Annotated in this window: 46 protein-coding genes (1 of these 46 running past the window's edge); 31 read left to right on the top strand and 15 right to left on the bottom strand. The window is 69.5% G+C overall.

What is annotated here, in order from left to right:
- From ABZX02_RS31690 to ABZX02_RS31675, 4 genes are all read right to left on the bottom strand, one after another.
- Positions 1 to 1,891 carry the 5' portion of an alpha-galactosidase gene (locus ABZX02_RS31690; RefSeq protein ID WP_355303631.1) on the bottom strand. It extends 197 nt beyond the left edge of the window, so the window shows 1,891 of its 2,088 coding nt (coding positions 1–1,891); it begins with the start codon at positions 1,889 to 1,891; the stop codon falls past the left edge of the window.
- A 98-nt stretch (positions 1,892 to 1,989) separates the two neighbouring features.
- Positions 1,990 to 3,393 (bottom strand): gluconate:H+ symporter, encoded by a 1,404-nt coding sequence (locus tag ABZX02_RS31685; protein WP_355303629.1) that lies wholly within the window; start codon positions 3,391 to 3,393, stop codon positions 1,990 to 1,992.
- The gene (locus ABZX02_RS31680; RefSeq protein WP_355303627.1) at positions 3,390 to 4,973 is read right to left on the bottom strand and encodes a D-aminoacylase; all 1,584 of its coding nucleotides are present in this window, start codon (positions 4,971 to 4,973) and stop codon (positions 3,390 to 3,392) included. Before ABZX02_RS31680 ends, ABZX02_RS31685 begins: the two co-directional genes overlap by 4 nt.
- Before the next feature lie 13 nt (positions 4,974 to 4,986).
- Positions 4,987 to 6,279 (bottom strand): amino acid deaminase, encoded by a 1,293-nt coding sequence (locus ABZX02_RS31675; protein WP_355303625.1) that lies wholly within the window; start codon positions 6,277 to 6,279, stop codon positions 4,987 to 4,989.
- An 85-nt stretch (positions 6,280 to 6,364) separates the two neighbouring features.
- On the opposite strand from ABZX02_RS31675, the gene ABZX02_RS31670 reads away from it, so the two are divergent.
- From ABZX02_RS31670 to ABZX02_RS31660, 3 genes are read left to right on the top strand one after another with little or no spacing between them, the layout of a single operon-like run.
- Entirely contained in the window at positions 6,365 to 7,330 is a 966-nt protein-coding gene (locus tag ABZX02_RS31670; RefSeq protein WP_355303623.1) for a sugar kinase, read from the top strand.
- On the top strand, positions 7,331 to 8,077 hold the full coding sequence (locus ABZX02_RS31665; protein ID WP_355303621.1) for an IclR family transcriptional regulator: 747 nt from the start codon (positions 7,331 to 7,333) through the stop codon (positions 8,075 to 8,077).
- An 11-nt stretch (positions 8,078 to 8,088) separates the two neighbouring features.
- On the top strand, positions 8,089 to 8,469 hold the full coding sequence (locus ABZX02_RS31660; RefSeq protein WP_030481733.1) for a Rid family detoxifying hydrolase: 381 nt from the start codon (positions 8,089 to 8,091) through the stop codon (positions 8,467 to 8,469).
- Positions 8,470 to 8,527: 58 nt separating this feature from the next.
- Here ABZX02_RS31660 and ABZX02_RS31655 read toward each other — a convergent pair whose 3' ends face one another.
- Complete coding sequence (locus tag ABZX02_RS31655; RefSeq protein ID WP_355303619.1) at positions 8,528 to 10,453, bottom strand: tachylectin-related carbohydrate-binding protein; 1,926 nt, start codon at positions 10,451 to 10,453, stop codon at positions 8,528 to 8,530.
- Between the two features lie 84 nt (positions 10,454 to 10,537).
- Positions 10,538 to 12,559: a tachylectin-related carbohydrate-binding protein gene (locus tag ABZX02_RS31650; protein ID WP_355303617.1), complete on the bottom strand. Its 2,022-nt coding sequence runs from the start codon at positions 12,557 to 12,559 to the stop codon at positions 10,538 to 10,540.
- A gap of 400 nt (positions 12,560 to 12,959) precedes the next feature.
- Between ABZX02_RS31650 and ABZX02_RS31645 the strand changes: the two genes are divergently transcribed.
- The 4 genes from ABZX02_RS31645 to ABZX02_RS31630 all read left to right on the top strand — a co-directional run bounded on the left by ABZX02_RS31645 (position 12,960) and on the right by ABZX02_RS31630 (position 24,579).
- Positions 12,960 to 22,706: a LamG-like jellyroll fold domain-containing protein gene (locus ABZX02_RS31645; protein ID WP_355303615.1), complete on the top strand. Its 9,747-nt coding sequence runs from the start codon at positions 12,960 to 12,962 to the stop codon at positions 22,704 to 22,706.
- 14 nt (positions 22,707 to 22,720) lie between these two features.
- A complete protein-coding gene (locus ABZX02_RS31640; protein WP_355303613.1) occupies positions 22,721 to 23,095 on the top strand; it encodes a hypothetical protein in 375 nt (124 codons plus the stop codon).
- A gap of 243 nt (positions 23,096 to 23,338) precedes the next feature.
- On the top strand, positions 23,339 to 23,929 hold the full coding sequence (locus ABZX02_RS31635) for a hypothetical protein (RefSeq protein WP_355303611.1): 591 nt from the start codon (positions 23,339 to 23,341) through the stop codon (positions 23,927 to 23,929).
- Positions 23,926 to 24,579, top strand: coding sequence for a hypothetical protein (locus tag ABZX02_RS31630; protein ID WP_355303609.1), 654 nt, complete (start codon positions 23,926 to 23,928; stop codon positions 24,577 to 24,579). Before ABZX02_RS31635 ends, ABZX02_RS31630 begins: the two co-directional genes overlap by 4 nt.
- A 19-nt stretch (positions 24,580 to 24,598) precedes the next feature.
- Here the strand turns inward: ABZX02_RS31630 and ABZX02_RS31625 are convergent, their stop codons facing one another.
- On the bottom strand, positions 24,599 to 24,940 hold the full coding sequence (locus ABZX02_RS31625) for a DUF1844 domain-containing protein (RefSeq protein ID WP_090012317.1): 342 nt from the start codon (positions 24,938 to 24,940) through the stop codon (positions 24,599 to 24,601).
- 301 nt (positions 24,941 to 25,241) lie between these two features.
- On the opposite strand from ABZX02_RS31625, the gene infC reads away from it, so the two are divergent.
- From infC to ABZX02_RS31600, 5 genes are all read left to right on the top strand, one after another.
- A complete protein-coding gene (gene infC, locus ABZX02_RS31620; protein WP_355303607.1) occupies positions 25,242 to 25,847 on the top strand; it encodes a translation initiation factor IF-3 in 606 nt (201 codons plus the stop codon).
- Between the two features lie 50 nt (positions 25,848 to 25,897).
- Positions 25,898 to 26,092 (top strand): 50S ribosomal protein L35, encoded by a 195-nt coding sequence (gene rpmI / locus ABZX02_RS31615; RefSeq protein ID WP_086663968.1) that lies wholly within the window; start codon positions 25,898 to 25,900, stop codon positions 26,090 to 26,092.
- 79 nt (positions 26,093 to 26,171) lie between these two features.
- Positions 26,172 to 26,561, top strand: coding sequence for a 50S ribosomal protein L20 (rplT, locus tag ABZX02_RS31610; RefSeq protein WP_355303604.1), 390 nt, complete (start codon positions 26,172 to 26,174; stop codon positions 26,559 to 26,561).
- Positions 26,558 to 27,400, top strand: a complete 843-nt coding sequence (locus tag ABZX02_RS31605; RefSeq protein WP_355303968.1) for an RNA methyltransferase — start codon at positions 26,558 to 26,560, stop codon at positions 27,398 to 27,400. The genes rplT and ABZX02_RS31605 overlap by 4 nt, the downstream gene beginning before the upstream one ends.
- A gap of 36 nt (positions 27,401 to 27,436) precedes the next feature.
- Positions 27,437 to 28,324: a S41 family peptidase gene (locus ABZX02_RS31600; RefSeq protein ID WP_355303602.1), complete on the top strand. Its 888-nt coding sequence runs from the start codon at positions 27,437 to 27,439 to the stop codon at positions 28,322 to 28,324.
- On the opposite strand, the gene ABZX02_RS31595 is transcribed toward ABZX02_RS31600, so the two are convergent.
- Together ABZX02_RS31595 and ABZX02_RS31590 are read right to left on the bottom strand one after the other, a co-directional pair.
- The gene (locus ABZX02_RS31595; RefSeq protein WP_355303600.1) at positions 28,321 to 31,023 is read right to left on the bottom strand and encodes a hypothetical protein; all 2,703 of its coding nucleotides are present in this window, start codon (positions 31,021 to 31,023) and stop codon (positions 28,321 to 28,323) included. The genes ABZX02_RS31600 and ABZX02_RS31595 overlap by 4 nt on opposite strands.
- A 2-nt stretch (positions 31,024 to 31,025) precedes the next feature.
- Positions 31,026 to 32,777 carry an HSP90 family protein gene (locus ABZX02_RS31590; protein WP_355303599.1) on the bottom strand — a complete coding sequence of 584 codons (1,752 nt, stop codon included), beginning with the start codon at positions 32,775 to 32,777 and terminating at the stop codon, positions 31,026 to 31,028.
- Positions 32,778 to 32,911: 134 nt separating this feature from the next.
- On the opposite strand from ABZX02_RS31590, the gene pheS reads away from it, so the two are divergent.
- The 7 genes from pheS to ABZX02_RS31555 all read left to right on the top strand — a co-directional run bounded on the left by pheS (position 32,912) and on the right by ABZX02_RS31555 (position 39,116).
- Positions 32,912 to 33,979 carry a phenylalanine--tRNA ligase subunit alpha gene (gene pheS, locus ABZX02_RS31585; RefSeq protein ID WP_355303597.1) on the top strand — a complete coding sequence of 356 codons (1,068 nt, stop codon included), beginning with the start codon at positions 32,912 to 32,914 and terminating at the stop codon, positions 33,977 to 33,979.
- A 4-nt stretch (positions 33,980 to 33,983) separates the two neighbouring features.
- Positions 33,984 to 36,461, top strand: a complete 2,478-nt coding sequence (gene pheT / locus ABZX02_RS31580) for a phenylalanine--tRNA ligase subunit beta (RefSeq protein ID WP_355303595.1) — start codon at positions 33,984 to 33,986, stop codon at positions 36,459 to 36,461.
- 221 nt (positions 36,462 to 36,682) lie between these two features.
- Complete coding sequence (locus ABZX02_RS31575) at positions 36,683 to 37,126, top strand: hypothetical protein (RefSeq protein WP_355303593.1); 444 nt, start codon at positions 36,683 to 36,685, stop codon at positions 37,124 to 37,126.
- A gap of 3 nt (positions 37,127 to 37,129) precedes the next feature.
- Positions 37,130 to 37,519: a hypothetical protein gene (locus ABZX02_RS31570; protein ID WP_355303591.1), complete on the top strand. Its 390-nt coding sequence runs from the start codon at positions 37,130 to 37,132 to the stop codon at positions 37,517 to 37,519.
- On the top strand, positions 37,516 to 37,977 hold the full coding sequence (locus ABZX02_RS31565; RefSeq protein WP_355303589.1) for a hypothetical protein: 462 nt from the start codon (positions 37,516 to 37,518) through the stop codon (positions 37,975 to 37,977). Before ABZX02_RS31570 ends, ABZX02_RS31565 begins: the two co-directional genes overlap by 4 nt.
- A complete protein-coding gene (locus ABZX02_RS31560; protein ID WP_355303587.1) occupies positions 37,977 to 38,336 on the top strand; it encodes a hypothetical protein in 360 nt (119 codons plus the stop codon). Before ABZX02_RS31565 ends, ABZX02_RS31560 begins: the two co-directional genes overlap by 1 nt.
- Positions 38,337 to 38,618: 282 nt before the next feature.
- Complete coding sequence (locus ABZX02_RS31555; protein ID WP_355303585.1) at positions 38,619 to 39,116, top strand: hypothetical protein; 498 nt, start codon at positions 38,619 to 38,621, stop codon at positions 39,114 to 39,116.
- 95 nt (positions 39,117 to 39,211) lie between these two features.
- Here the strand turns inward: ABZX02_RS31555 and ABZX02_RS31550 are convergent, their stop codons facing one another.
- Complete coding sequence (locus tag ABZX02_RS31550; protein ID WP_355303583.1) at positions 39,212 to 39,880, bottom strand: DNA alkylation repair protein; 669 nt, start codon at positions 39,878 to 39,880, stop codon at positions 39,212 to 39,214.
- Positions 39,881 to 40,026: 146 nt separating this feature from the next.
- Here ABZX02_RS31550 and ABZX02_RS31545 point away from each other — a divergent pair, with 146 nt between their 5' ends.
- Entirely contained in the window at positions 40,027 to 41,019 is a 993-nt protein-coding gene (locus tag ABZX02_RS31545) for a hypothetical protein (RefSeq protein ID WP_355303581.1), read from the top strand.
- Positions 41,020 to 41,078: 59 nt separating this feature from the next.
- The gene (gene sthA, locus ABZX02_RS31540; RefSeq protein WP_355303579.1) at positions 41,079 to 42,494 is read left to right on the top strand and encodes a Si-specific NAD(P)(+) transhydrogenase; all 1,416 of its coding nucleotides are present in this window, start codon (positions 41,079 to 41,081) and stop codon (positions 42,492 to 42,494) included.
- On the opposite strand, the gene ABZX02_RS31535 is transcribed toward sthA, so the two are convergent.
- The 3 genes from ABZX02_RS31535 to ABZX02_RS31525 are packed head-to-tail and all read right to left on the bottom strand — an operon-like array spanning position 42,495 to position 46,112.
- Positions 42,495 to 43,136, bottom strand: a complete 642-nt coding sequence (locus tag ABZX02_RS31535; RefSeq protein WP_355303577.1) for a response regulator transcription factor — start codon at positions 43,134 to 43,136, stop codon at positions 42,495 to 42,497.
- Positions 43,137 to 43,146: 10 nt separating this feature from the next.
- The gene (locus ABZX02_RS31530) at positions 43,147 to 44,619 is read right to left on the bottom strand and encodes a histidine kinase (protein ID WP_355303575.1); all 1,473 of its coding nucleotides are present in this window, start codon (positions 44,617 to 44,619) and stop codon (positions 43,147 to 43,149) included.
- Positions 44,616 to 46,112 carry a histidine kinase gene (locus ABZX02_RS31525; protein ID WP_355303573.1) on the bottom strand — a complete coding sequence of 499 codons (1,497 nt, stop codon included), beginning with the start codon at positions 46,110 to 46,112 and terminating at the stop codon, positions 44,616 to 44,618. The genes ABZX02_RS31530 and ABZX02_RS31525 overlap by 4 nt, the downstream gene beginning before the upstream one ends.
- A 117-nt stretch (positions 46,113 to 46,229) precedes the next feature.
- On the opposite strand from ABZX02_RS31525, the gene argC reads away from it, so the two are divergent.
- Genes argC through ABZX02_RS31480 form a run of 9 tightly spaced genes read left to right on the top strand, consistent with a single transcriptional unit; the run spans position 46,230 to position 54,104 of the window.
- Entirely contained in the window at positions 46,230 to 47,243 is a 1,014-nt protein-coding gene (gene argC, locus ABZX02_RS31520; protein WP_355303571.1) for an N-acetyl-gamma-glutamyl-phosphate reductase, read from the top strand.
- Complete coding sequence (argJ, locus tag ABZX02_RS31515) at positions 47,240 to 48,412, top strand: bifunctional glutamate N-acetyltransferase/amino-acid acetyltransferase ArgJ (RefSeq protein ID WP_355303569.1); 1,173 nt, start codon at positions 47,240 to 47,242, stop codon at positions 48,410 to 48,412. Before argC ends, argJ begins: the two co-directional genes overlap by 4 nt.
- Complete coding sequence (argB, locus tag ABZX02_RS31510; protein ID WP_355303567.1) at positions 48,409 to 49,278, top strand: acetylglutamate kinase; 870 nt, start codon at positions 48,409 to 48,411, stop codon at positions 49,276 to 49,278. Before argJ ends, argB begins: the two co-directional genes overlap by 4 nt.
- Positions 49,279 to 49,298: 20 nt before the next feature.
- Entirely contained in the window at positions 49,299 to 50,432 is a 1,134-nt protein-coding gene (locus ABZX02_RS31505; protein WP_355303966.1) for an acetylornithine transaminase, read from the top strand.
- Positions 50,429 to 51,361 carry an ornithine carbamoyltransferase gene (argF, locus tag ABZX02_RS31500; RefSeq protein ID WP_355303565.1) on the top strand — a complete coding sequence of 311 codons (933 nt, stop codon included), beginning with the start codon at positions 50,429 to 50,431 and terminating at the stop codon, positions 51,359 to 51,361. The genes ABZX02_RS31505 and argF overlap by 4 nt, the downstream gene beginning before the upstream one ends.
- Entirely contained in the window at positions 51,358 to 51,843 is a 486-nt protein-coding gene (locus ABZX02_RS31495) for an arginine repressor (protein ID WP_355303563.1), read from the top strand. Before argF ends, ABZX02_RS31495 begins: the two co-directional genes overlap by 4 nt.
- A gap of 4 nt (positions 51,844 to 51,847) precedes the next feature.
- On the top strand, positions 51,848 to 52,102 hold the full coding sequence (locus ABZX02_RS31490; RefSeq protein WP_355303561.1) for an argininosuccinate synthase: 255 nt from the start codon (positions 51,848 to 51,850) through the stop codon (positions 52,100 to 52,102).
- Positions 52,103 to 52,114: 12 nt separating this feature from the next.
- Positions 52,115 to 53,506 carry an argininosuccinate lyase gene (argH, locus tag ABZX02_RS31485; protein ID WP_355303559.1) on the top strand — a complete coding sequence of 464 codons (1,392 nt, stop codon included), beginning with the start codon at positions 52,115 to 52,117 and terminating at the stop codon, positions 53,504 to 53,506.
- A complete protein-coding gene (locus ABZX02_RS31480; protein ID WP_355303557.1) occupies positions 53,496 to 54,104 on the top strand; it encodes a DNA-3-methyladenine glycosylase in 609 nt (202 codons plus the stop codon). The genes argH and ABZX02_RS31480 overlap by 11 nt, the downstream gene beginning before the upstream one ends.
- 57 nt (positions 54,105 to 54,161) lie before the next feature.
- On the opposite strand, the gene ABZX02_RS31475 is transcribed toward ABZX02_RS31480, so the two are convergent.
- Entirely contained in the window at positions 54,162 to 55,202 is a 1,041-nt protein-coding gene (locus ABZX02_RS31475) for a TIR domain-containing protein (RefSeq protein WP_355303555.1), read from the bottom strand.
- A gap of 42 nt (positions 55,203 to 55,244) precedes the next feature.
- Positions 55,245 to 55,640, bottom strand: coding sequence for a hypothetical protein (locus ABZX02_RS31470; RefSeq protein ID WP_355303553.1), 396 nt, complete (start codon positions 55,638 to 55,640; stop codon positions 55,245 to 55,247).
- 137 nt (positions 55,641 to 55,777) lie between these two features.
- Here ABZX02_RS31470 and tyrS point away from each other — a divergent pair, with 137 nt between their 5' ends.
- Positions 55,778 to 57,052: a tyrosine--tRNA ligase gene (gene tyrS / locus ABZX02_RS31465; RefSeq protein WP_355303551.1), complete on the top strand. Its 1,275-nt coding sequence runs from the start codon at positions 55,778 to 55,780 to the stop codon at positions 57,050 to 57,052.
- Positions 57,053 to 57,671: the final 619 nt, after the last annotated feature.

The raw sequence follows: 57,671 nt of genomic DNA, 5'->3' as shown, positions 1-57,671 counted from the left end.
GGCGGGGCTTGTTCTGCACCGTCGTCGCGAGCTGGACGTACCCGAACAGCGCCTCGGAGCGGTCCTGGGCGACGACCCCGTGCACCCACGCCGACGGGTCCGGGTGGTCGGAGTGCACGGAGACACCGCTGTGCACCAACGACCGCACGTCCTTGTAGTACTCGATCGCGCCCTGCAGCCCGGCGCGTTCCTCGTCGGTGGCCGAGTTGATGTCCCATTCGATGCCGAAGTGCCCGAACATCGCCGTGACGACGCGGAACGACAGGTCGTGCACGCGTCCCGTGGTGTGCGACTTCGTCGGCCCGACGTGCGCGCCCATCAGCTCAGGCGGCAGGAACACCCCTGTCCACCGCTGGATCAGCTGGCGCTCCAAGGCGTCGTTGCAGTCCGACGTCCACACGCGGTCCGTGCGCGCGAGCACGCCGAGATCGATCCGACCGCCACCGGACGAACAGCTCTCGATCTCCACGTGCGGGTGGCGCAGCCGAAGTTCGTCGAGCAGCCGGTAGAACGCGGCGGTCTGCTCGTGCACGCGCGAGCCGATCAGGTCGCGGTTGTGGTCCCACTTCACGAACGCGATGTCGTTGTCCGCCAACACGGACGAGACCCGTTCGAGGATGTACGCGTACGCCTCGGGGTGCGCGATGTTCAGCACCTGCTGGTTGCGCGACGGCGGCGGCAGCACGCCGGGACGCGGCCCGAGCACCCAGTCGGGGTGCGCGCGGTACAGGTCGGAGTCCGTGTTGATCATCTCGGGCTCGAACCACAGCCCGAACTCCATGCCCAGCGCGCGAACGTGCTCGATCAACGGCGTCAGCCCGTCCGGCCACACCGTCTCGTCGATGAACCAGTCACCGAGGCCCGCGGAGTCGTCGCGGCGGTGCCGGAACCAGCCGTCGTCCAGCACGAACCGCTCCACGCCGATGGCGGCGGCGGTGTCGGCGAGCGACGTGAGGCGCGCGAGGTCGTGGTCGAAGTACACGGCCTCCCACGTGTTCAGCACGACCGGGCGTGGCCGCAGCGACCGTTCCCGCAGCTGGCGGTGGAACGCGGCGCTGATGCCGTCGATGCCCGCGTCCGAGTACGCCGCGAAGAGCCACGGCGTCTCGTACTCCTGGCCCGCCGCCAGCGTGATCTCGCCCGGCAGCAGCAGTTCGCCGCCGCCCAGGACGGGCTGGCCGTCGACCAGGTTCTCCGCGTACGTCACGTGGTTGCCGCTCCACGCCACGTGCAGCGCCCACACCTCGCCGTCGCGGAACGAGAAGCCCGGCGTGCCCGCCAGCAACCCGATCGTCGCGTCGTGGCCGGTGCGGCCGCGCCGGTTCTCGCGCACCCAGGAGCCGAACTGGAACGCCTGCCGTTGCGGCGAGCGCTCGCGGCTCCAGCGGCCGGTGAAGTCGAGGAGCTCGGTGGCGTGCGAGGGGACGGGGAGCGCGGTTTCCAGGCCCTCCAGCGAGTACGGCGTCGAGCCGTCGTTGCGGACGACGTGCCGCAGCCGCAGCATGCCGGACGGCAGCAGCTCCAGCGTGCCCGTCACGGTCAGCCCGGCCGCCTCGTCCGACGCGACGTACCGGAAGATCGACCCCTCGTGGCCGAAGGAGGTCACCGTCAGCGCGGGGGCGAAGTGGTCGCCCTGGCGGTGCCCGCGCAGACCGGGGCGGCCGAGGTAACCGGCGCCGGCGTCGGGCAGCAGCGCGAGCGGGATCGGCGCGTCGGGCGCGTTGTTCGGGTTGGTCCACGCCACGGACTCGACCAGGCCGCGCAACGCGGCCTGGTCGACGTCTCCGAGCGTGCGCCCCCAGTGCGTCACGACCGGCAGGCTGGCGCCCGCGAGGGTGATGACGACGCTGGAGGTGTCGTCGTGCAGGTGCACGACCTCCGTGTTGCTCATGCGGGCCCCGTCCACATCAAACACAAATGAACATTGTGCCGATCCTCAGGTGCGAAACCCGCGTTGTCAACCGTTGGAGATTGTTGAGTTCTGTCCGATTAGACGACCAGGCTGAGCAGCGCGGCGACCACGAAACCGACCACCGAGAGGATGGTCTCGAGGACCGTCCACGACTGCAGCGTCTCCTTCACCGAGAGCCCGAAGTACCGCGACACGATCCAGAACCCGCCGTCGTTGACGTGCGAGGCGATGATCGACCCGGACGCGATGGCCATGACGACCAGCGCGAGCTGCGGCTGCGAGTAGTCGAGGTCCTTCAGCACCGGTGCCACGATGCCCGCCGTCGTCACGATCGCGACCGTCGCCGACCCCTGCGCGATGCGGATGACGCAGCTGATCACGTACGCCAGCGCGATCACCGGCAGGCCGATGCCCGACAGCTCGTTCGCCAGCGTCTTGCCGATGCCCGTCGCGGCCAGCACGGCGCCGAAGAAGCCACCGGCACCGACCACGAGCAGGATCATCGCGACCGGCTTCAGGGACGCGCTCGACAGTTCCGCGACCTTCTCGCGGGTCATGCCGCGGCGGAAACCCAGCAGCCAGAACGCCAGCAGCACCGAGATCGTCAGCGCGACGGCGGGGGTGCCGAAGAACGTGGCGATCGAGTACAGCTTCGAGCCCTTGGTCAGCAGGATCGAGCCGAACGTGCCGGCGAGGATCAGCACCAGCGGCAGGCCGATGATCGCGAGCACCAGGCCGAGCGACGGAGGATCGCGGTCGTCGCCGCCGTTCTCCGCGCGGGCCACCTCGGCCGCCGCCAGCATCTCCTCCGGGACGGGCACGTTGATGCGCTTGCCGATCCAGTACGAGTACAGGACACCGCCGACGAACCACGACGGGAGCGCCACCGCGAGACCCATGATGATGATCCAGCCGAGGGACACACCGAGAAGACCGGCCGCCGCCACCGGTCCGGGGTGAGGCGGCATGAACGCGTGCATGACCGAAAGGCCCGCCAGCAACGGCATGGCGAACAGCACGATCGACTTGCCGGACCGCTTGGCCGCCACGTAGACGAGCGGCGCGAGCACGAAGATGCCGATGTCGAAGAAGACCGGCACGCCGAAGATCAGGCCCGCGAGACCGATCGCGACCGGCGCGCGCTTCTCGCCGAACGCGCTCATCAGCTTGTCCATCAGGACCTGCGCGCCACCGGACGCCTCGAGGATCGCGCCGAGCAGCGTGCCGAGACCGATGATCGCGGCGATGTGCCCGAGGATCGAGCCGAAGCCCTTCTCCAGCAAGGAGTCCGAGGCCTTCTGGGCCGATCCGACGAGCGCCTCCACCGGCACGCCCGCCGCGAGCGCCACCAGCAGCGCGACGACGATCAGGGCGATGAACGGCTCGACCTTGAACTTGATGATCAGCAGTAGCAGCAGTGCGATGCTGACCACCGCGAGGGTGAGCAAGCCCCCTGTTGAGTGTTGCAACCAGTCGATCACGGGCGGCTCCTGAGTGAATGGCCTGGCAATGAGCCGGTGGCGGTTCCGTCGTCGATCACCGTCACCCCGTTGCAGAACACGTACGGGATGCCGGCGGCCTGCTGTCGCGGCTCGTCGAACGTCGCCGTGTCGGCGATCGTCGCGGGGTCGAACAGCACCAGGTCGGCCGCGTAGCCCTCGCGGACCAGACCCCGGTCGGTGAGCCGCAAACGCTGGGCGGCGCGGCCGGTGAGGTGCTCGACGCACTCCTCCAGGCTCAGCACGCCCAGTTCGCGGACGTAGCGCGCGAAGTAGCGGGGGAACGTCCCCCACGCGCGCGGGTGAGGCCGGTCGCCGACCAGCAGCCCGTCGGAGCCGCCGGTGTGCGCCGGGTGCTTCATGATCGCCTGCACGTTCTCCTCGTGGCCCACGTGCATGAGGCAGGACGTACCCATCCGCTCGTCGACCAACACGTCGAAGTACAGCTCGCCCGGCGCGCGTCCCAGCCGTGCCGCGGACTTCTGCACGCTGGAGCCGACGAGGTGGGCGTTTCGCTCGTGGCGGACGCCGTTGATCTCGATGGAGTCCCAGTCGACCGGCACGCCGTGGCAGCCGTCCGACCCGGTCTCCTCGATCTCGGCGCGGATGCGTTCGCGGGTGTCCACATCGGACAACCGTGCCAGCGCCTTCTCCGGTCCGCCCTCCGTGGCCCACGACGGGAGGAGTGCACTTAGATACGTCGCGCCCGGCAGGTACGGGTAGGTGTCGAGCGAGATGTCCGCGCCATCCGCCATGGCGTCGTCGAGCAGCTTGAGGAGTTCGGGCGCCTTGCCCTTGTTCACCGGGAAGTTCATGGTGGCGTGGGCGAGGTGCAGCGCGCAGCCGGAGCGCTTCGAGACGTCCACCATCTCGGCGTACGCCTCCAGCGCGCCGGCGCCGTAGCTGCGGTGGTGCGGGCTGTAGAAGCCGTTGTGCTGCCCGACGACCTCGCACAGCTGGACCAGTTCGGACGTGTCCGCGTACATGCCCGGGGTGTAGGTGAGCCCGGACGACATGCCCATCGCGCCCTCCGCAAGTGATTGCGCGAGAACGGACCTCATGGTGTCCATTTCGGACTCGGTCGGCGGGCGGTCGTCCCAGCCGACGACGAGCATCCGCAGCGTCCCCTGCGGCACCAGGTACGCCGCGTTCACCGCGATGCCCCGGTCGAGGCGGTCGAGGTACTCGCCGACCGAGCGCCAGTTCCAGTCGAAGCCCGGCGGGTCGTCGTTCCATCCGGCGAGCTGACCGCGCAACGTCGCGAGCACCTCGTCGTCCACCGGCGCGTAGGACAGGCCGTCCTGGCCGAGCACCTCGGTCGTGACGCCCTGCGAGACCTTCGCCAGGTGGTCCGGTTCGGCGAGGACCCGCAGGTCCGAGTGCGAGTGCATGTCGATGAACCCCGGCGCGAGCACCAACCCGTCCGCGTCGATCGAGCGGGTGGCGCTGATCCCGTCCCCGATCGACGAGATCCGGCCGTCCTTGATCCCCACGTCCGCCTGGTAGGCGGGCGCGCCCGTGCCGTCGGCGATCAGCGGTCCGCGCAGGACGACGTCGTCCATCGGTGCACTCCTTCTAGAAGTAGGTGCGGATCAGGTCGACCACGGTGGTGCCCCGCACGACCGGGATGAGCTGCCACTTGTCGAACACGGTGCAGGGGTGGGAGAGACCGAGCCCGATCCAGTCGCCGACGCGGACCGTGGCCTCGGCGCCGAGCTGGAGGAACGCGTGCTGGTCGTTCAGCGCGGTGATCGTCGCTCCCGCCAGCGGGGCGATCGCGCCGTCGCGGCGGCGCACGAGCTGCGGTTCGGGCAGGCCCTCGTCGAACGACGCGTCGCGCTTGCCGATCGTCAGCAGCGCCAGGTCGCGCTGCGGCCGTGACGTCACCTGCGCCCACGCCTTGAGCGCGGGCCGGAACGGTTCTACGCCGTCGATCCGGGAGAACGGCGAGATCCCGCGGTAGAAGCCGTCGTCGTGCGTGATGTACGCGCCGCTGCGCAGCACCGGCGTGACCGGCATCGGCCACGGCTGCGACAGCGTGGCCGCCACCTGGTCGAAGTACGCGCTGCCGCCCGCCGTGACGATCACCGAGTCCAGCTCGTCGAACAGCCCCGCGTCGGCGAGGCGCAGCACCAGCGTGCGCAGGTCGGTGAGGTAGCGGTCCACGACGGCCTGCGACGACTCGGACGCGTCGTGCGCCAGCGCGCCCTCGTAGCCGCCGGCGCCCACGAGTCGCAGCACCGGGCTCTGGTCCACCGCCCGTGCGACGGCCAGTGCCGTCTCCAGGTCGCGCGCGCCCGTCCGGCCACCGGGGGCGCCGAGCTCGACCAGCACGTCGACCGGCCGGGACGGCTGGAGCTCCTGCAGCGTCTCGCTCATCAGCGCGACCCCGGCCTCGGAGTCGGCCCAGCAGCTGAACTCGAAGCCCGGGTCGCCGTCGAGCTCGCGGACGAGCCAGCGCAGCGCGGCGGGGTCGAGCAGCTGGTTCGCCAGCAGGACCCGGCTCACGCCGAACGCCCGGTAGACGCGCAGCTGCGACGCGTTGGCCGCGGTGATGCCCCAGACGCCGTGCTCGACCTGCCGCTGGAAGAGCTGCGGCGCCATCGTGGTCTTGCCGTGCGGCGCGAGCTTCACGCCGTGGTTGTCGCACCACTTGGCCATCGTTGTCAGGTTGTGCGCGAGCGCGTCCTCGTCGAGCACGACGAGCGGCCCGACGAACTCGTCGGCGAACAGGTCGAGGCCCTGCTCGGCCACCTCGCCGATCGTCGAGCCGAACGTGCTCGCCGGCAGGCCCTTGAACCGCCAGCTGACCCGTTCCGCCCTGATGTCCGCGACGGCCGAGAGGTCCATCTCCATCAGATGTTGCATATTTTGCAACTCCCATTGCGCGATGTGATGCTGAGTTGTGTAGCATTCGGTCTCGCCGCCGTCAACGAACACCTCTGGAGCGCGCATGCGGTTCGATCACGTCGGCGGTGTCGTGTGTCTCGGCGAGACCATGGTGATGATGGTTCCGGCTGAACCCGGTCCCGTGCATCTGGTGCGCACGTGGCATCGCGCCGTCGGTGGTGCCGAGTCCAACGTCGCCGTGCACCTGACCCGCCTCGGCGTCCGCTCGTCGTGGGTCAGCGCGGTGGGCGACGACCCGTTCGGCCTCGCGGTGCTCGACACCGTGGGCGGTTTCGGCGTCGACGTGTCCGGCGTCCGGGTCGACCCGGCGCGCCCGACCGGCCTGTACGTCAAGGAGGCCTCGCCGCACGGCAGCCCGGTGCGCTACTACCGGCGCGGGTCGGCGGCCTCGGGCATGGGCCTCGAGATGATCGACCGCCTCGGGCTCGGCGAGGTCGCGTTGGTGCACCTCAGCGGCATCACGCCCGCCCTGTCCGACTCGTGCCTCGCGATGATGCGCGAACTGCTGCGCCGGCCGCGGCACGGGTTCCGGATCTCGTTCGACCTGAACTGGCGGCCCGCGCTGTGGACCGACCGCGACCCGCGCGTGCTGCGGGAGCTCGCCGACCTCGCCGACGTCGTGCTGGCCGGTGCCGACGAGGCGGAACTGGTCTGGGGCACGGGCGATCCCGCGCGGTTGCGGCAGCTGCTGCCCGGCCCGGCGTCGCTGGTGGTCAAGCAGGGCGCGGACGGCGCGACGCTGCTGGAGGACGGCGAATCGTACTTCGAGCCGGCGCTGGAGGTCGAGGTCGTGGAACCGGTCGGCGCCGGTGACGCGTTCGCGGCGGGCTTCCTCGCGGCCACCCTGGCGGGCGAGTCCCCGTCGGTCCGGCTGCGCGCCGGCCACCTGCAGGCGGCGTCCGCGTTGCTGACCGCCGAGGACGTCGGAGATCCTTTGCCCGAGGACGTGACGCTTCCGCTGCTGCACGCCGATCCGCAGACCTGGGCGTCCGCCCGCCTGGAGGTGTAGATGAGCCAGAGTCTCGACAGAGCGCTCACCCTGGTGAGCCAGCTCGCGACGGGCCCGAAGACGCTGGACGAGCTGTCCGCCGTGATCGAGGTCCACAAGTCGACGACGCTGAGGCTGCTGCGCACGCTCGAGTCGCACCGCTTCGTGCAACGCGACGGCGTGCACCACTACCGCCTGGGCACGGCGCTGTTCGACCTCGCCAACCGCGCCCTGGAGGAACGCGACGTCCGCCGCGCGGCCGAACCCGCGTTGCGCGACCTAAACTCCCGCCTCGGCCACACCGTCCACCTCGCGTCCTACGAGGACGGTGAGGTGATCTACATCGACAAGTACGAGTCCAGGCACCAGATGCGCATGTACTCGCGCATCGGCCGCCGCGCCCCGTTGCACTGCACGGCCGTGGCGAAGATCCTGCTGGCCGACCTGTCCCCGGCCGCGTTGCAGAAGGTGCTGGCCGGCATGGAGTTCCCTCGCCTCACGGAGAACACGATCCTCGGCCCCGCCGCGTACGTGGCGGAGCTGGAACGCGTGCGCGCCAACGGGTACGCCGTCGACAACTCCGAGCACGAGGACTTCATCCACTGCATCGCCGCACCCATCCGCGGCGCGCGCGGCGAGGTGCTCGCGGCCGTCTCGATGTCCGTGCCGAAGGTGCTGCTCGACTACGACGGCCTGCTCTCGCACCTGCCGGACCTGCTCGCCACCGCCGAAGCCGCGTCGGTCGAATGCGGTTATGTTCCAAGATAAAGGGAGTTCCGTTGTCCAAGGTTGAGATCAAGACCGCAGACGCGCCGCAGCCGGTGGCCCGTTTCTCGCAGGGTGTGCGCAAGGGCAACATCCTGCAGGTGGCCGGCCAGGTCGCGTTCGACCCGAAGTCCGGCGAGATCGTCGGCACCACCGTCGCCGAGCAGACGCGCCAGACGTTCGCGAATCTGCACGCCGTGCTGGCCGCCGGTGGCGCGTCCATCGACGACGTCGTGATGATCCGCGTGTACCTCACCGACACCGCGCACTTCGCGGAGCTGAACGAGGTGTACGGCGAGTTCGTCACGGACCCGGCGCCTGCCCGCACCACCGTGTACGTCGGTCTGCCGGCCGGGTTGCTGGTGGAGATCGACGCGCTGGCCGTCGTCGACTGACCTCCTCGCACGACAACGGCCCCGCGGAACGCTGTCCGCGGGGCCGTTGTCGTGGGTGTCAACGTCGCGTCTTGCCTCCCGCGTAGCTCACGGAGGTGACGGCGGTGCGTGCCGTGGGGGACGTGCCGAACGAGCCGAGGTAGGTGTAGACCTCACCGGCCGGGTCGCGCCACGTGAGCAGGACGTCACCGTTGTTCGTCTTGAACATCGTGGTGTCGGTGCCCGCCTCGTGGAAGTCGCGGATCTCCCAGGCGCTGAACGGAAGCGCGGGCGCCGACTGGCCGCTGGTGTTCACCAGACCGTTGGCGTCGCGGACGCTCACCTCCAGGCGTCCGGTGCCGGCGATCACCGCGGCGGGCGCACCGGCCGCGACCAGCGAGCCGATGGGCTGCCAGGTGCCGGGGAAGCCGGACGTGCCCTCGAGCTGGGTGTAGATCCTGTTGTCCGCGCGGCGGACCACGATCTGCACCTTGCCTCCGGGCTGCACGACGGCGGCGGGTTTGCCGAGGACGTCGGTGACGCCGGTACCACGCGTGCCGGTGAGCGTCGTGCCGTCGAACTTGCTCGCGCGCACCGAACCGTCGGTGTAGCGGCCGACGATCTCGATGGCGTCTCCGTTGCGCAGCGCGGAGAAGTCCGCGGTCAGGCCGGAGCCGCCGAGCGAACGCCACGCGCCGAACCTGCCCTGCTCCGGCGCGCCCCACAGCACGAGCTGCTTGCTGTACCAGAGGCCACCCGAGGCGTCGACCCCGAACGAGACGAGGAGGTTGTCCTTGTCCCGCACCAGGGCCGGGCTGCTCACGAACTTGCCCGCGCGTTCGGTGAAGGTGGGTGACCACTCGGCCCGGTTCTTCGAGATCTGGCTGCGGCTGCGGATGACCGCGTCGGCGCTGCTGTTCGCCTGCACCTCGATCTTCCCGTCCGGGTACAGACCGAAGCCGACCGCGCCGGTGAACTGCTCGTGGCCGGGCAGCACCGCGTGGTCGACCAGCAGGATGTCATTGCTGTGGCGTTGCCTGCCGTGCAGCAACTGCCCCTTCCCGTTGACCGCGAAGTAGTTCACCAGGTTGTCGTCGCCCTGGTACGCGCCGAGCGGCGCGGTGTAGTTCGGGGTCAGCGTCGGCGTGGCCGGAGGAGTGATGTCGCCGCCGAGCACCTGGCACGCGTCCGGAGCGCCCTCGATCTGCCAGGCGGACGACCAGCCGTCGGAGATGAACTTGCCCGAGTCGGGCGCCCATGATCCGTTGCCGGCGTAGCGGTACCACCTCAGCTGACCGGTGTCGGCCTTGAGCGCGTAGAAGACGCCTCCGCCGACCGAGGCCACGTCGGAGAACTGACCCCAGCCGGAGTCACCGACCTGGCGCGCGTACTCGAGCCAGCGCTGGCTGTCGGCATCGTACTGGTAGCGGAACAGCTTGCCGTCAGTCGACCTGGCGAAGAGACCGCCGGGTCCGTCGGCGAAGATCATGTCGTACTTCGTGCCCCAGCCGGTGTCGATGATCCGCTCTGACCAGGTGCCGGTGCTCTCGTCGAAACGCCACCAGTGCAGTGCGTTGTCGGACGGCATGCCGTAGAAGTCGCCGCGCGAGTCGATCGCGAGCCGGGTTTTGGAGGCGGCGTCACCCCAGCCGTGCCAGCCCGTGGCGATCGGGTCGGAGGCCCCGTTGCGGTCCCAGCCGTTGCCGTCCCAGCGGAACTTGTTGATCACGCCTTCCGGCGTGAACTCGTACACGCGGCCGCCGGGACCGGTGCGCATCTGCCCGTCCCACGAGAACCCGATGCCGCGGTTCGCGTTCCAGACCGGGTTGCCGTTCTCCGGCTCCTGGTGGGCGCGGAGCTCGAGTCCGGTGTCGGGATGCCGCACGAAGACCGGTGCCGCGGTCTGGCACGACAGCGTGCCGGCCGCGGTCGCCGTCGTGGCGAGCACGGGTGTGGCGAGACCGGCGGCCGTGAACACCGCCAGCGCGATTCCTCTTGCTCTCACAGAGATTCCCCAATGGTCGTTGCCAAGGCAGGACGAGGAACGTCCCCGGCGGCCGTGCCACCGAGGACGTTCCTCCGAACGGGATCAGGACCTGGTCTTGCCGCCGGCGTAGACCGGCTCGACGGCCTGGGAGGAGCGCTGGGCCGTGCCCTGCGCGAGGGACGGACCGAAGGTGCCGCGGTAGGCCCAGACCTCGCCCATCGGGTCACGCCACGCCAGCATCACGCTGTTGTCGCTCCAGCGGACCATGGTCGGATCGGTCGAGGCCTCGTGGAAGTCGCGGATCTCCCAGGGGCGGAACCCGGTGTTCTCCTGGCTCTGCCCGGTGGTGTGGACGAGGTCGTCCTCGCCACGCGCCGCGATCTCGACTCCGTTGCTCGCGGTGACCGCGGCGGTGGGAGCGCCCTTGGCGACGAGGCCGTCGACGACCGTCCACGCGCCGGGGAAGCCCGTCGAGCCCTGCTTCTGCGTGTAGATCTTGTTGTCGTTCCTGCGCACCAGCACGCGCACGGTGTTGTCCTGGTGCAGGATGGCCGCGGGCTTGCCCTTCACGTCGGTGCCGCCGAGGTGCGTCCACGTACCGAGTGCCGCGTTGGTGACGCGGGCGACGCGGACCGAGTTGTCGGAGTGGCGGGCGACCACGTCGAACGAGGAGCCGTTGGCCACCACGGTGAAGTCGGGCGTCAGACCCGCGCCGCCGAGCGAGCGCCACGCGGTGAACCGGCCGTCGGCCGCGATCTGCTTGCGGTACCACAGCTGTCCCTCGGCGCCGACGCCGAACGACGACTGGAGCCCGTCGCTTCCCTTGACCAGCACCGAGTCCCCGGCGAGGTGACCGCGGTGCAGCTGCACCACGTCGTCGTCCGGGAAGTAGCCGTTCACGTTCAACTGCTTCTTGCCGCGCGTCTCCGCGTCGGCGGAGCTCTGGGCGTGGACCTCGAACTTGTTCGCCTCGGTCGTCCCCACCGCGGTGGCCGAGTTCAGCGCCGCCGCGGGCTGGCCGGTGTAGGCGGTGTGGCCCTTCAGCGCCTGGTGGTCGACCAGCAGGATGTCACCGGAGTTGCGCTGACGGCCGTGGTACAGGGTGCCCTTGTCGTTGACGAAGAAGTAGTTCGCGAGCTTGTCCGCGGTCGTGCCCTCGACGAGGGTGAGCGGGGCGGTGAAGTTCGGCTGGATCGTGGGGCGCGTCGTGACCGGGTGGCCGATCAGGCGGCAGTCGCTCGGGTACGCCACGACGTCGAGCTCGTTGTACCAGCCGTAACCGACGACCTTGCCGAGGTTGGTGTTCGGGTCGCCGGGTGCCCAGGTGTTGCTGTCCTCGAGGTAGCGGTACCAGAGCAGCTGGCCCAGGCCGTCCTGGCCGGGCCACGTGCCGTAGAGGATGTCGCCGCCGGGTGAGAACACGCGGTTGAACATGTTCCAGCCGGCCCCGACGTACTGCCCGTACTGCAGGAACCGGTCGGCCGCCGCGTCGTAGCGGAAGCGGAACAGCTGCCCGTCGGGCTTGCGGGCGTACAGCACGCCGTCGCCGGCCGCGACGATCAGGTTGTACTGCTCCCAGCCGGTGTCGAGGACCTTGCCGCCACCGGTCTCGGCGGTCCAGCGGCCGTCGTCCCCGCCCTCCCAGACGAACATCTTCAGCTTGCCGTCCGGGTTGATCTCGAACAGCCGGCCCTTCTCGTCGACCGTCACCTTGTTGCGGTGTTCGGCCTGGCTGTACCGGGCCCAGCCGCTTCCCACGACCGAGTACTGCCCGCCGCCCGGCATCGTCGCCCAGCCGGGGCCGTTCGGCGTGTCGACGATTCGCAGTCGCCGCAGTTGCCCGCTCGCGTCGCCCTGGCCGTCACCGACGAGGTGGTAGACGATGCCTTCGGGGCCGGCGAGCGCGCGGCCGATCTGCCAGCCGCTGCTGGGGATGTCCTGTCGTGCGCTCCACACGAAGTTGCCGTTCTCCGGCTCCTGGTGCGGGTAGCGGAAGACGTTGCCGCTCTGTGTGACGCCGACGACGTTGACGGCGGAGTTGCAGTTGAGCTGGGAAGCGGCGGACGCGACGGGGGCGCCCGGTGCGACGGCCAGGGACAGGCCCACGACGCCGGCGAGGGTCACGCCCAGGCCGGATCTGCGCGCGCGAGAACGACGCGTTGACATTAACTCCCCCAGAAGTCGAGTCATTGTGGACAGTCGCGACCGGTTGTGCCGTCGCTGTTCCACGATCTGCGGAGCGGACCGTAACCCAGCACCCGTGGAGATCGCCAGGGCCGATCAGGTCACGTCGCCGGTCCCTGCTCGCCCGGACACGTGCGGAAAGCCTCGCGTGCTTGACATCTCCCCGGCGATCTGACGATGCTCAGCTGTCGGCACCTGTGGCTGACACCGATTTCACACGGGCTGGGATCGGTACGGGGTTTCTGGGGGTAGGTCCATGGCCAGTGGCCGTATTCGGCGTGCGCGCATGCTTTTTCCGAGATCGAGAAAAGGCAGGATCGCGGCAGTCACAGGCCTGATCATGGTGCTGCTGGTGGGCACCGTCGGCCCGTCGGCGTTGCAGCTGATCCCGCAGTGGGCGGCGGGGGGATCGCTCGATCCGAGCGAGCTCGCGCCCGACCAGCACTGGGGCTCCGCGGCGGATCAGCCACACGAGACGGAGAGCCCGGGCGGTGCGAACCGCGCGATGCCGAAGTCCGAACTCGCCAAGTACCCGCAGCCGAACTTCCCGGCCGCGCCCGCACCTCCGCCCAACGAGGCGAAGCAGGTCGACGCCCCGAACGGGTTCACCGGCTTCAACCCGGGCAGCAGCAAGGAGGACGCGACCAAACGAGACGCGAACTCCCGCACGTTCCGCAACACCGACGGCACCCTGACGACCGAGTACTCGCAGGCGCCACTGCACTTCCAGCGCTCCGACGGCACGTGGGTGCCGGTCGACACCACGATCGTCCCCGACGGCGACGGTTTCCGGAACGCGGCCGACTCCGTCGAGACGCGGTTCGGCGCCACGGCCTCGGAATCGCCGTTCGTCCGCATGCGACTTCCCGGTGACCACGAGATGTCCTTCGGGTTCGCCGGGAGCGGTGCGGCGAAGGCGCGCGTCGAGGGCAGCCGGATCACCTACCCCGGTGTCGCGGCGCACACCGACCTGCGGCTCGACGTCGCGTCCGGCGGGGTCAAGGAGACCCTCGTCCTGACGGCGCGCGACGCCGCGACGTCGTGGACGTTCCCGTTGCAGCTCAAGGGCTTGCAGGCAAAGGTCGTCGACCGCGCGGTCGTGCTGAGCGACAGCTCGGGCGCCGTCAAGGCCCGGATCCCCGCCGGTGACATGACCGACGCGGCAGGTGCGGTCTCGGCGGCGGTCTCGTACGAGATCGTGTCGCACAACGGCGGTCAGTCGCTGAAGATGACCGCGGACGAGTCCTGGATCCGGGACGGTGCGAGGCAGTTCCCGATTGCCGTGGACCCGACGGTGAGCGGTCTGAACGCCTCCCCGGCCATCTCCACCAACGGCACGAGCACCTCCCTGACAGGCTCCACCCTGAAGTCCGGTGACGGCTACACCACCTACCTGCAGTTCGGCGTCAGCGGTATCACCAACCACCGCGTCTTCGGCGCACAGCTCTACCTGTCCAACTACGACGCACCGTCGTGCCGGCCCCAGCCGATCAGCGTGCACCCGGTGAACCAGTCGTGGAGCGGCAGCACGACGGCGGTGCTCCCCGTCGGCGGCGCGCTCGCCGGAGCGTCGTTCGCCTACGGCCACGTCGGTCTCGGCCAGTCGCACTCGGCCTGCCCGCCCCGTCCGGAAGCCATCGACCTCGGCGAGGCCGGTCGGAACCTGGTCCAGGGCTGGGCGAAGGGGCAGACCAACAACGGTCTGGCCGTGAAGGCGGGGGCGGGCTGGAAGCTGTTCGCGGGTGCGGGCACGGCCAACCCGCCGCGGCTGTTCGTCACGAGCACCCCGTACAACGCCTCCTACAAGATCGAACGCGGCATACCGGAGCCCCCGGTGCACCGCACCAGCGACGGCGGCGCGGACCCCAAGCCGACCGTCAAGATCACGGTGACGAACACGAGCGGTCAGACGTGGACGCCGGGGGCCGGCTACAAGCTCTCCTACCGCGCGTTCAGCGCGACCGGCCAGCCGAAGGACGCCCGCGTCGCTGCGGAACTGCCGGGCCCCGTCGGGCCGGGTCAGAGCGTCACGCTGGACGCCAGGGTGTTCCAGCTGGAGCCGGGCGACTACCTGCTCGACTACAGCATGGTGCACGGCAACACCTTCTTCACCGACGAGCAGATCCCGCCGGCCCGCCTGTCGTTGACGGTGTTCGAGCTGCCGCCGATCGTGAAGGCGCAGTACCCGCCGGCCGGACACTCGTCGCCCGTGCTCACGCCGCAGCTGTGGGCCGACGCGGTGGACGTCGACGCCCCGCCGAACACGACGATCGACTACGAGTTCGAGATCTGCCAGAAGAACGAGCTCACCGGCGTGATCGACGTCGGCTGCCGGATCTCGCCGAGGTCGAAGTCCCGCACCTGGACCGTCCAGAAAGGATGGTTGCAGTGGAGCGAGACCTACTACTGGCGGGCCTTCGCGATCGACCCGCAGGGTGCGCGCAGCGAGAAGCTGGAGTTCAGCGCACTGCTGACCGCGGTGCCGCAGCCCGACATCACCTCGCACCTCGGCGGTGCCCCCTACAGCGCGGGTGATCTCGACTTCGACCCGCAGATCGGCAACTACACCACCGCCGCCGTCGACTCGGCCGTCGGCGTGACCGGCCCCGAGCTCACGGTCGCCCGCACCTACAACAGCCTCGACCCGCGCAAGGACCTCGCGTTCGGAGCCGGCTGGTCGACGCGCTACGACATGCGCGTCGTGCCGGACGACGACGGCAGCGGCAACGTCGTCGTCACGTACCCGGACGGCCAGGCGGTGAGGTTCGGCAAGAACGCGGAGGATGGCAGCTTCGACCCGCCGCCCGGCCGGTTCGCGACCTTCTACCGCGACGTCGCGTCCCTGAACTACGTGCTGGTGGACAAGTCCAACACCACGTACACGTTCCGCGGCACCGACGGCAAGCTGATGTCGATCTACGACAACGCGGCGCGGCTCGTCGAGCTCGACTACGGCACGACGGGGCTGATCAAGCGCGTCGTCAACCGCACCAGCAACCGGACGCTGTGGTTCACGTACTCGGGCAACCACGTCAAGGAGGTCAGGACCGACTCCCCGACGGCCGGCAGCCCGCCGATCAAGTGGACCTACGAGTACTTCGGCGACCAGCTGAAGAAGGTCTGCGACCCGACCGGTGCCTGCACGCAGTACGAGTACTCCAACGGCTCGCACTACCGGTCCGCGGTCATGGACTCGAAGCCCGACTCGTACTGGCGGCTCGGCGAACCCGCCGGCAACGCGGCGGTCAGCCAGGTCGCGACCAACCTGACCAAGGACTGGGGCGAGCACCGCGACACCACGCGCGACCACGCCGGTCCGCTCGCCGGCAGCCCCGACAGGGCGACCGGCTTCAACGGCACCAGCTCGCTGGTCAAGCTGCCCGACGGCGCGATCAAGAAGAGCCGCGACCTGTCCATCGAGCTGTGGTTCAAGACCACCACCGGTGGCCCGCTGATGGGCTTCCAGCACAAGCCGTTCGACCAGAACCCCGAAGGCGCCGTCCCCGTCCTGTACGTGGACAGGGACGGCAAGCTGCGCGGGCAGTTCTGGCACGGCAGGGTCTCGCCGATCACCAGCTCCGCTGCGGTGAACAACGACCAGTGGCACCACGTCGTGCTCACCGGTTCGCTCGCGGTCACCACGATGTACCTCGACGGCGTCAAGGTCGGCGAGATCACGGGTGCGGAGATCGACGACAGCAGGCTGAACTTCGGCCAGGTCGGTGCCGCGCACGCCGTCGGCCCCGCCGACTGGGCGCCGCACGGCTGGTGGCCCAACGAGGGCAAGAAGTTCTTCGCCGGCCAGATCGACGAGGTCGCGATCTACCAGCACCCGCTGGGCGAGGCCGCGGTCAAGGCGCACTACTCCGCTCGCGAGCACTCCGACCAGCTGACCAAGGTCACGATGCCGAGCGGCAGGGTCGCCGCGGAGCTCACCTACGACACGGTCAACGACCGCATCTCCGAGTACACCGACGCCAACGGCGGCACCTGGAAGCTGGGGCTGCCGCAGGTCTCCGGCACCGAGGAGAAGGACGCGGCGGGCCGCGCGGTCAAGAACCTGGTCCGCTCGATCGAGGTGACCGACCCCGGCAGGAGGCCGCACTTCTTCGACTACGACCCGGTCAAGGGCCGGATCATCCGCTTCGTCGCCCCGCTCGGCATCGGGGTGCGGCACGAGGACAGGGCGGACCCGTCCGTCGTGCCGACGACACCGACGGCGGCGCCGCCGTGCACCACCGCTCCGACACCGAACCCCGACGGCAGCCCGACGTACTGCGGTGGCAAGACGGGCAGCGACCCGACCTGGACCGGCGGTCCCGTCCAGGGGCTGGGGGTCCGCACCTACGACTACGACGAGAGCGGCTTCCAGCACGTCATCACCGACGAGAACGGCCACCAGGTCGAGCTCAAGCACGACGAGCGCGGGAACGTGGTGTCCCGCAAGACGTGTCGCACGTCGACGATGTGCGACACGGAGTACTTCACGTACCACAAGCCGGCCGCGGGCGGTGTGAACGACACCGATCCCCGCATCGACAAGCAGCTCACGGCTCGTGACGGACGTTCGGCCAGCGCGACCGACGACACGTACAAGACGACGTCCGAGTACAACTCGCGCGGCGATCTGGTCAAGCAGACCATGCCGGACGGTTCGACCGTCACGCACCGGTACGCCGAGCTGGGCGACAGGAAGGGAGCGAACGGTGTCGACGTTCCTCTCGGCCTGCTGCTGAGCACGACCGACGGGCGCGGCAAGAAGACCGACTACCTGTACCACGCGAACGGGGACCTGTTCTCCGTCACGGAACCGCCGCGGGCGGAGAACGCCTCGGGCATCACGACCGAGTACCGGTACGACCTGCTCGGCCGCAAGATCAGCGAGAAGCAGGTCTCGGACGAGTACCCGGCCGGTCTGGAGACCAAGTTCGTCTACGACGGGCGGAACAAGCCGGTCGAGGTGACCGACGCCGCCGTCACGAACGCGGTGACGGGTGTCAAGCACACCCGGCACACCAGGACGACCTTCACCGCCGACGGGCTGCCCGAGCGGGTGGACATCGCCGACCTGACCGGTGGTGACGAGACCAGGACGATCGCGTACGGCTACGACGATCGTGGCCGGCAGAGTTCGGTGACCGACGCCGAGGGCGCGACGACGTCCTACGGTTACGACGTCTTCGGCAATCGAACGTCCGTTGTGGACCCGTTGGGCACCAAGGTCGAATACGCCTACACAGCGCGCAACAAGCTCGCTGAGGTCCGCATGCGCGGCTTCCACGGCAAGCCCGTCAGCGGTGGTGTCGGCACCGGCGAGACCGCCGACAACGGGCAGATGCTTGTCATGGAGTCGTACACCTACGACATGGGTGGGCGGCTCGTGTGGCAGACGGATGCCATGGGCCGCAAGACGATGTACGACTACTTCCAAAACGGCCTGCTGTTCAGGTCCCGGGCCGAGGTGCGCAACGCCGACGGCACGAAGTCGACGAAGTTGTTGGAGGAGAACACCTACGACGCCGCGGGCAACGTCCTGACCCGCAAGGGTGCGGGCGATCGCCTCACGTCGTTCAAGTACAACCGCAACAACCAGGTCGAGGAGGTCGTCGCCGATCCGGGCGCGGGCAAGCTCGCCCGCACGACCCTTTACGCCTACGACCAGAACGGTCTCGTCAAGCAGATCGTCAAGTCCGGCCAGGCGTCCAACACCGGCACCCTGAGCGCGGCCACGAGCGAGGTCGTCGACTACACCTACGACAGCGTGGGCAACCAGCTCACCGAGTCGGTCAAGCTCGGCACGCAGGCGCTCACCACGGCGCGCGCCTACGACCGCCGCGGGCTCATGGTGTCGGAGACCGACGCGCGCGGCCACACCACCGAGTTCTCCTACGACGAGCAGGAGCGCCAGGTCCGGGTGAAGCAGCCCGCCGTGGCCGTGGAGACCGGTGGCGGGACCCCCGTCACCACCCGGCCGGAGAACGTGGTCGGCTTCAACACCTTCGGCGAAGAAGTCCAGTCGAAGAACGAGAACGGCCACATCAGCAAGCGGTTCTACGACAAGACCGGCCGCCCGGTGAGGGTGGAGCTGCCGGACTACGTCGCTCCGGGCACGACCACGCCGATCAAGGCCGTCACGTCCACGAAGTACGACGCCGCGGGCAACGCCGTCGAGACGACGAGCGCGCGAGGCGCGGTGACCAGGTTCCGCTACGACCAGCTCGGCCGCATGGTCGAGCGGCAGGACCCGAAGCCGGACGCGCCGACCGAGGTCGGCGGCGTGTGGAAGTACACCTACACGCACAAGGGCGAGCAGCTCTCGGCGACAGACCCGACCGGTGCGCGCACCGAGGCGACGTACGACGACCTGGGCCGCGTGGTGACCTCGTCGGTGCTGGAGCGCAAGCCCGTCGCCGCCGCGTACACCACGAAGCTCGAGTACAACGATGCCGGCGATCTGGTGAAGTCCACAGCGCCGAACAACGACGTCACGAGCTACACCTACGACGCCCTGGGACAGCGGCTCACGTCCACCGACCCGGCGAACGTGACGACGAAGTTCGGCTACGACGGCTCCGGCCGCCAGGTGTGGCAGCAGGACGCGATGGGGCGCACCACGTTCGTGCGCTACGACGCGGCCGGCCGGATGAACGCGCAGTTCAGCCTCGACGGCGCCGGGTCGATCCTGCGCCGCACGTCGTACACGCACGACGCGACGGGCAACGTCGAGACCGCGACCGACGCGATGACCAAGACCGCCCGCTACTCCTACGACGCGCTCGGCAGGCTGACCCAGCAGGTCGAGCCGGTCTCGGACACCGAGAGCATCACGACCTCGTTCGGGTACGACGCCACCGGCCAGCGGACCCGCTACACCGACGGCCGCGGCAACCGGTTCATCACCACCTACAACTCCTGGTCGTTGCCGGAGACCGTGGTGGAGCCGTCGACCGGGGCCCACCCGAACGCGGCCGACCGCACGTGGACGACGTCTTACGACGCCATGGGCAACCCCGCGAAGATGGTGGCGCCCGGCGGCGTCACGAGGGAGCGGCAGTACGACTTCCTCAACCGCCTGGAGCGGGAGACGGGAGCGGGCACGGGCGTGGCCTCCGCCGAGCGGGTCCAGGCCTACGACCCGGTCGGCAGGCTGCTCGAGTCGAGCGCTCCCGGCGGCAAGAACGTCTTCACCTACAACGACCGCAGCGGCATGCTCACCGCGAACGGCCCGTCGGGTGACTCGTCGTTCGAGTACGACGACCTCGGCCGGATGAAGACCAGGACCGACGTCTCCGGCACCGCCCGCTTCACCTACGACAAGGGCCGCCTGCACACCGCGACCGACGGCATCACCGGTACCGGCCAGGTGTTCGGCTACAACGCGGCCGGGCAGGTGTCGAAGGTCCAGTACGGCGCCAGCCGCACCCGGGACGTCGACTACGACCAGCTCGGCCGGATGAAGTCGGACGTGCTGAAGGACGGCACTTCCGGTGCGACCGTGTCCTCGCTGGCCTACGAGTACGACAACAACGACCGCCTGACGCGCAAGGTGACCGCGGGCCTCGCGGGTTCGGGTGACAACACCTACACCTACGACTTCGCGAACCGCCTGGACAAGTGGACCGTCGGCGGCGTCACGACCGACTACGACTGGGACGCCTCCGGCAACCGCACGAAGGCCGGTGCCAAGACCGCGGTCTTCGACGAACGCAACAGGCTCGAGTCCGACAGCGACTACACGTACAAGTACTCGCCGTCCGGTGCGATGCTGTCGCGCACGTCGTCCGGCTTCGAGGAGAAGTTCTCCTTCGACGCGTTCGACCGGATGATCGCCGTGGGGCAGACCTCCTACGCCTACGACGGTTTCGACCGGGTGGTCTCCCGCAACACCAAGCAGTTCAAGTACGCGGGCACCGACATCGACCCGGTCTCGGACTCCGACTCGCTGTTCGGCCGCGGCGCTTCCGGAGAGCTGCTCTCGTTGCAGCAGGGCACCGACAAGCGCATCGCCCTGACAGACAAGCACGGCGACCTGGTCGGAGGCTTCGACCCGGCGCAGGGCGGCATGCAGGACTCGACCGCCTACGACCCGTTCGGCAAGCAGATCGCCTCGGCGGGCACGAAGCGTTCGGTGGGCTACCAGGGCGACTGGACCGACCCGGACTCGGGCCAGGTCAACATGGGCGCCCGCTGGTACCAGCCGAACACCGGTGCCTTCGCCTCCCGTGACACGGTCTCGGCCTCGTCCGGCGCCGCGATCCTGTTCAACCGCTACACCTACGGCGCGGGCCGGGTGCTCGACATGATCGACCCCGACGGCCACTGGCCGAACTGGGGCGCGGTCTGGAACGGCGTCAAGTCCGTGGCCAAGGTGGGCCTCGAGGTCGTCAAGGAGGTCTCCGGCTACAACGACATCGCGAACTTCATCCGCGAGCCGAGCCTGGGCAACTTCCTGTGGGCCGCCTCGAACTTCGTCCCGTTCGGCAAGCTCGCCAAGGGCGTCAAGTACCTCGCGAAGTACGGCGACGACATCATCGGTGCCGGCCGCCGCTACGGCGACGACGTGGCGAGCGCGGGCCGCAAGTACGGCGACGACGTGGTGGGCGCGGGCAGGAAGTACGGTGACGACCTGGCAGGCGCCGCCCGCCGCAACGCGGGCGACATGGCCAAGACGGCGGCACGCGAGGCCGCGCAGACAGCAGCGCGCAAAGCCGCGGCGGCAGCGGCCGCCGCAGCGGCCAGACTGGCCGCGATGAGGGCGGTGACGGCTCGCGCCAAGGCCGCGATCGCCCACGCCGTCAAGAACAACGCGATGCCGGTGCTGCAGGCCGTGCTGAAGCCGAAGATCGCCATGAAGGACCTGGTGTCCTCCTCGGCGAACATGCCGGCCCGCCTGGTGTCGGCCGTGGCCGAGAACGTCCAGGACGTCAACAAGGTCTGGGACACGATCAAGGCCACGATCATCAAACCCGGTGTGTCCGTGGTGCAGTCCGTGGGCGAGCAGATGGTCTCGGACTTCGCCAACAGCCAGGTCCCCGGCCTCGGCGACCTGATCGGGATGTTCGGGCCGAACAAGAAGAGGGGCAACGACAAGGCCAAGGACGCGGGAGCGTCGTCCCGCAACGCGGCCGGCGCCGCCTGCCCGATCCCGACCGCGAAGAACAGCTTCACCGGCGACACCCCGGTGTTGATGGCGGACGGGACGCGCAAGCTGATCCGGGACCTGCGCGTCGGCGACGTCGTGCTGGCCACCGACCCGACCACGGGTGAGACCGCTCCCAAGAAGATCACCGACGTCCGCGAGTACCTGACGGACGCGTCGGTGCACCAGTTCGACATCGCCTCGGAGACCGGGACCGGCAAGATCTCGGTGAGCGACGAGCACCCGTTCTGGGTGGTCGGGCTGGGGTGGCGTGAGGCCCAGGACATCCGGCCTGGGTATCAGTTCCTCACCGCGGACAACCGGTCTGCCACTGTTACCGGGACTCGGACGTTCTCCGGTGGGCGGCTGGTCTACAACCTCACGGTTGACGGGCTGCACACGTACTACGTGGGTGCGGGCGGTCCTGGGAAGGTGGCCGCTGCCGATGTCCTGGTCCACAACCAGGATGCTGGCTGTACTCCCGGTGGTGACAACGATCCGAGGGCGGGATTTGCGACCGTTCACTACATCCACCGTCAGAACCCCGAGACCGGCGACATGGAGGACGGCCATGTGTTGCTCACGGTCGAGCACGGCGGCGAGAGAGTGACCAGCCACCAGTACGGGTCGATCAAGAATCCGACGGCCGGCGCCGAGATTCTCGCTCCCGGAAACAGGATGATGGCCGACGTGTTTGCCGCGGACGGCCCTTGGGTGATCCAGCAATCCAGAATCGCGTTGCCGCGGGCGGATCTCGCCATGGTGCAAATCGATGCCGAGGTGCTGAAGACGCAGAGGGGTGAGTACCCGAAGTACAACCTCGGCCGAGGCACGTGCGCGCATTATTGTGCGCGGGTGGTCAGCGCCGGTGGCAGGGATGTGCCAACGGATGTGTTGGGGAAGATCCACGAGTGGTTCCGTTACGGCCACAACGACGGCAGGGGATAGAGGAAGGCCGCGGGATGAAGGAACCGGATCCGTGGGGATGGCTCGACGAGCTGCCCGACGAGTGGAAGCCACCGCAGGAGTTGGAGGCGCCCACGAGTGATCCTGGTGTGAACCTGGCGATCAGGTTGTTGTCGGATGAAAGACTCGACCACGACGTTCAGGTGCTCATCGGGCAGTGGATCGCCGAACGTTCCTTGCTGACGCTGTGGTTTCTCGGAGAAAGGCACGGGGCCAGGGGGAACATGAAGGTGGAGGCGGAGTTGGCGTATCTCGACAACACTCATCAGCACGCCGTGTTCGACGCCTGGACCAGTCGGTTCGGTGTGGCAGACGCTCTGCGCGAGGCGATCAGGGCACTCGCCGCTGCCAGGGGTGCGGAACCCCGGTGATCGATGGTCGGCGGCAGGTGGTCCGCCGAGCGATCCGCGGCGGGAAATAGAGGAGCTGATCGCGCAGCCTGAGGCCAGGGTGCACTTCCAACGTGGAGGTGCACCCTGTCTCGTATCCGGAGGACGAATGAAGATCGATGCGTTCTTCCGCTGGACTCTCGGTTTGCGGCAACGAGTGCTGATGGGCGAGGTCTGGGTGAGCCGTTGCATCGCCGCGGCTCACCCCGTGACACCATCCGCACCATGAAGTGGTACGCGGACAGACCGGCAAGGTTCACGCGTCAGCTGATCGCCGACCTCCTCGCCGTCGGCTGGGTCGCGCTCTGGATCTGGGTGGCGACCACCGTCCACGACTGGGTGCTCGAACTGCGGGCACCGGGAGACGGACTGGTCAACGCGGGTGGCGACATCCGCGAGGTCTTCACCAACGCGGCGAACAAGGCCAGGGGAGTGCCGCTGGTCGGCGACGACCTGGCCGGGGCACTGGGCAACGGCACCAAGGCCGGCGAGACCCTGACCAGTGCGGGCAACGCGCAGATCGGTGTGGTGCAGGACAGCGCCTTCTGGCTTGCCACCGCGCTGGTCGTGGTTCCCGTGCTGTTCCTGCTGATCACCTGGTTGCCGCTCCGGCTGCGGTACGCGCGCAAGGCCGCCAACACGGCGCGGCTGCGGGACAAGCCCGACCTGCTGGCGTTGAGGGCGCTCACGAGCTTGAGTCCGCGCCAGCTGAGCAAGTTCGACGGGGATCCCGCTGTGGCGTGGCGGACCGGGGACACGGACGTGATCGACGAGCTGGCCCGCCGGCAGCTCGCCTCGGTGGGGGTGCGGGCATGATCGCGCTGGCGGTGATCGCGGCGGTCGTCGCGATGTGTGCGGTGGCCATCTCGTTGTGGCAGGCGCGGGAGGCGAAGAACGCGCAGGCTGCCGCCGAGGTGGCTCGTGAGGCCGTGGTCAAGGCCCAGGAGGAGGCGCAGGCCGCGCGGAAGGCTGTCGAGCAGGCCACGGCCAGCGCTTTCCAGGCCAAGAACGCCGCCGACGAGGCGAAGAAGGCCGCTGCGAAGGCGGAGGAGGCCGTGGGGAAGGCGGCGCAGGAGGCTGCGGCGTCGCGGATGCTCGCGGACGAGGCCCAGCTCAGCGCTCAGCAGGCCACGGCCCAGCTCAACGAGATCACCGGGTTGCTCGCGGTCGAACGCAGCCGGGTCGGGATGCCGACGTTCGCCATCACGCCGGGGGCGCCGGACGAGTTCCGGCTCAGCTACTTCGGCGGGCCCGCGGTCATCGAGCAGCTCACCGTGTCCGTGGTGCCGGGCAGCAGGGTGCTCGGGTTGTCGCAGTACGACGAGCCGCCGGTCGAGCACCTCGCCGTCGGGCCGCTGCACAACGGGTCGGCCGTGACGTTCCGGGCCGCGACCGGGCAACGGGCCAGCGCGGTCTTCCAGGTCACGGCCGAGCCGTGGGAACCGGTCGTGGTGCGGGCCGAGTGATCGGCCCGCACCACGCGCGTCAGTAGACGGGGCCGGTGAACTTCTCGCCGGGGCCCTGGCCGGGCTCGTCCGGCACGGCGGAGGCCTCGCGGAACGCGCGCTGCACCGACTGCAGGCCGTCCTTCAGCGGCGCGGCGTGCGGGCCGAGGTACTCCGAGGTGGCCGTGACCAGGCCGGCGAGGCCGGTGATCAGGCGGCGGGCCTCGTCGAGGTCGCGGCGCGGGGAGTTGTCGGGGTCCGGGTCGGCGAGGCCCAGGCGCTCCGCGGAGGCGGACAGCAGCATCACCGCGGCCCGGCTGATCACCTCGATGCTGGGGACGTCGCCCAGGTCGCGGATGCTGTCTTCAAGCGGATCGGTCACGCCCCCATTCAAGCAAGAGGCCTGGCAGGACCCACGTCACAGGCCCGTGATTCGGGGGTTGACAAGAGGGTCTGCTACTATTTCGGACGCGACCAGCTCTCGTTAGTGCGAGAGCGGCAAGTGGAGCCCCGCTCCCACCCGCGATCACCGTCTTCACAGGTGGCCGGGTCCGGTCATCCTGGCAGTCAGGGCGCACGGGCGTCCGAGCAGGCCGGGATTCGATCGGTCGGAAGCGGGCCCTGTCGTCGACACAGACGACGGGGCTCTTGTCTTTGGCGCAAACGAGTCTCAAAGGACGTGAATGACAAGTCCCTCGAACCGAGGTGCTCCCGCGAGCACCGAGCCGCGCATCAACGACCGAATCCGCGTGCCCGAGGTCCGACTGGTCGGACCGAACGGCGAGCAGGTCGGGATCGTTCGCATCGAGGACGCACTCCGACTCGCGCAGGAAGCGGATCTGGACCTCGTCGAGGTCGCCGCGCAGGCTCGACCGCCGGTCTGCAAGCTCATGGACTACGGCAAGTTCAAGTACGAGACGGCGCAGAAGGCCCGCGAGTCTCGTCGGAACCAGCAGCTGACTGTGATCAAGGAGCAGAAGCTCCGGCCGAAGATCGACCCGCACGACTACCAGACGAAGAAGGGCCACGTGGCCCGCTTCCTCTCGCACGGGAACAAGGTCAAGGTGACCATCATGTTCCGCGGTCGCGAGCAGTCGCGCCCCGAACTCGGCTACCGGTTGCTGCAGAAGTTGGCGGAGGACGTCGCGGAGCTCGGCTTCGTCGAGTCCAACCCGAAGCAGGACGGCCGCAACATGATCATGGTGTTGGCGCCGCACAAGAACATCAAGGCGCGTCCGGTCAAGCAGGACCAGGACGGCGAAGTCGAAGCCGGCGACGCCTCCGAATAAGGACGCATGGCCGCCCCCGACCCGGTGGGTAGCACGAGACGAGGACGGAAATGCCGAAGAACAAGACGCACAGCGGGACCTCGAAGCGCTTCAAGGTCACCGGCAGCGGCAAGATCCTCCGGGAGAAGGCCGGCAAGCGCCACATCCTGGAGAAGAAGTCCAGCAAGGTGACGCGTCGCATGAGCGGCACCGCGGTCGTGTCGGAGAACGACGCCCCGCGCATCAAGAAGCTGCTCGGTCTCTGACCCGCTTCGACACCCCCTAGCTAATTCGGGAAACCGGCCCCCGACGCCGGTTTCCCCATGAGATCGACAGGATGGACCCGTGGCACGCGTCAAGCGGGCTGTAAACGCCCAGAAGAAGCGTCGTACCACCCTTGAGCTGGCGAGCGGTTACCGCGGCCAGCGCTCGAGGCTGTACCGCAAGGCCAAGGAGCAGGTGCTCCACTCGCTCAACTACGCGTACCGCGACCGGCGTGCGCGCAAGGGCGACTTCCGCAAGCTGTGGATCCAGCGCATCAACGCCGCTGCCCGCGCGAACGGCATGACCTACAACCGCCTGATCCAGGGTCTGCGCCTGGGCGGCGTCGAGGTCGACCGCAAGATCCTCGCGGACCTGGCCGTCCACGACGGCACCGCGTTCGCCGCGCTCGTCGAGATCGCCCGCAAGGCGCTCCCGGCCGACGTGAACGCTCCGGCCGGGGACCAGGCCTGAGCCAGCACCTCAGCGGGACCAACCGACCCGAGGCAGCTCCGTTCACCGAACGGACGCCTCGGGTCGTTGCTGCTCGCCACCTGACGCGCCGCCAGGGCCGCGACAAGGCCGGCCGCTTCCTCGCCGAGGGAGCCCAGGCCGTGCGCGAGGCACTCGCCTGGAAGAACGGCGCGGTGCACGAACTGTTCGTCACGGCCACGGCGGCGGAACGCAACGCCGAGCTGCTCCAGACCGCTTCGCAGCGGGGCATCCGGATCAGCGAGGTCACCGACAAGGCCGCCGACTCGCTGTCGGAAACCGTGACGCCGCAAGGCATCCTCGCGGTGTGCGACGCCGTCCCGCAGCCGCTCGACCAGGCGCTGCAGGGCACTCCACGGCTCGTGGCCGTGCTCCACGGCGTCTCCGACCCGGGCAACGCGGGCACGGTCACGCGCGTGGCCGACGCGGCCGGTGCGGACGCGGTGATCTTCGCGGGCGACACGGTCGACCCGCACAACGGCAAGTGCGTGCGCGCCTCCACCGGCTCGCTCTTCCACCTGCCGATCGCCCGGTCCCGCGACGCCGACGAGGTCTTCGCGGCGTGCCGCGCCGCCGGCCTGCGGCTCGTGGCGGCCGACGGCTACGCGGAGCAGGACCTGGTCGAGGCCTCGCAGAACGGCGACCTGGCCCAGCCCACCGCGTGGGTGTTCGGCAGCGAGGCCCACGGCCTGCCCGACGACGTCGTGGCGAAGCTCGACACCTCGCTCAAGGTGCCGCTGTACGGCGCCGCCGAGAGCCTGAACCTCGCGACGGCCGCGGCGGTGTGCCTCTACGCCTCCGCCAGGGACCAGCGGAATTGAGCTGACGCGGAACGGGCGCGCGGCTACTGTGCGCCCGTGCGCGAACCCGAGATCGAACTCCTCTGCTCCCAGCTCGCCTCCTACTACGTCTTCCCGGACACGGCCAACGAGATCGCGAAGGTCCTCCGCTCCCGTCTCGACGAGGGCGCTTACTCCGATGTGGACGATGACGAGGAGTTCGCGGCCAAGGTGACCGCGGACCTGCAGTCCGTCAACGGCGACAAGCACCTCCGCCTGCTCTACAGCGAGGCAGAGGTCCCCGAGACCGGCCAGGAGTCCGCCTGGGACCCGGTGGCGTACAAGAGGGAAGCCGAGCTCGACGCGTTCGGCATCCGCAGGATCGAACGGCTCGAAGGCAACATCGGCCTGCTGGAGCTCAGCCTGCTGCACGACGCGGACGTGGCCACGCCCGCGTTCATCGCCGCGATGAACCTCCTTGCCCACACCGACGCGTTGATCATCGACCTGCGCAAGAACGGCGGCGGGGATCCGAACACGGTCGCGTTGATCTGCAGCTACCTGTTCGACGAGCAGGTGCACCTCAACGACATCTACAACCGCCCGGACGACACCACGCAGCAGTACTGGACGCTCCCGCACGTGCCAGGCCCGAAGTTCGGCGGCACGAAGCCGGTCTACGTCCTCACCAGCGCCCGCACGTTCTCCGGCGCGGAGGAGCTGAGCTACAACCTCCAGCAGAACGAGCGCGCGACGCTGATCGGCGAGACGACCAAGGGCGGCGCGCACCCCGGCGACCGCTACCGCGTCGGTCCGCACCTCAAGTCGTCGATCCCGAACGGCCGCGCGATCAACCCGATCTCGGGCACGAACTGGGAGGGCGTCGGCGTCGTCCCGCACATCCAGGTGCCGGCGGACGAGGCGTTTGCGGTCGCCTACGAGAAGGCGACCGCGAAGGCCGACTAGTCCAGTCGAGCGGTCAGCTCGCGCACCAGCGGATCGGTGCCGGACGGCTTGTTCTGGCGCCGCAACGCTTCCGAGAGCATGGAGAGCACGTTCCCGGCCTGGTTGTCGTCGGGCAGCAGCGATGCCGCCCGGCGCGCCTCGGCCTCCGCGCCCGCGGCGTCGTCCGCGATCAGCAGCACGTGCGCCGCCTTCAGCACGACGAACACCCGCCAGCCCTCGTCTCCCAGCGACACCACGAGCGCCTCGGCGTCGCGGTACTGCTTCATCGCCTGCGCGAACTCGCCGACCTGGCCGTGCACCCACGCGCGGATCGCGGCGATCTCCGCCTGCCGCCGGGACACCTCGGTCGGGTCGTCCAGCGACGGCAGCAACGCCTCCGCGTCGGTCACCGCCGCACGGGTCTCGGTGACCTCCTCGTCGGGCAGGTTCGACGCCAGCTCGACCAGCGAGCCGATCGCCTCGGAGAGGTTGCCCTCCTCCTGCCACAGCGCCGCGGCGGCCCGCCAGGACGCGGTCGCCTCGTCGTGCTTGCCGAGCCTGCCCTGCACGGAGGCGAGCGCGTCGAGCAGGAACGCGCGCCGGCCCGTCTCCTCAGGCGGAAGCAGCGCGGACGCCTCGCGCAGGTAGCGTTCGGCCGCCGGGAACTCGCCCAGCTTGCGGCACACCTGGCCGAGCCGGAACACCACCTGCAGGCGCAGGTCCTCCTGGCCGTCCTGCAGCAGTCGCAACGACTCCTCGAGCACCTCGGCGGCCTCGACGAACCGGTCCGTCTGCACGTAGCCGCCGCTCAGCGCGAAGCAGAAGTGCGCGGTGTGACCGGGGGAGAGGTGCACGCGCGAGATCGCGACGGCCTCGCGCAGGTCGCCCAGGCAGGCGCCCTCCTGGTCCAGTTCCTGGATCGTCGCGACCTGGTACCAGCGCGCCTCGGCGGACTCCGGCAGGGGGAACGCCGACACGAACGCCCGTGCCGTCGCGATCGCCTCGGGAACCTTGCCCAGCAACGTCTCCAGCCGCAGCCGCAACCGGTAGCCCTCGAACCGCGCGCTCGGCGGCAGCTCGCCCGCCATCACGGCGAGGACGTCCGCGTACGCGCCGTCGAGGTCCTGTTGCCGCGCACGGTGTTCCGCCGTCTCGACCGCGACCCGGCCGCGCAGCTCCGGAACGTCCAAAGAGGACGCCAGGGCGATCATCTCGTTCGACCGCTCGTGCTCGTGCGCGTCGTCGTAGATCTCGGCCAGCGTCAGCGCGGCCACCGTCCGCGTGTAGTCCGACGTCGCGTCGGCGAGGCACCGCTCGGCGAGGTCGCGCCCGGCCTCGAGGCCCATGGCGAGCCGCGCCTGGTAGCGCAGCGCGAGGTCGGTGGGCAGCGCCGTCAGCAGCGACTCGAACACGTCGCCGTCGAACGGCACCAGCCCGGTCGTCATCCGCCGGATGCCCGCGTGCGCGGCGAGGTCGGGCGGCAGCAGCGAGTCCATGTCCGCGGGCAGCGACACGAGCATCCGCCGCGCCTTCACGAATTCGCCCTGGTCGTACAGCGCCACCATCGACTCGGCGATCTCCACCGGGTCGCCGGACACGACGGACTCCTCGGCGGCAGCGGTCACCGGCGCGGCGGGCACCGCGAGCTCCACCGCCGGGTAGTCCTTCTGCTCCAACGACTTCGTGATCCGCTCGACCCACGCCGGCGTGCCGTTGCGCTCGTCGAACTGGCGCGCGAGCTGCAGTGCCCGCCGCGACAACCGCTCGAGCAGCTCGGCCGCCGTCCGCGTGCCGACCGCCGGGACCTCGAACTGCGTGTCCGCCGGAAGCCGTTGCAGCAGCACGGAAGCGCACTCCGCGAACGACATCTCGTCCGCGGGCAGCTGCACGCCCGTGACCTTGTGCAGCGACCGGCGGAGGATGTCTTCACCCCGCGAGAGGTTGCCCGTCAGCGCGCAGAACCGGATGTGCTCGTGCACGTACGAGGTGATCTCGTCGTCCTTGATCAGCCGGTACGCCGTGGTGTGCGCGTGCGCGGCCTTCTCCAGCTCGCCGATCTCCAGCAACGGCCACAGCAGCGCCGACAGGATGCCCTGCGGCTGCGTGGCGCAGCCGGTGTTGCCCGACAGGCCCTCCCAGCCGTGCGCGGCCGCCTCCTGGTGCCGCCCGAGGCGCGCGAGCATCCAGACCTGCTCCTCGACCACGCACGCCTCGCAGTCCGCCATCGGCCCGCGTTCCGTGGCGATGTACTTGCCGAGCTGCTCGGCGAGGCCCGCCATGTCCCCGACGTGGTAGGCGTACTCGGCGCGGGCGCCGTGCACCGGCTGCACCGAGAAGCCGAGCTTCGCGTAGCGGTCCGCGAGCTGTCCGATGACGGCTTGCAGCTGCTCCAAGGAGAACTTCGGGTCGCGGCGCAGCCCGGTCGCGATCCACTTGTGCGCCCAGTTGAGCGAGTGGACCTCGTACTCGTTGAACGCTTCCGGGTCCTTCTCCTCGGCCGAGCGCACCCACGCGAACGGCGCGAGCATCAGGTCGTAGCGCGACAGGTAGTACGCGGAGTCGATCAGCGCGGTCCGGCAGGAGACGCCGAGCGGCAGGTGCCCGAGCGCGTCGGACATGCGCGCGGCCCGTTCCAGCGCCTCGTGCTTCGGCATGCCCGTGGGCATGTTGTACGCCTCGAGGAACGCCCGCTCCGCGTCCTCGGCGGTGAAGTCGGCCATGATCACTTGCCCCCAACGGCGCGGTCGAGAAGTTCCAGGAACGAGCGGTTCAGCGCCGCCGTGTCCTTCGGTCGCATCGCCCGCCGAGCCTGCAGGACGGCGTGCACGTACAGAGATTCGAGCGTCAGCTCCACGAGCGACGGGTCGGTGAGCCGCGCCAGCCGCTGCACGAGCGGGTTGCGGCAGTTCAGCACCAGCTGCTCGGCGCGCGACGAGTCGGAGCCCGCGGTCAGCTGACCCAGCAGCTCCGCCCACAGCGGGTCCGTCACCTCCTCCGCGGTCTGCTCGGTGTCGAGCTTGCGCTGCTGCTCGGCGTTCGTGATCAGCAAGGCGGGCAACGAGACCGGGTCGAAGTCGCGGATCACCGCGTCGCAGTCGTGCCGGTCGAGCGCCGCCGCGCCCTCGGAGAGCCGCAGCCGCAGCGCCGTCTCGATGTCCGGCTCCGGATCGGCCAGCGCGGCCAGCAGTTCCGACGGCGCGACCCGGCGCGCGACGGACGGGCCGTCCAGCGCGCTCAGCCGGTTCAGCAGCTCGAGGTCGTAGGCGTAGCCGGCGTTCACGAGCCCGAGGCCCTGCGCGGCGGCGACCGGTGCCAGCTGGTGGAACTCGTCGACGTCCGGGATGTAGAGGACCGCACCGTGCTTGCGCTTGAACTGCCGCAACGGGATCGCGCCGTCCGTCGTCTCGAACGGCAGCCAGCGCTCCACCAGCCGCAGCATCTCGTCGTCCGACCGCGCCAGCGACTTGATGCCCAGGTGGTGCGCGGCGAGCAGCTCGCCCGCGCGGCGCGGCTCGATCGCGTCCAGCCGGATCAGCCAGTCGCGGATCTGCTCGCCCAGCTCCTCGCGCACCGCCAGCAACATCTCGTCCTGGTACAGCGACTCCCGCGACGCCGTGGGCCTGATCGCGGACGCGTCGACCACGCACCGCACGAAGTACGCCCAGTCCGGCAGCAGGCCCTCGACGTTGTCGCCGACCAGCATCCTCTTCAGGTACACCCGGTGCGTCTGGCGCGTACCGGGGTGCACGCCGGACGGCAGCACGAACGCGACACCGGTCAGCCCCGCCGCCTCGACCTCGATCGGGATCGCCTCGAACGGCGTGAACCCGAAGATCCGCTCGCAGTACTCCGAGAGGTCCGCGTCCTCGTCGTCCCACGGCCGCACGCCGCGGGTGACCTGCTCGCCGTCCAGCGTCACGACAGCCGGCAGCAGGTCGCCGTAGTCGCTCACCAGCGGCCGCACCACCTCGGCCTCCAGCCAGTGCTCGTTGCCGTGCGAGGCGCTCATGCTCACCGTCGTACCGACCGGTACGTCACCGTCCACAACGGACACGGTGTAGTTGCCCGACGAATCCGCCTCCCAGCGCACCGCCGGACCGCCGCGCGCGGACCGCGTGATCACCGTCACCGCGGAGGCGACGAGGAAGCACGACAGCATGCCGACGCCGAACTGGCCGAGGAACCCCTCGCGGGCGAACCCCAGGTCGTCCCGCTTCGACGTGCGGCCGAGCGTGGAGAGCAGCTCGTGGACCTCGTCCTCGGTGAGCCCCACGCCGGTGTCGGTGATCGTCAGCGTGGAGCCGCAGGTGATCGTGACGTCGGCGGGGCAGGACGGGTCGAGCTCGCGCCTCGCCGTGATCGCGTCGACGGCGTTCTGCAGCAGTTCCCGCACGTAGACGCGCGGGCTGCTGTACAGGTGGTGGCTGAGCAGGTCGATGATGCCGCGCAGGTCGACGCGGAAGGTGTGCGACATGATGCCGACCATCCTAAGGACGACCGAGGGGTTGGTGCCGCTCTTTAACGGAAGCGCTCCGAGCGGTCAACACGGCACCGACTAGGATCGGCCTGTTCATTACCGAAGTCCGTGACGGGAGCTGTCCTACAACCATGTCCGGAGCCAACGACCCGTACGACCCGAAGCAGGTCGCGGCGCTGTCGGCCGAGAACCTCGACGCGGCCGTGCAGAAGGCGCGCGAGGCGTTCGCCGGAGCCGCCGACCTCGAGGCGCTCGCCGCGGTCAAGCCCGGCCACCTCGGTGACCGGTCGCCCGTCCTGCTCGCGCGCCGCGAGATCGGTGCCCTGCCCCCCAAGGCCAAGGCCGAGGCCGGCAAGCGGGTGAACCAGGCGCAGTCCGCGATCAAGACCGCGTTCGACGAGCGCTTCGCCGTGCTCCAGGTCGAGCGCGACGAGCGGGTGCTGCGCGAGGAGTCCGTCGACGTCACGCTGCCCTGGGACCGCTTCCCGCGCGGCGCGCGCCACCCGATCACCACGCTCGCCGAGCGCATCGGTGACGTCTTCGTGGCCATGGGCTACGAGATCGCCGAAGGCCCCGAGCTCGAGACCGAGTGGTTCAACTTCGACGCGTTGAACTTCGGCAAGGACCACCCGGCCCGCTCGATGCAGGACACGTTCTACATCGCGCCGGGTGACTCGCAGCTCGTGCTGCGCACCCACACCTCGCCGGTGCAGGCCCGCACGCTGCTGGAGCGCGACCTGCCCGTGTACGTCGTGTGCCCCGGCCGCACGTTCCGCACGGACGAGCTCGACGCGACGCACACCCCGGTGTTCCACCAGGTCGAGGGCCTCGCGGTCGACAAGGGCCTGACGATGGGCCACCTCAAGGGCACCCTGGACGCCTTCGCGCGCGCCATGTTCGGCGAGGACTCGAAGACCCGCCTGCGTCCCTCGTTCTTCCCCTTCACCGAGCCGTCGGCCGAGGTCGACGTGTGGTTCCCGGAGAAGAAGGGCGGCGCGGGCTGGGTCGAGTGGGGCGGCTGCGGCATGGTCAACCCCAACGTCCTGCGCGCCACCGGCGTCGACCCGGACGTCTACTCGGGCTTCGCGTTCGGCATGGGCCTGGAGCGCACGCTCCAGTTCCGCAACGGCCTTCCCGACATGCGCGACATGGTCGAGGGCGACGTCCGCTTCACCCAGCCATTCGGAACGGAGGCCTGATCCGGTGCGCATCCCGGTCAGCTGGCTGGTCGAACACCTCGGTTTCGACGAAGTCCCCACGCCCGACGAGCTCGCCGAGGCGTTCACCCGCATCGGCATCGAGGTCGAGGAGGTGAGCCCGCTCGGTCCCGTGACCGGCCCGATCGTCGCCGGCCGCGTCGTCGAGATCGAGGAGCTCACCGAGTTCAAGAAGCCGATCCGCTACTGCAAGGTCGAGGTCGGTCCCGAGCAGACCAACCAGATCATCTGCGGCGCCACGAACTTCGTCGAGGGCGACTCGGTCGTCGTCGCGCTGCCCGGCGCCGTGCTGCCCGGCGGGTTCTCGATCGCCGAGCGCAAGACGTACGGCCGCGTCTCGCAGGGCATGCTCTGCGCCGCCGACGAGCTCGGCATCGGCGACGACCACTCCGGCATCCTCGTGCTGCCCACCGGCACCGCGCAGCCCGGCGACGACGCGCTGGAGCTGCTCGGCCTGAACGACAGCGTCATCGAGCTCGCGCCGACCCCGGACCGCGGTTACGCGTTCTCGGTCCGCGGCCTCGCCCGCGAGATCGCCTGCGCGCTCGAGGTGCCGTTCGGCGACCCCGGTCTCGCGGAGATCCCGGAGCCCGAGGGCGAGGCGTGGCCGGTCCACATCGAGGACCGCGGCGGCTGCTCGCGGTTCGTCGCGCGCCGCGTGACCGGTGTCGACCCGACGGCGCCCACGCCGTGGTGGATGCGCCGCCGCCTGATGCTCGCGGGCATGCGCTCGATCTCGCTGCCGGTCGACGTCACGAACTACGTGATGCTCGAGCTGGGCCAGCCGCTGCACGCGTTCGACGCGGCCACCCTGTCGGGTGCGCTGACCGTCCGCCGCGCGCACGCGGGGGAGAAGCTCACGACGCTGGACGACTCCGTGCGCGCGCTGGACGTCGACGACATCGTGATCTCCGACGACTCCGGCGTGATCTCGCTCGCCGGTGTCATGGGCGGCGCGTCCACGGAGGTCGGCGACAAGTCGTCGGACATCCTGCTCGAGGCCGCGAACTGGGACCCGGCGTCCATCGCCCGCACGGTCCGCCGCCACAAGCTGCCGTCCGAGGCCGCCAAGCGCTTCGAGCGCACGGTCGACCCGGCGCTGGCCCCGGTGGCGCTGGAGCGGGCCGCGAAGCTGCTCAACCACTACGCCGAGGGCCAGATCAAGCCCGGCCGCACCGACGTGGGCGCCCCCGCGCTGCCCGAGCCGGTCTCGATGCCGATCGACCTGCCCGACCGCGTCGCCGGCGTCCGCTACGCGCGGGGCGTCACGGCGCGTCGCCTCGGCCAGATCGGCTGCCAGGTCTCGGTCACCACCTCGGAGGAGGGCCAGACGATCGTCACGGCCGTGCCGCCGACGTGGCGCGCCGACCTCGTGCAGCCCGCCGACCTGGTGGAGGAGGTGCTGCGGCTGGAGGGCTACGACACGATCCCGTCCGTGCTGCCGCCCGCGCCCGCCGGTCGTGGCCTGACCGAGCAGCAGCGCCGCCGCCGCACGGTGTGGCGCACGCTGGCCGAGGACGGTTTCGTCGAGGTCAAGCCGTTCCCGTTCATCGACCCGTCGGTGTTCGACGCGTTCGGCCTGCCGGCGGACGACACCCGGCGCGACACGGTGGGCGTGCTGAACCCGCTGGAGGCGGACAAGAACGTCCTCGCGACGACGCTGCTCCCGGGCCTCTTGGAGACGCTCCAACGCAACCTCGCGCGTGGCGCCAAGGACGTCGCGCTCTACAACATCGCCCAGGTGACGTTGCCGCGCGCGGAGCAGGTGCCCGTGCCGTCGCTGGGCGTCGACCGCCGCCCCACGGAGGCGGAGGTCGCCTCGCTGCTGGCCGCGCTGCCGCAGCAGCCGCTGCACGTCGCCGGTGTCCTCACGGGCCACCGCGAACTGGCCGGCTGGTGGGGCAAGGGCCGCATCGCCGACTGGTCGGACGCCGTCGAGGCCGCCCGCCGCGTCGGTGCCGCCTACGGCGTGACGCTGCGGGTCGTGGCGTCGGACCTGCTGCCGTGGCACCCCGGCCGCTGCGCCGAGCTGCGCGTCGGCGACTGGCCCGTCGGCCACGCGGGTGAGCTGCACCCGAAGGTCGTCGAGGCGCTCGGCCTGCCGAAGCGCACCGTGGCGTTCGAGCTCGACCTGGACGCGCTCCCGCTCGACGACCACCGCCCGGCCCCGGTCGTGTCGGCGTACCCGCCGGTGTTGCTGGACGTGGCGCTCGTCGTGGACGCCACCACGCCGGTGCAGTCGGTGTCGGAGGTCCTGGGCGCGTCCGCGGGCAACCTGCTCGAGGACATCCGCCTGTTCGACGTCTACACGGGTGAGCAGGTGGGCGAGGGCAAGAAGTCACTCGCGTACTCCTTGCGCTTCCGCGCGCCGGACCGCACGCTGACGGTGGAGGAGGCCACCACGGCCCGCGACGCCGCCGTGGCAGCCGCCTCCGAGCGCTTGGGAGCGGCTCTCCGCGCCTGACCGATCACACTGCGTGAGGCCCGAGATTCTTCGAGAATCTCGGGCCTTTTCGCGTAAGGACAGTCCTGACCTCCAGTCCGCGTACGCGTGTAGCCGATCCATGCCGGATGACAACAGTGCCGGCAGGGTCCTCGTTCTCGTGTCTTGTGCACGCTGTGTAGTGGTTGAGCGTTCTCCAAACTTGGTGCCGTACCCACCGAGCACCACCCCAGGAGAACCACATGCGCAAGCGCACCGCCGTCATCGCCGCAGTCGCCATCGTCGCCGTGGGCGGCGGCATCGCCTACGCCGCGTGGTCGAGCACCGGCGCCGGTACCGGCTCCGTCACCTCGACCAAGGAGCTCAGCTCCAACATCACGCCGGTCAGCGGCGAGGGTCTCTACCCCGGCAAGACCGTCTCGTTCGTGGTCGAGATCGACAACCCCAACGCCTACCCGGTGCAGGTCACCTCGATCAGCGCCGGCTCCTCGCTGCTGACCGAGGGTGGCTGCGTCGCGGGCACCGTCACCAGCACCGCGTCCGCCGCGAACCCCGGCGGCGTGATCCAGCCCAGTCAGAAGGGCTCCTACACGCTGCAGGCGACCATGAGCGCCAACGCCGCCGACAACTGCAAGTCGCAGACCTTCACGGTGCCGCTGACCGCCACGCTCGTCTCGGCTGCCTGAGTCATGCGCCGAGCCCTGATCGTGCTCGTCGCCCTGCTGGCCCTCTCCCCGGTCAGCAGCGCGGCGGACAGCCCTGGCAAGGCGTTCACGATCGCGGACGTCGGCACAGCGACGGGGTTGGTCCCCGGTGGGACGGTGACCCGCAAGGTGCGGGTCACCAACCCCAACAACCAGGACATCAAGGTCACCCGGCTGGACACCTCAGTCGGCCGACCCTCCCCGAACTGCCCGGCGAACGCCGTGACCGTCGCCCCGCTGGCGGCACCGATCGTCATCGCCAAGAACAAGTCCGCCGACGTGCCGCTGACCGTCCGCATGGCCGCGTCCGCCCCGGACACCTGCAAGAGCCTGACCTTCCCCCTCACCTACTCGGGAACGGCGATCAAGCCATGATCAGCTTCAAGGAACTCGTCCGCAGGCGGTACGTCCGCCGAGGCGCCATCGTCTTCGCGGTCGCGACGGCCGCACTCGGTTCGGGCGTCGCCTACGCGGCGTGGACGAGCTCCGGCACCGGCAACGCCACGGCCACCGCGGCCACGGCCCAGGCTCCGGTGGTGACCGGCGGCGCGGTCACCACCGGCTTCCTCTACCCCGGCGCGGCGGGCAACGCCGCCGTCACGGTCAAGAACCCGAACGCCTACCCCGTGAAGGTCACCACGGTGGCGCTCACGCCGGGCAGCGCGCTGGAGTGCACGCTCGGGTTCATCACGAGCACCCCCATGACGCCGATCGCCGCCGGCGCCACCGTCACCGTCGAGATGACCGGTGCCGTGACGATGGGCAACGCCGACAACAGCTGCCAGGGGAAGACCTTCTCCATCCCCGTCACGGTCACGATCGCGAGCGCGTGATGCGGACCGTGATCGCCGGAGCGGCGGTGCTGTGCCTCCTCGCGGCGCAGCCCGCCTCCGCGGCCTGGACCACCAGTAGCCAGGGACCTGCTGGTGCCAAGGCCGCCACGGTCACCGCGCCGACCGGCATCGTGTGCACGAAGTCGTCCGGCGCGGTGACCTGGCCGGCCGTGGCGGGTGTGCCAACCTATGACGTCTGGTGGAGCGACAAGGAAAACGGCGGAGGCAACTTCTACGGGTTCTTCCGCGTCTCCTCACCGTCCTACACCGTCACCGGTGGTACTCCGCTGCGGGTGAAGGTGCGGTCAGTGGCAGGAAACTGGACGAGCGTCCAGAGTCCTGAACAGATTTGTTCCTGATAATTCGCTCGATCGGCTGAATCCCGCCCGACGGGATTTGGACTCAAATCAGCAGGTGGTAGCCCTGCGTAGCTGTCAAGGTGCCAAAGGTCCCTCATTACAAGGGGAAATCGGCGCCCGTCGGACGCTTGCGCAGTACGTGAAGCTTCTCCAAGATTGGCGACGCGGCCCGCTAGGGCCGAGGGGCGAAGCGATGAACCACCGGGCGAGTCTGGTCGCCGGTCCGGTGGGGAGCTAGAGGCGAACCCACCGCCTGGAGCAACAACTCTGGAGAGTTGCGCCATGCGTAGTCTGGGTCCGCGCCTCGAGATCGCCGTGTCGTTGACGATCCTCATGGTCGGCGCGGCTGTCGTGGCGGCCATGCACCTGACGTGGCCCGCGCCGCAGTCGCCTGCCATGGCGTACTCGGTGAGCAGTGGCGAGTCGGGGATGCAGCAGCTCAAGCCGTTCGAGATCAACGACATCTCCGGCGCCCCCGTCGAGCTCAAGCCCGGCGCCGTGGGTGAGCGCAAGGTGCGGCTGTCCAACCCCAACCCCGTCGGCATCATCGTCGAGAGCCTGTCGGCGATCCCCGGCCAGCCGCTCGACGCCACCCAGCAGACCGTCGAGGGCTGCCCGTCCGGTGTGCTCTCCGTCGTGCCGCTCACCGACATCGTGGACATCCCCGCCGGGGGCGCGGTCGAGGTGACCATGAAGGTCGAGGTCGCGCAGGACGTGCCGGCGGCGTGTGCCGAGCTGGTCTTCCCGCTCACCTACTCCGGTCGCGCGAAGCACGGCTAGCAGGCTCGACCCGCGCGAACGATTTCCCGTGACGAAATGGCCGGCGAAATCCACGCGCGACCGAGCGTGAATTTCCCTCTCGTGTGTACTGGCCGCTAAAGGTGTTTCAACGCTTCGCGCCGTGACAGCGGTGACAGTCCCGGCCGCGCCTCGACGAACGACCTCACCCAACCGGGTTCCGTCTTCGCGAACTCCCGCAGCGCCCAGCCGATCCCCTTGCGCAGGAAGAAGTCCGGATCGTCCGCGTTGGCGTCGACGCACGCGGTCAGCAGGTCCACGTCGGTCGCGGCCTTGAAACGCAGCTGGCAGATCACCGACGTCCGGCGCCGCCACCGGTCCGCGTCCACCGACCACGTCAGCATCAACGGCCGCACGACATCGGGGGAGACGCGCAGCAACGGGCCGACGCGCTTCGACGCGATCTCGTCCACGTAGTCCCACCACGCGCCGGTCACGATCATCTCGTCGAACCACGGCAGCAGGTCGGTGGACTGGAACCGGCGGTCGCCGCTCAGCGCCAGCGCGACGTAGCGCTCCTCGCGGTAGGTCGCCTCGCGCCACAGCGCCTGGACGGCCCGCAGCCACGTGTCCCGGTCGTGCAACTGCGGCAGTGACTTCAACAGTGCCACGCGTCCCGGTTTCTGCACGCCGAGGAACGGCATCTCGGACTTCATGTACGCCTGCATCTCCAGTGCCTTCACCGGATCCGCGCGCTCTTCGAGGCCTGCTCGAACCGCCTCGATCAAGGAAACCTCAAGAGTCACACCCAAACGGTATAGGCATTAGGAGTAGCCCTGTTGAGATTTATGGCCCCTTCGGTACCGAAAGTGCTAACGAACCAGCAAAACATCACTTGACCGGGGGCTTCTGTGAACAGAAAGGGTGCTACGCCCCTATACAGTTCGCGTTCATGCGCGTGCTCATGGTCGTGGCGGCGCTCGTGCTCGGCAGCATGGGTGCTACCAAAGCGGACACGGTGGATTACCTGGATCTGCCGCTGGTGAACGGAAACGGCGAACAGCGGGGTGGCGTGCACCCCGACCTGCCGTCCGACCGCGCCACGATCGAGGCCGCGCTCGCCGGGTACCGGGCCAGGGGCATCGCGCCCACGCGGTTCAAGGCCCTGTTGTGGCACTACTGGATCGTCCGCGCCGCCGAGGACGCGGGCGTGAACCTGTCCGAGTGGGACCCGCAGCGCTCCGCCGAGTCCAACCGGGCCGTGATCTTCGCCGTCTACGACTTCTACGCCAAGCTCTACCTGACGCACCCGGACACGTTGCGGTGGATGGGTTTCGCGAACATCGGCGCGCCCGCGTTCGCCGCCGGCATGCTCGACCTCGGCACGGTCCCGGAGCTGCGCTGGTTCTCGTCGATGCTGATGTCGATGCAGAAGCACATCTTCATGGACCTAGGCGCGATGCACGCCGCCTACCTGCACGGAGGCATCGCGGCCGTGCAGGAGTTGCGCGACGCGGGCGTCATCGACCCGGAGACCACGGCGGCGTGGGCGGATCCGGCGCAGGCGGTCATGGAGTTCTCCTCGCGCGAGCAGAACCTGGTGATCGCCGGCCAGTTCGACCGGATGCGCGCCCGGCTGCTGCCGCCCGGCGAGATGGTCACGTACGCGATCACGGTCGCCGGGCCGATGCCCGTGCCCGGCGGGAAGACGCCCGCGCAGTACCGGCCGTTGTTCGGCGGTCCGCTGCCCGCGTTCAACTACGCCGACCGCGTGGCGCGCTGGGACTTCCTGAGCAACGACACGGTGCCCGCGTACGAGCGGCTGGGGAAGGAGACCGTGCACCGGATCGTGCAGCGGCCGTTCGCCGAGCGGGTCGCGGAGTACCGGGCCGCGGCCCGGCTGCTCGACTTCCTGCCGTTCCGCAGCAGCACCGGCGTGCGCTGAAGCCCGTTGTTCACTTCGTTCGGGCGTGGAATCGCCTGTACCGACGTAGGCTGTCGACCATGACGTCGTACGACTACGACCTGATCGTCATCGGCTCTGGTCCTGGCGGCCAGAAGGCGGCGATCGCGGGTGCGAAGCTGGGCAAGCGCGTGGCGATCATCGACAAGCAGGACATGATCGGCGGCGTCTGCACGAACACGGGGACCATCCCGTCGAAGACGCTGCGCGAGGCCGTCATGTTCCTGACGGGCATGAGCCAGCGCGAGCTGTACGGCGCCAGCTACCGGGTCAAGCAGGACATCACGATCACCGACCTGATGGCGCGCACGCAGCACGTCATCGGCCGCGAGGTCCAGGTCGTGCGCGCGCAGCTGCACCGCAACGGCGTCGACCTGCTCAACGGGTTCGGCCGGTTCCTCGACGAGCACACCATCGCCGTGGACGGCACCCACCGCGGCGACCACACCACGATCACCGGCGAGTACATCGTGATCGCGACCGGCACGACGCCCGCGCGTCCGTCCGGGGTGGACTTCGACGAGGAGCGGATCCTCGACTCCGACGAGGTCTTCGCGCTCACCGAGATCCCGGCGTCGCTGGTCGTCGTCGGCGCGGGCGTGATCGGCATCGAGTACGCGTCGATGTTCGCGGCGCTCGGCACCCGCGTCACGGTCGTGGAGCAGCGCGAGCGGATGCTCGACTTCTGCGACCCGGAGATCGTCGAGTCGCTGAAGTTCCACCTGCGCGACCAGGCCGTCACCTTCCGGTTCGGCGAGAAGGTCGTGAACGTCCAGGTCTCCGACGGTGGCACGGTCACGACCCTGGCCTCGGGCAAGCGGATCCCGGCCGCCGCCGTCATGTACTCGGCGGGCCGCCAGGGCACCACCGAGAAGCTCGACCTCGCCGCCGCGGGCCTCGAGTCCGACAACCGCGGCCGGCTGTCCGTCGACGAGCACTACCGCACCCCGGTCGAGCACATCTACGCCGTCGGCGACGTGATCGGCTTCCCGGCGCTCGCCGCCACGTCGATGGACCAGGGCCGCCTCGCCGCCTACCACGCGTTCGGCGAGCCGGTGCACGACCTGACGGCGTTGCAGCCCATCGGCATCTACACGATCCCGGAGATCTCGTACTGCGGCGCGACGGAGACCGAGCTGACCTCGTCCGCGATTCCGTACGAGGTGGGCATCTCCCGCTACCGCGAACTCGCGCGCGGCCAGATCGTCGGCGACGCCTACGGCATGCTCAAGCTGCTTGTGTCCACTGTGGACCGCAAGATCCTCGGCGTGCACGTCTTCGGCACCGGCGCCACGGACCTGGTGCACATCGGCCAGGCCGTGATGGGCTGCGGCGGCACGGTCGACTACCTGGTCGACACGGTCTTCAACTACCCGACGCTGTCCGAGGCGTACAAGATCGCGGCGCTGGACGCCACCAACAAGATCCGAGCCCTGGAGCGCTTCACGACCCGGTGATCAGGACCGGGTGAGGCCGGCGTCGTGCGCCACGATGGCGGCCTGCACGCGGTTGGTGACCTCCAGCTTGGGCAGGATCCGGCTGATGTGCGCCTTCACCGTGCCGGTCGCCATGAAGAGCTGCTCGCCGATCTCGGTGTTGGACAGCCCTTCGCCCACGAGCTTGAGCACGCCCCGTTCGGTCTCGGTGAGCGCGTCGATCTTGCGGCGCGCCCCGGACCCGTCGTGCGGCGCGGTCAGGTGCTTCTCGATCAGGCGCTTGGTGATCTGCGGCGCCAGGATCGGCTCTCCCGCGGCGGCCTTGCGCACGGCGGTGATCAGCTCCTGCGGTGGCGTGTCCTTGAGCAGGAACCCGGTCGCGCCGACCTTCAGCGCCTGCGCGACGTAGGAGTCCTCGCCGAACGTCGTGAGCATGACGACGTTGGCCCGTGCCGCGATCTGCTCGGCGGCCTTCAACCCGTCGCCACCGGGCATGCGGATGTCGAGCAACGCCACGTCGACCGCGTGCTTGAGCGTCAGCTCGACCGCCTGCCTGCCGTCCGCCGCCTCGGCGACCACGGTGATCTCGGGGTCGTTCTCCAGGATCAGCCGGATGCCGGCACGCATCAACGTCTCGTCGTCGGCGATCAGTACTCGGATCACGCCCCGCAGCCTACGGGCGCTGCTGCTCCTTCGAGGACAACTTGCCGTCGCGGAAGCACAGCTTGTAGACGAGGTCGGGGTTGTGCGAGGCCCGGAACCGCGAACACCCGTCGACACCGAGCTCGCCGATGCCGAACTGCTCGTAGATCTCGCCTTCGTCCGTCACGCCCACCTTCAGCGAGTCGAAGTACGGCGCGTTCATCTGCGTCGGGTTGAACAACGCGAACAGCAGCAGCACGATCAGCGCGCCCGCGATCGGCACCAGCGCGAGCAACCCGAGACAGCCGCCGCCCAGCACGCGCGGCACGGTCAGCACCTCGGCGGCCAGCGGCGGCGGCACCTCGGCGACCTCGGTGGCGGTCTGCTCCGCCTGTGCCGGCGGGGTCAGTGGCACGTCCGCGGCGACCCGGAACCCGCCCTCGGCCGGGGGACCGGCGCTGAACGACCCGCCCAGCAACCCGACCCGTTCCTCCAGACCGATCAGTCCGCGCCGGGTGCCCTTGCCCGGACCCGTCGCCGACGGCCCGTTCACGACCTGGATGCGCGCGCGACCGGCCTGGACCGCGACCTGCACCCGCGTGCGGGCGGCCGGGGCGTGCTTGGCGACGTTGGTCAGGGCCTCGCGGACCACCCGGTGCACCGCGCGGCGGGTGCGGGGGTCGGCGCCGTGCAGGTCGTCGCCGGACCAGTCGAGCGACGCGGCCAGGCCGGACCCCTCGACCAGCGCGGCGATGTCGGACCGGGTGCCGGTGTCCTCGTCGAGCGACTCGGGCTCGGGGTTCGTCCGCAGCACGCCCAGGATCTCGCGCAGCTCGGCCATCGCGAGCGACGACGTGGTGCGGATCAGCTCGGCCTGCTCGTGCAGCTGCGGCGCCTTGCGCGCGGTCGCGAGCTCCAGGGCGCCCGCGTGGATGGAGATCAGGCTGAGCCGGTGGCCGAGCATGTCGTGCATCTCGCCGGCGATGTGCGCGCGTTCGTCGGCACGGGCGGACGCGGCGGTCAGGGCACGGGCGCGTTCCAGGTACTCGTTGCGCTCCTGCAGCAACCGCACCATCGGCCTGCGGCGGCCGAGCAGCATGCCCGAGACCGCGGGGAACAGCACGAAGAACACCGAGCCGGCGATCGCGCCGAACACCGACTCCCAGAGCGGCATGCTCCGGTAGCTCTCCTGGAACTGGCTGAACACGGCCTGCAGCAGCGTCATGATCCCGAGCAGCGCCCACAGCCGGCCGAGGCGCGGGAGGCGGCGGCACGCGGCGAAGACCACGAACGTCGTGACGGCCTGCGCCCACAGGTTGTTCACGGCGAACAGCGGCGCGGTGAGCAGCAGCGCCCACTCGGGCCTGTGCGGCACGATCCACACGAGCGCCGCGATCCACAGCGCGGTGGCGATGGTCAGCGCGGGGTGCGGGATCGGGGCGAGCGGCGCGATCAGCGGCACCAGGCCGACCAGGAACGCGAGCGACGTCCACACGTACCTCATCGGGCGAGCTCCCTCTTGGCGTTCATCAGCCCGCTGTCGCGGTCGAAGCAGACCTCGAAGTCGCGGTCGTCCGACCCCTCCACGTGGTAGCGGTAGCACCCGGCGTGGTCCGAGGGCACGCCGAAGCCGAACGTCTCGGTGACCTCCTGCTCGTGCGTGACCGACTCCTGGAACTTCCCGAACTCGTCGGCGCTCATCTCGCTGCGGGAGAACACGGCGATCACGAGCATCACGAACGCCGTGCCGAGAGCGGGGACCAGCGAGAGCGTGGCGAGGCAGCCGCTGCCGACCGCGCGCGGCACGGTGAGGACCTCGGCGGTGATCGGCGGAGGTGCCTCGGCCACGGCACCCGCCGCGCCGGTCTCCTCCGGCACGACCGGGTGCAGCGGCAGGCTCGCGGTGACCCGGAACCCCTGGCCGGTGGGCACCTCGGCGAGGAACGACCCGCCGATCAGTTCGACGCGTTCCTCCAGCCCGATGAGCCCGCGCCGGGTGCCGGCACCTCGCGGCGCCGTGCTGGGACCGTTGACCACCTCGACCCTCACGCGATCGGCGACCGCCACGGACACCAGCGCACGAGCCGATGGCGCGTGCTTGTGCACGTTCGTCAGTGCCTCACGCACGATCCGGTGCACCGCCCTGCGCAGCCGTGCGTCGGCATCGGCCAGATCACTGCCCTGCCAGTCGAGGCGCACGGAGAGTCCTGCCGCGGACGACGCCGCCACGAGCCGTTCGACGTCTGCGCGTGTGCCCGCGTCCTCGTCGTGTTCGGCGGACGTGCCCAGCACGCCGAGGATCTCGCGCAGCTCCTCCATCGCCACGGCCGAGGTCTTGCGGATCAGCTCGACCTGTTCGCGCAGCTCAGGGGCCTGTTCGGCGGCGGTCTGCTCCAGCGCGCCCGCGTGCGCGGTCAGCTGCCGGAGCCGGTGGCTGAGCATGTCGTGCATCTCGCTGGCGATGTGTGCGCGCGTAGCCGACCTTGCGGTGGTCGCGGTCAACACGCGCGCGTGTTCCAAGTAGTCGTTGCGCTCCATCAGCACCTGCGTCAACGGCTTGCGCCGTCCGATGAGCGCCCCGGCCACGGCGGGGAAGATCAGCAGGAAGACGACCGAGAAGGCCGTGCCGAGCAGGAACTCGAACAGGCTGTCCCCGGCCCGCCACGCGTGCAGGCCGCCGAACGCCGCCTGCAGCGCCGTCGTCGCCCCGATCAACGCCCACAGCTCGCCCTGCGACCGGATCGACCGGGCCGAGCGGAACACCACGAGCGAGGTCGGGGCGATCGCGAGCAGGTTGTTGACCCCGTTGAGGGGAGCGGTGAGCACGATCGCCCACCGCGGCCAGCGCGCGCTGACCGGCACCAGCGCCGCCGCCCACACCGCCGAGAGCACGAGCAGCCACGGTGGGGCGGGCCTGCCGAGCGGCGCGAACAGCGTCACCAGCGCGAGCAGGAAGGCACCTGCCGCCCAGAGCGCGTCGCGCACCTTCAGGTTCACGCTGATCATCATGGTCGACCCGCGTCCGGAGGCCACAGCGCCAGGTGGCCCCGATCGGATGGCCAGGTGGCCACACTGCTGTTGAGTGAGTTTGCATGTCAGTGCATAATCATGCGTATGACAGTGAGGATCGCGGTCGCGGGCGCCAGCGGGTACGCGGGTGGCGAGCTGCTCCGCCTGCTACTGGGCCATCCGGACATCGAGATCGGCGCGCTGACGGCCAACAGCAGCGCCGGCGACAAGCTGCTCAAGCACCAGCCGCACCTCCTGCCGCTCGCCGACCGAGAACTACAAGACACCACAGTCGAGACCCTCAATGGCCACGACGTGGTGTTCCTCGCACTTCCCCACGGTCACTCAGCCGCGCTGGCCGAGCAACTCGGCGACGACACCGTCGTGATCGACTGCGGTGCCGACCACCGGCTGACCAGCGCGGACGACTGGACGCGGTGGTACGGCGGGGAGCACGCGGGCACCTGGCCGTACGGCCTTCCCGAGCTTCCCAACGGGCGGGACGCGCTCGTCGGCGCACGGCGCGTGGCCGTTCCTGGCTGCTACCCGACCGTCTCTTCTTTGGCGCTCGCACCGGCCGTGGACCTCATCGAGGACGAGGTCGTCATCGTCGCCGTGTCGGGCACTAGTGGCGCGGGCAAGTCCTTGAAGACGAACCTGCTCGGGTCCGAGGTCATGGGGTCCGCCAGCGCGTACGGCGTCGGTGGCGCGCACCGGCACACGCCCGAGATCTCGCAGAACCTCACCGCCGCCGCGGGCCGTCCGATCAAGGTCAGCTTCACGCCGGTGCTCGCGCCGATGTCCCGGGGCATCCTCGCGACCTGTTCCGCACAGCTCAAAGACGGCGCAAACGTTCGCGCGGCGTACGAGAAGGCGTACGCGGACGAGCCGTTCGTGCACCTGCTGCCCGAAGGTCTCTGGCCGACGACGAACGCGGTTCTCGGTTCGAACGCCGTCCAGCTACAAGTCACCGTCGACGCCGACCTGAACCGCCTCGTGGTCGTGGCCGCCGTCGACAACCTGGCCAAGGGCACCGCCGGTGCCGCTGTCCAGTGCATGAACCTCGCTCTCGGACTGCCGGAAACGACCGGCCTCTCGACCGTTGGAGTCGCTCCGTGAACCGCAGCAAGGGCGTCACCGGACCCCAGGGCTTCCGGGCCGCCGGGATCGCCGCCGGGATCAAGGAATCCGGCGCGCTGGATCTCACGCTCGTCGTCAACGACGGGCCGTCCGACGCCGCCGCGGGCGTCTTCACCACGAACAAGGTGAAGGCCGCGCCGGTGTTGTGGTCGCAGCAGGTGATCCAGTCGCGACGCCTCACGGCGGTCGTGCTCAACTCCGGCGGCGCCAACGCGTGCACCGGTCCCGAGGGCTTCCAGGACACGCACGCGACGGCGGAGAAGGTCGCCGAGGTGCTCGGCACCGGCGCGGTCGACGTCGCGGTCTGCTCCACCGGCCTGATCGGCGAGCGCCTGCCGATGGACAAGGTCCTGGCCGGCGTCGAGAACGTGGTGAAGGAGCTGGACTCGTCGGTCGAGGCCGGGCTCGCCGCCGCCACCGGCGTGATGACCACGGACAGCCGCCCGAAGCAGTCGTGGAAGGCCTCCGAGCAGGGCTGGTCGGTCGGCGGGTTCGTGAAGGGCGCGGGCATGCTCGCCCCGAACATGGCCACGATGCTGTCGGTGATCACGACCGACGCCAAGATCTCCGGTGACGCGCTGGACAGCGCGCTGCGCCAGGCGACCTCGCGCACGTTCGACAGGCTCGACGTCGACGGCGGCACGTCCACCAACGACACCGTGCTGGTGCTGGCCTCCGGCGCGTCCGGCGTCGAGCCGTCGTTCGACGACTTCGTCGCGTTGCTGACCGAGGTCGCGGGTGACCTGGTCAAGCAGTTGCAGGGTGACGCCGAGGGCGTGACCAAGGAAATCTCCATCACCGTCAAGCAGGCGGCCACCGAGGCCGAGGCCGTCCTCATCGGACGGACGGTCGCCGAGGACAACCTGGTGAAGACCGCGCTGTTCGGCAGCGACCCGAACTGGGGCCGCATCGCGATGGCGCTGGGCCGCGCGGACGCGGAGATCGACCCGGACGTGCTGCAGATCCTGATCAACGGAGTGTCGCTCTACCGCAACGGAACCCGCGACCGCGACCGTTCCGAGGCCGACCTCTCCGGCCGCGACATCGAGATCGTCATCGACCTCAACGTCGGCGAGGCCGAAGCCACCGTGCTCACCACGGACCTGTCCCACGACTACGTCGAAGAGAACAGCGCGTACTCCTCATGAACGCACAAGAGAAGGCGGCGGTCCTCGTCGAGGCGCTGCCGTGGCTGGAGCGTTTCCGCGGCGCGCTCGTGGTCGTCAAGTACGGCGGCAACGCCATGGTCGACGACGAGCTGAAGAAGGCGTTCGCCGAGGACATGGTGTTCCTGCGGCTGTGCGGCCTGCGCCCGGTCGTCGTGCACGGCGGCGGCCCGCAGATCAAGTCCATGCTGGACCGGCTCGGCATCCACAGCGAGTTCCGCGGCGGCCTGCGCGTCACCACGCCGGAGGCCATGGACGTCGTGCGGATGGTCCTGGTCGGACAGGTCGGGCGCGAGCTCGTCGGCCTGATCAACCAGCACGGCCCGTACGCCGTCGGCATCTCCGGCGAGGACGCGCACCTGTTCACCGCCACCCGACGTGGGGCTTTGGTCGACGGCGAAGAAGTCGACATCGGTCTCGTCGGCGACATCACCGAGGTCAACCCGGACGCGGTGCTCGACATCGTCCGTGCGGGCCGCATCCCGGTCGTGTCGTCGGTCGCGCCGGACATCCACGGCGTGCCGCACAACGTCAACGCGGACACGGCGGCCGGCGCTCTCGCGGTCGCCCTCGGTGCCGAGAAGCTCGTCGTGCTCACGGACGTCGAGGGCCTCTACTCGAACTGGCCCGACAAGTCGTCGCTGGTGGACCAGATCCGCGCCGCCGAGCTGGAGAAGATCCTGCCGGACCTGGAGAGCGGCATGGTGCCGAAGATGGAGGCCTGCCTGCGCGCGGTGCGTGGCGGCGTCCCGCAGGCGCACGTGATCGACGGCAGGCTGGCGCACAGCGTCCTGCTCGAAGTGTTCACCTCGGAAGGTGTCGGAACGATGGTCTTGGGGGACAAGTGACCACGCGGTGGCAACAGTCCATGATGGACAACTACGGCACGCCGACGCTCCAGCTCGAACGCGGTGAGGGCGCGCACGTCTGGGACGCCGACGGCAACCGGTACGTCGACCTGCTGACCGGTCTCGCGGTCAACGCCCTCGGCCACGCGCACCCGGCGATCGTCGAGGCCGTGTCCACGCAGATCGCGAAGCTCGGCCACACGGGCAACCTGTACGTCAACGAGCCCGCGCTGAAGCTCGCCGAACGCCTGCTCGACCTCGCGGGCGAGCCCGGCAAGGTGTTCTTCTGCAACTCCGGCGCCGAGGCCAACGAGGCGGCGCTGAAGATGGCCCGCCTCACCGGCCGCACCAAGGTCGTCTCCACGCTCGGCGGGTTCCACGGCCGCACGATGGGCGCGCTGACGCTCACCGGCCAGGAGCCGAAGCGCGCGCCGTTCGCACCGCTCGTGCCCGGCGTCGAGCACATCCCGTTCGGTGACGTCGCGGCACTGGAAGCCGCGATCGACGACGACACCGCGGCGTTCATCGTCGAGCCGATCCAAGGCGAGCAGGGCGTCATGGTGCCGCCCGCCGGCTACCTGCAGGAGGCCCGCCGGATCACCGCCGAGCACGGCGCGCTGTTCATCCTCGACGAGGTGCAGACCGGCATCGGCCGCACCGGCACGTGGTTCGCGTTCCAGCAGGCCGGGATCGTGCCGGACGTCATGACGCTCGCCAAGGGCATCGGCGGCGGACTGCCGCTCGGCGCCACCATCGGCTTCGGCGCCGCGGCGGAGCTGTTCAAGCCCGGCCACCACGGCACGACCTACGGCGGCAACCCCGTGTGCTGCGCCGCCGGTCTCGCGGTGCTGGACACGATCGCCTCGGAAGGCCTGCTGGAGCACGCCTCGTCCGTGGGCAAGGAGATCGCCGCGGGGGTGGAGGCGCTGCACCACCCCCTGATCTCCGGAGTGCGGGGAGCCGGTCTGCTGCTCGGCATCACGCTGCGCGAGGCGGTCTCGGCGAAGGCCGCGGCGGCCGCGCAGAAGGCCGGTTACCTGATCAACCCGATCCAGCCCGACGTGCTGCGGCTCGCCCCGCCGCTCGTGCTGGAGGAGTCCGACGCGCAGGCCTTCGTCGCCGCGCTCCCCACCTTCTTCGAGGAGACGCAGTGACCCTGAGGCACTTCCTGCGCGACGACGACCTGACGACCGATGAGCAGGCGGCCGTCCTCGACCTCGCAGACGCGTACAAGGCGGACCGGTTCACCGCGAAGCCGTTGGCGGGCCCCAAGTCCGTGGCGGTGATCTTCGAGAAGAACTCGACGCGCACCCGCCTGTCGTTCGAGGTCGGCATCGCCCAGCTCGGCGGCAACCCGGTGATCATCGACGGCCGGTCGATGCAGCTCGGCCGCGAGGAGACGATCGAGGACACCTCCCGGATCCTGTCCGGGTACGTGGACGCGGTGGTGTGGCGGACGTTCGCGCAGGCGCGCATGGAGGCCATGGCGTCCGTGTCGCGCATTCCGGTCGTGAACGCGCTGACGGACGAGTTCCACCCGTGTCAGGTTCTCGCGGACCTGCAGACGATCCGCCGCCGTTACGGCAAGTTGGCCGGTCTGACTCTCACGTACCTAGGGGATGGCGCCAACAACATGGCGCACTCTCTGATGCTTGGCGGTGCCACGGCGGGCATGCACGTCCGCATCGGCGCACCGGCCGGCTTCGTGCCGAACCCGCAGTTCCTGGAGGACGCCAAGAAGCGCGCCGCCGAGACCGGCGGTTCGGTCGCGTTGATCAGCGACCCGCAGGAGTCGGTCGACGGCTCGGACGTGCTGGTCACCGACACGTGGACGTCGATGGGGCAGGAGAACGACGGCAAGGACCGCGTCGGCCCGTTCCGCCCGTACCAGGTGAACGCGTCGCTGCTGGCCGCCACCGGCAAGCCGGACTCGACGGTGCTGCACTGCCTGCCCGCCCACCGCGGCTGGGAGATCACCGACGACGTGCTCGACGGCCCGCAGTCGCTCGTGTGGCAGGAAGCGGAAAACCGGCTGCACGCGCAGAAGGCACTCCTCGTGTGGTTGCTGGAGCAGTCGTCATGACCCGCACCGCCCGTCAGGGCCGCATCGTCGAGATGGTGTCGCAACGAGCCGTGCGCAGTCAGTCCGAGCTCGCGAAACTGCTTGCCGCGGAAGGCATCGACGTCACGCAGGCCACGTTGTCGCGCGACCTCGACGAGCTCGGCGCGGTCAAGCTGCGCGGCCCCGACGGCGGTGCGCCGGTCTACGTGATCCCCGAGGACGGCAGCCCCGTGCGCGGCATCCAGGGCGGCACCACGCGCCTGGTCCGCGTGCTCGGCGAACTGCTGGTGTCGACGGACTTCTCCGGCAACCTCGCGGTGCTGCGGACCCCGCCCGGCGCGGCGCAGTTCCTCGCGTCGGCGCTGGACCGCGCGGCGTTGCACGAGGTCGTCGGCACGATCGCGGGGGACGACACGATCCTCGTCGTGGCGCGGGAACCGATGACGGGCTCCGAGCTCGCCGACCGGATCACCGCGCTGGCGTCGGGCGAAGTCGATGAATGAGCCCGTGCACGCCGTTCTGACGTTCGACGCGGGCGTGGTCGTGGCGGTGGACGGCGAGACCGTCTCCGTCGCCGAGGCCGTCCGCGAGCTCAACTTCCGCGGTGGCGTGATCCGGTCCAGCCTGGGCTCGGTCGCGATCAGGGTCGCGCGGATGGCCTTGCCGTCGGGCTCCGGCGAGGTCGACGTCGCGCTGTACGAGGGGCGCGTCGTCGGTCTCGTGGCCCGTTCGGAAGAATCGCTGTACGACTTCGCTAGCTGAAAGTTGCGTGGGATGAGTTCTTTGTGGGGTGGCCGGTTCGAGTCGGGACCGGCCGAGGCGATGGCGCGGCTGTCGCTGTCGACGCACTTCGACTGGCGGCTCGCGCCATACGACATCGCGGGTTCGCGCGCGCACGCCCGTGTGCTGCACGCCGCCGGTCTGCTGACCGACGAAGAGCTCGCGGGCATGCAGAAGGCGCTGGACGAGCTGCTCGCCGACGTCGAGTCCGGTGCGTTCACCCCGGTGCTGGAGGACGAGGACGTCCACACGGCGCTGGAGCGCGGCCTGATCGACCGCGCCGGCACCGAGCTCGGCGGCAAGCTGCGCGCCGGTCGTTCCCGCAACGACCAGGTCGCCACCCTGTTCCGCATGTGGCTGCGCGACGCCGCCCGCCGCGTCGCCGCCGGTGTGCTCGACGTGGTCGACGCGCTGGCCCAGCAGTCCGAGACGCACTTCGGCGCCGTCATGCCGGGCCGCACGCACCTGCAGTCCGCGCAGCCCGTGCTGCTCTCGCACCACCTGCTCGCGCACGCGCACGCGTTGCTGCGCGACGTCGACCGCCTGCACGACTGGGACAAGCGCGCCGGCTTCTCGCCGTACGGCTCGGGCGCCCTCGCGGGTTCCTCGCTGGGCCTCGACCCCGCGAAGGTCGCCGCGGACCTGGGCTTCTACGCGCCGGTCGAGAACTCGATCGACGGCACCGCCTCCCGCGACTTCGCCGCCGAGATCGCGTTCGTGCTGGCCATGATCAGCGTGAACCTCTCCCGCGTGGCCGAGGAGATCATCATCTGGACCACCGCCGAGTTCCGCTTCGCGGTCCTCGACGACGCCTGGTCCACCGGCAGCTCGATCATGCCGCAGAAGAAGAACCCGGACGTGGCCGAACTGGCGCGCGGCAAGTCGGGCCGCCTGATCGGCAACCTGGCGGGCCTGCTGGCCACGCTGAAGGCCCAGCCGCTCGCGTACAACCGCGACCTGCAGGAGGACAAGGAACCGCTGTTCGACGGCGTCGAGCAGCTCGAGCTCCTGCTCCCGGCCTTCGCGGGCATGGTCGCGACCCTGAAGTTCGACGTCGACCGCATGGCGTCGCTCGCCCCGGCCGGTTTCACCCTCGCCACGGACATCGCGGAGTGGCTGGTCCGCCAGGGCGTCCCGTTCCGCGTGGCGCACGAGGCAGCGGGCGCGTGCGTCCGCGCCGCCGAGTCCCGCGGCGTGGGCCTGGAGGAGCTGACCGACGACGAGTTCGCCGCGATCTCGCCTTCCCTGACCCCCGAAGTGCGCTCCGTGCTGACCGTCGAGGGCTCCATCGCGTCGCGTGACGCGCACGGCGGTACGGCGCCTTCTCGTGTCCGCGAACAGCTCGACGCACTAGTGGCGAAGGCCACCGCCGCACGTGAGTTCTAGGCTGCTGACCAGGGAGGAGCTGGCAGTCGACCCGGTCGACGCGTCCCAGCTCCTCCTCGGTTCGTTCCTGGAAGCCGACGGCGTCCGCGTGCGCATCGTCGAGGTGGAGGCGTACCGGGGCGGCGACGACCCCGCGTCCCACTGCTACCGCGGCAAGACCCCGCGCAACGAGGTCATGTTCGGCCCGGCCGGCTTCCTGTACGTCTACTTCGTCTACGGCATGCACTTCTGCGCGAACGTCGTCTCGTTGACCGACGGCGTACCGGGCGCGGTGCTGCTACGCGCCGGGGAAGTGGTCGCGGGCGAGGACGTCGCCTTCTCTCGTCGCCCGGCCGCACGTTCCGCCGCCGAACTCGCCAAGGGACCCGCACGGCTGTGCAAGGTCCTCGGGCTGGACCGGTCGCAGAACGGCGTCGACCTGACGTCCGCCTCTTCGCCCGTGCGGCTGTATGCGGGCACACGGGCCGAGAAGGTGTTCTCGGGGCCTCGTGTCGGGGTCGCGGTGGCGATGGACGTGCCGTGGCGGTTCTGGATCGACTCGCCGGCGGTGTCGACGTACAAGCGCGGCGGGAAGCGCCGCCCTACCAAGAGCGCTTGACACGCTCTACCGCGGTGTCGGCAAGGTGGTCCCTGAACTCCGCTTCAAGCGCATCGACTAGCGGGACAGCCTGTCCAGCGCCGCCTTGAACTCGAGCTCCAGCTCCGGCTCCACCTCGAACACCAGCGGCACCGTGATCTCGATCCGGTCCCCGGCCGTCAACCGCTCCACCAGCGTGTCGGCCACCTCGCTCAGGTTCTGCGCCACCTCGTGCATCGCCTCGAGCTGCCGATCGGCGAACCGCGCCTGCACCCGAGCCGCCGCACGTGCCGTGTCACTCGCGTAGCTGGTCCCGTGGATGCGCCGGGCCCACTCCAGGATCTCGTCGAACGTCCGCACGAACAGCTCGCCCAGGTGCACGATCCGGTCCGCGTCGCCCACCTCGCCGTACTTGCCGAACGCGGCCTCCTGGGTCTCGGTCGTGAAGACCGAGTCGACCGCGACCTTGATGATCTCGCCCAGCAGCACGTTGCGGTCGCGGATCAGCCCGATGCCGTTGCCGTGCTCGACCACGCCGTTGCGCGGCGAGTAGCGCAGGAAGTGTTCGCGGTACTTCTGCTGGAGCTCGGCGAGCCCTTGCGCCACAACGGTTGCGTAGAGCAGGTACTCCCAGCCCTTCGGCTTCTCGCGGACCAGCGCGGCCACCGTCTTGGGCGTGATCGGGGTCGACGGCGTGAACTCGGCGCGGTGCTGCGCGAGCTTCTGCACCACGGCCTCGGCGATCGTGCCGGGCGGGTGCACCTCCATGTCGAGGTAGCCGACGTGCGGGGAGAGTCCGGGGAACTGCGTGTCGTCGATCCGCACCGGCAGCACGTACTCGGTGTTCTCCTCCACCGCGCGGCCGAGAGCGGCCCGGCGCTGGAACGTCGACCACATGTCCACGTAGTGCTGCGAGGTGAACAGCAGCACGTACCGAGCACGGTTCGTGAACGCGTCCGAGAAGTACTCCACCAGGTTCAGGCCCCACATCTCGGCCTTGCGTTCCGTGCTGTGGAAGACCTTCACACCGCGGCTTCTCAACTCCTCCACGACCGGGAGGACCTCATCGAGGTCCTCCTCGGCGTGGGACAGGGCCACGTCGAACTCGTACTCGGTCACCCGACCAAGGTACGGCCCGAAACGTCCCGGTGTGGAGACGCGTCAGCGGATCGGCGTGGTCCTGCGGTACCAGGCGCGCCGGTGACCGGCGGGCAGTGCGATACGCGTGATCAGGTTGGTGAGCAACGCACCGATGACCAACCACAAGAGAGCCGCCAGGCCCTCGTTGAGAAGCGTGGCCACGGAGGCGTTCTCCGGTGTGAAGAGGCCGTCGAGGCCGAGCGTGATGCCGTCCGCCCACCCCGCGACGAACTGGAAGAACCCGTTGCCGGCGTTCGCCCCCGCGATCACGAGGAAGATGTGCACCAACAGCACTATGGCGAACACCCAGCAGATGATGTCGATGATCGCGCAGACGGTCCGCACCGTCCGCAGCCTGCGGTAGTCGTCGTCGCGCTCGACGACCTCTTCGACCACCGGCTCGTTCACACGAGGCATGTGTGGTTCGTTCACGCGCGGCAGGCGTTCAGTGGGCCGCCGTAACTCCGCATCACGTGGATCCGTCATGCCCACGTGCGTACCCGTACGCGTACCGGGTCGAAACCTGTTGGACCAGGTAGGCGACAATGAGGGGCGTGAGCGAGCACATCCTTGACGAACTTGCCTGGCGCGGCCTGATCGCGACGTCCACCGACCTCGACGCACTCCGGAAGGACCTGGACGCCGGCCCGCTCACCCTCTATTGCGGTTTCGACCCGACGGCGCAGTCGCTGCACGCCGGCAACATGGTGCCGCTGCTCATGCTCCGGCGCTTCCAGCGGGCTGGCCACCGGCCGATCGTCATGGCCGGCGGTGCCACGGGCATGATCGGCGACCCGCGCGACACCGGTGAGCGCACGCTCAACTCGCTCGACACCGTCGCCGAGTGGGCCGACCGCATCCGCGGCCAGCTGGAGCGGTTCGTCGACTTCGACGACTCGCCCACCGGCGCGATCGTCGAGAACAACCTCAACTGGACGGGCCAGGTCAGCGCGCTCGAGTTCCTGCGCGACGTCGGCAAGCACTTCTCGATCAACGTCATGCTGTCGCGCGAGACGGTGAAGCGCCGCCTCGAAGGCGACGGCATGTCGTACACCGAGTTCAGCTACCTGCTGCTGCAGTCGAACGACTACCTGCAGCTCAACCGCAAGTACGGCACCGCACTGCAGGTCGGCGGCTCGGACCAGTGGGGCAACATCGTCGGCGGCGTCGACCTGATCCGGCGGGTCGAGGGCAAGCACGTGCACGCCCTGACCGCGCCGCTGGTCACCGACGCCGAGGGCCGCAAGTTCGGCAAGTCGACCGGTGGCGGCAGCGTGTGGCTCGACCCGGAGATGACCTCGCCGTACGCCTGGTACCAGTACTTCGTGAACGTCGACGACGTCACGGTGCTCAACTACCTGCGGCTGTTCACGTTCCTCACCCGCGAGGAGCTGGACGAGCTCGAGAAGCAGACCGCGGAGGCCCCGCACCAGCGGGCCGCGCAGAAGCGCCTCGCACAGGAGTTCACCGACCTGGTGCACGGCGAACGCGCGACGCAGCAGGTCATCCTCGCCTCCTCGGCGCTGTTCGGCCGGGGCGAACTGCGCGACCTCGACGCGTCGGTGCTGGAGGCCGCGCTGGCCGAGGCGCCCAAGGGGCAGGTCAGGCTGGCGGACGAGCCCACCATCGTCGACCTGCTGATCGCGTCGGGCCTCGCCGAGAGCAGGGGCGCCGCGCGCCGGACGGTGAACGAGGGTGGCGCGTACGTGAACAACGCGAAGGTGACCGACGAGGAGTGGAAGCCGGCGTCGTCGGACCTGCTCCACGGCAAGTGGCTGGTCCTGCGCCGCGGCAAGCGCAACAACGCGAGCGTGCACGTGGAGCTCTGACCTGCACGTTCTGATTTCTGAAGGCCGCCGATCCCGTCTGGGGTCGGCGGCCTTCGATCTTTCTCCATGTGATCGCGGTCACAGTGTGCGCGGGTTTGGGCTGCGATAGCGTGATCGGAGGGTCCTGTACGGGGCTGCTGACCTGCGGTTTCTTGATCGCAGGCGGCCGGGTTGCCCCCGATTTGACCCTCAGTTGGCGTGCGTGTAACTTTCTCCATGTCAGCGAGGAACGGGCCGGGAACACCGGAACGGAGCGCGACACAGGTCACGAACCAAGCTTCCACTGAGTGTGGTAGAGTGGGTGACCGCGAAACGATGAAGACCCAGCCGGTAGCTCGTCTGAGCTCAGAGGCCAAGGGCGTCGGAAGTTTCAAACACAAGCTTATGTACGACACAGCCTCGGATCGAGTCGCCGTGCGGCGGATTGTGATGATGAGCGCGTGTTCTTTGAGAACTCAACAGCGTGCCGAAACACAGCCAGTAATATGAATACCCCTCGTCGGGGTATTCCTTTGAGAAGCAAGACCAGATTGCCAGACATATTCCGTCTGGAGCGATCAAACACAATCCTTATTGGAGAGTTTGATCCTGGCTCAGGACGAACGCTGGCGGCGTGCTT

This window comes from Lentzea sp. NPDC003310 (genome assembly GCF_040610935.1).
GTDB lineage: Bacteria > Actinomycetota > Actinomycetes > Mycobacteriales > Pseudonocardiaceae > Lentzea.
The sequence above is the reverse complement of the archived record's forward strand: the minus strand, read 5'-3'. Positions and strand labels throughout refer to the sequence as shown.

Coding starts and splice junctions, on each gene's coding strand:
- ABZX02_RS31680 (WP_355303627.1), bottom strand. CDS start 4,973: ATGGACGACGTCGTCCTGCGCGGACCGCTGATCGCCGACGGCACGGGC.
- ABZX02_RS31675 (WP_355303625.1), bottom strand. CDS start 6,279: ATGCAACATCTGATGGAGATGGACCTCTCGGCCGTCGCGGACATCAGG.
- ABZX02_RS31670 (WP_355303623.1), top strand. CDS start 6,365: ATGCGGTTCGATCACGTCGGCGGTGTCGTGTGTCTCGGCGAGACCATG.
- ABZX02_RS31665 (WP_355303621.1), top strand. CDS start 7,331: ATGAGCCAGAGTCTCGACAGAGCGCTCACCCTGGTGAGCCAGCTCGCG.
- ABZX02_RS31645 (WP_355303615.1), top strand. CDS start 12,960: ATGGTGCTGCTGGTGGGCACCGTCGGCCCGTCGGCGTTGCAGCTGATC.
- ABZX02_RS31640 (WP_355303613.1), top strand. CDS start 22,721: ATGAAGGAACCGGATCCGTGGGGATGGCTCGACGAGCTGCCCGACGAG.
- ABZX02_RS31635 (WP_355303611.1), top strand. CDS start 23,339: ATGAAGTGGTACGCGGACAGACCGGCAAGGTTCACGCGTCAGCTGATC.
- ABZX02_RS31630 (WP_355303609.1), top strand. CDS start 23,926: ATGATCGCGCTGGCGGTGATCGCGGCGGTCGTCGCGATGTGTGCGGTG.
- infC (WP_355303607.1), top strand. CDS start 25,242: ATGACAAGTCCCTCGAACCGAGGTGCTCCCGCGAGCACCGAGCCGCGC.
- rpmI (WP_086663968.1), top strand. CDS start 25,898: ATGCCGAAGAACAAGACGCACAGCGGGACCTCGAAGCGCTTCAAGGTC.
- ABZX02_RS31595 (WP_355303600.1), bottom strand. CDS start 31,023: ATGGCCGACTTCACCGCCGAGGACGCGGAGCGGGCGTTCCTCGAGGCG.
- ABZX02_RS31590 (WP_355303599.1), bottom strand. CDS start 32,777: ATGTCGCACACCTTCCGCGTCGACCTGCGCGGCATCATCGACCTGCTC.
- pheS (WP_355303597.1), top strand. CDS start 32,912: ATGTCCGGAGCCAACGACCCGTACGACCCGAAGCAGGTCGCGGCGCTG.
- ABZX02_RS31575 (WP_355303593.1), top strand. CDS start 36,683: ATGCGCAAGCGCACCGCCGTCATCGCCGCAGTCGCCATCGTCGCCGTG.
- ABZX02_RS31570 (WP_355303591.1), top strand. CDS start 37,130: ATGCGCCGAGCCCTGATCGTGCTCGTCGCCCTGCTGGCCCTCTCCCCG.
- ABZX02_RS31565 (WP_355303589.1), top strand. CDS start 37,516: ATGATCAGCTTCAAGGAACTCGTCCGCAGGCGGTACGTCCGCCGAGGC.
- ABZX02_RS31560 (WP_355303587.1), top strand. CDS start 37,977: ATGCGGACCGTGATCGCCGGAGCGGCGGTGCTGTGCCTCCTCGCGGCG.
- ABZX02_RS31555 (WP_355303585.1), top strand. CDS start 38,619: ATGCGTAGTCTGGGTCCGCGCCTCGAGATCGCCGTGTCGTTGACGATC.
- ABZX02_RS31545 (WP_355303581.1), top strand. CDS start 40,027: ATGCGCGTGCTCATGGTCGTGGCGGCGCTCGTGCTCGGCAGCATGGGT.
- sthA (WP_355303579.1), top strand. CDS start 41,079: ATGACGTCGTACGACTACGACCTGATCGTCATCGGCTCTGGTCCTGGC.
- ABZX02_RS31530 (WP_355303575.1), bottom strand. CDS start 44,619: ATGAGGTACGTGTGGACGTCGCTCGCGTTCCTGGTCGGCCTGGTGCCG.
- argC (WP_355303571.1), top strand. CDS start 46,230: ATGACAGTGAGGATCGCGGTCGCGGGCGCCAGCGGGTACGCGGGTGGC.
- argB (WP_355303567.1), top strand. CDS start 48,409: ATGAACGCACAAGAGAAGGCGGCGGTCCTCGTCGAGGCGCTGCCGTGG.
- ABZX02_RS31505 (WP_355303966.1), top strand. CDS start 49,299: ATGATGGACAACTACGGCACGCCGACGCTCCAGCTCGAACGCGGTGAG.
- ABZX02_RS31495 (WP_355303563.1), top strand. CDS start 51,358: ATGACCCGCACCGCCCGTCAGGGCCGCATCGTCGAGATGGTGTCGCAA.
- argH (WP_355303559.1), top strand. CDS start 52,115: ATGAGTTCTTTGTGGGGTGGCCGGTTCGAGTCGGGACCGGCCGAGGCG.
- ABZX02_RS31470 (WP_355303553.1), bottom strand. CDS start 55,640: ATGCCTCGTGTGAACGAGCCGGTGGTCGAAGAGGTCGTCGAGCGCGAC.